The 41,815-nt window shown below is 53.1% G+C and carries 29 protein-coding genes, 3 tRNA genes, 2 rRNA genes and 1 pseudogene (2 of these 35 running past the window's edge); 16 read left to right on the forward strand and 19 right to left on the reverse strand.

The window, feature by feature from the left end:
• On the reverse strand, window positions 1-505 hold the 5' portion of the coding sequence (locus tag JJD41_RS08830; RefSeq protein WP_234488557.1) for a hypothetical protein. The gene continues 116 nt to the left of window position 1, outside the view; 505 of the gene's 621 nt are visible here — the first part of the coding sequence; the start codon lies at window positions 503-505; the stop codon falls past the left edge of the window.
• Window positions 506-1,000: 495 nt separating this feature from the next.
• On the opposite strand from JJD41_RS08830, the gene JJD41_RS08835 reads away from it, so the two are divergent.
• Window positions 1,001-2,197, forward strand: coding sequence for an RNA-guided endonuclease InsQ/TnpB family protein (locus tag JJD41_RS08835; RefSeq protein WP_200665597.1), 1,197 nt, complete (start codon window positions 1,001-1,003; stop codon window positions 2,195-2,197).
• Between the two features lie 142 nt (window positions 2,198-2,339).
• Here the strand turns inward: JJD41_RS08835 and JJD41_RS08840 are convergent, their stop codons facing one another.
• Both JJD41_RS08840 and JJD41_RS25285 read right to left on the reverse strand, forming a co-directional pair.
• Window positions 2,340-2,633 carry a HypC/HybG/HupF family hydrogenase formation chaperone gene (locus JJD41_RS08840; protein WP_200665598.1) on the reverse strand — a complete coding sequence of 98 codons (294 nt, stop codon included), beginning with the start codon at window positions 2,631-2,633 and terminating at the stop codon, window positions 2,340-2,342.
• Window positions 2,634-2,815: 182 nt separating this feature from the next.
• Window positions 2,816-2,950 (reverse strand): hypothetical protein, encoded by a 135-nt coding sequence (locus JJD41_RS25285; RefSeq protein ID WP_255547258.1) that lies wholly within the window; start codon window positions 2,948-2,950, stop codon window positions 2,816-2,818.
• A 155-nt stretch (window positions 2,951-3,105) separates the two neighbouring features.
• Between JJD41_RS25285 and JJD41_RS08845 the strand changes: the two genes are divergently transcribed.
• Window positions 3,106-3,585 (forward strand): COP23 domain-containing protein, encoded by a 480-nt coding sequence (locus tag JJD41_RS08845; RefSeq protein WP_200665599.1) that lies wholly within the window; start codon window positions 3,106-3,108, stop codon window positions 3,583-3,585.
• Here the strand turns inward: JJD41_RS08845 and hypF are convergent.
• The 3 genes from hypF to JJD41_RS08860 form a co-directional block, all read right to left on the reverse strand.
• Window positions 3,576-5,963 (reverse strand): carbamoyltransferase HypF, encoded by a 2,388-nt coding sequence (gene hypF, locus JJD41_RS08850; protein ID WP_200665600.1) that lies wholly within the window; start codon window positions 5,961-5,963, stop codon window positions 3,576-3,578. The genes JJD41_RS08845 and hypF overlap by 10 nt on opposite strands.
• A 56-nt stretch (window positions 5,964-6,019) precedes the next feature.
• Entirely contained in the window at window positions 6,020-7,816 is a 1,797-nt protein-coding gene (locus tag JJD41_RS08855; RefSeq protein ID WP_200665601.1) for a hybrid sensor histidine kinase/response regulator, read from the reverse strand.
• Between the two features lie 151 nt (window positions 7,817-7,967).
• Window positions 7,968-9,149 (reverse strand): hybrid sensor histidine kinase/response regulator, encoded by a 1,182-nt coding sequence (locus JJD41_RS08860; protein ID WP_200665602.1) that lies wholly within the window; start codon window positions 9,147-9,149, stop codon window positions 7,968-7,970.
• Between the two features lie 424 nt (window positions 9,150-9,573).
• On the opposite strand from JJD41_RS08860, the gene JJD41_RS08865 reads away from it, so the two are divergent.
• Window positions 9,574-9,741 (forward strand): hypothetical protein, encoded by a 168-nt coding sequence (locus JJD41_RS08865; RefSeq protein WP_200665603.1) that lies wholly within the window; start codon window positions 9,574-9,576, stop codon window positions 9,739-9,741.
• Here the strand turns inward: JJD41_RS08865 and JJD41_RS08870 are convergent.
• Entirely contained in the window at window positions 9,711-15,098 is a 5,388-nt protein-coding gene (locus tag JJD41_RS08870; protein ID WP_200665604.1) for a PAS domain S-box protein, read from the reverse strand. The two genes, JJD41_RS08865 and JJD41_RS08870, sit on opposite strands and share 31 nt — an antisense overlap.
• 653 nt (window positions 15,099-15,751) lie before the next feature.
• Here JJD41_RS08870 and queF point away from each other — a divergent pair.
• Complete coding sequence (gene queF, locus JJD41_RS08875; protein WP_200665605.1) at window positions 15,752-16,219, forward strand: preQ(1) synthase; 468 nt, start codon at window positions 15,752-15,754, stop codon at window positions 16,217-16,219.
• A gap of 76 nt (window positions 16,220-16,295) precedes the next feature.
• Here the strand turns inward: queF and JJD41_RS08880 are convergent, their stop codons facing one another.
• The 7 genes and pseudogenes from JJD41_RS08880 to psbD form a co-directional block, all read right to left on the reverse strand.
• Window positions 16,296-17,696: a cytochrome c biogenesis protein gene (locus JJD41_RS08880; RefSeq protein ID WP_200665606.1), complete on the reverse strand. Its 1,401-nt coding sequence runs from the start codon at window positions 17,694-17,696 to the stop codon at window positions 16,296-16,298.
• Between the two features lie 55 nt (window positions 17,697-17,751).
• Window positions 17,752-18,489 (reverse strand): cytochrome c biogenesis protein CcdA, encoded by a 738-nt coding sequence (locus JJD41_RS08885; RefSeq protein WP_200667178.1) that lies wholly within the window; start codon window positions 18,487-18,489, stop codon window positions 17,752-17,754.
• Between the two features lie 62 nt (window positions 18,490-18,551).
• Complete coding sequence (locus tag JJD41_RS08890; protein ID WP_168570237.1) at window positions 18,552-18,737, reverse strand: PCP reductase family protein; 186 nt, start codon at window positions 18,735-18,737, stop codon at window positions 18,552-18,554.
• Between the two features lie 65 nt (window positions 18,738-18,802).
• Window positions 18,803-19,045: pseudogene (locus JJD41_RS24705) on the reverse strand (RNA-guided endonuclease TnpB family protein); the annotation flags it as partial.
• Window positions 19,046-19,085: 40 nt separating this feature from the next.
• Complete coding sequence (locus JJD41_RS08895) at window positions 19,086-20,069, reverse strand: RNA-guided endonuclease InsQ/TnpB family protein (protein WP_234488558.1); 984 nt, start codon at window positions 20,067-20,069, stop codon at window positions 19,086-19,088.
• Window positions 20,070-20,415: 346 nt separating this feature from the next.
• On the reverse strand, window positions 20,416-21,777 hold the full coding sequence (gene psbC / locus JJD41_RS08900; RefSeq protein ID WP_200667179.1) for a photosystem II reaction center protein CP43: 1,362 nt from the start codon (window positions 21,775-21,777) through the stop codon (window positions 20,416-20,418).
• A 150-nt stretch (window positions 21,778-21,927) separates the two neighbouring features.
• Entirely contained in the window at window positions 21,928-22,986 is a 1,059-nt protein-coding gene (gene psbD, locus JJD41_RS08905) for a photosystem II D2 protein (photosystem q(a) protein) (RefSeq protein ID WP_168569640.1), read from the reverse strand.
• Window positions 22,987-23,161: 175 nt separating this feature from the next.
• Between psbD and JJD41_RS08910 the strand changes: the two genes are divergently transcribed.
• From JJD41_RS08910 to rlmN, 8 genes are all read left to right on the forward strand, one after another.
• Window positions 23,162-23,728 (forward strand): photosystem I assembly protein Ycf4, encoded by a 567-nt coding sequence (locus JJD41_RS08910; protein WP_200665607.1) that lies wholly within the window; start codon window positions 23,162-23,164, stop codon window positions 23,726-23,728.
• Between the two features lie 48 nt (window positions 23,729-23,776).
• Complete coding sequence (locus JJD41_RS08915) at window positions 23,777-24,514, forward strand: peptidylprolyl isomerase (RefSeq protein WP_200665608.1); 738 nt, start codon at window positions 23,777-23,779, stop codon at window positions 24,512-24,514.
• A gap of 110 nt (window positions 24,515-24,624) precedes the next feature.
• Window positions 24,625-25,773, forward strand: a complete 1,149-nt coding sequence (locus tag JJD41_RS08920; RefSeq protein WP_200665609.1) for a beta-ketoacyl-ACP synthase — start codon at window positions 24,625-24,627, stop codon at window positions 25,771-25,773.
• 156 nt (window positions 25,774-25,929) lie between these two features.
• On the forward strand, window positions 25,930-27,084 hold the full coding sequence (locus JJD41_RS08925; protein WP_200665610.1) for an ATP-binding protein: 1,155 nt from the start codon (window positions 25,930-25,932) through the stop codon (window positions 27,082-27,084).
• A gap of 536 nt (window positions 27,085-27,620) precedes the next feature.
• Window positions 27,621-29,207 carry an FAD-dependent oxidoreductase gene (locus JJD41_RS08930; protein WP_200665611.1) on the forward strand — a complete coding sequence of 529 codons (1,587 nt, stop codon included), beginning with the start codon at window positions 27,621-27,623 and terminating at the stop codon, window positions 29,205-29,207.
• A 36-nt stretch (window positions 29,208-29,243) separates the two neighbouring features.
• Window positions 29,244-29,381, forward strand: a complete 138-nt coding sequence (locus tag JJD41_RS08935) for a hypothetical protein (protein ID WP_200665612.1) — start codon at window positions 29,244-29,246, stop codon at window positions 29,379-29,381.
• A 162-nt stretch (window positions 29,382-29,543) separates the two neighbouring features.
• A complete protein-coding gene (locus JJD41_RS08940) occupies window positions 29,544-31,205 on the forward strand; it encodes an adenylate/guanylate cyclase domain-containing protein (RefSeq protein WP_234488559.1) in 1,662 nt (553 codons plus the stop codon).
• Between the two features lie 123 nt (window positions 31,206-31,328).
• Entirely contained in the window at window positions 31,329-32,369 is a 1,041-nt protein-coding gene (rlmN, locus tag JJD41_RS08945; RefSeq protein WP_200667181.1) for a dual-specificity RNA methyltransferase RlmN, read from the forward strand.
• A 19-nt stretch (window positions 32,370-32,388) separates the two neighbouring features.
• Here rlmN and JJD41_RS08950 read toward each other — a convergent pair whose 3' ends face one another.
• The 5 genes from JJD41_RS08950 to glyQ all read right to left on the reverse strand — a co-directional run bounded on the left by JJD41_RS08950 (window position 32,389) and on the right by glyQ (window position 37,355).
• A complete protein-coding gene (locus JJD41_RS08950) occupies window positions 32,389-32,571 on the reverse strand; it encodes a replication restart DNA helicase PriA (RefSeq protein ID WP_200665613.1) in 183 nt (60 codons plus the stop codon).
• Window positions 32,572-33,296: 725 nt separating this feature from the next.
• Window positions 33,297-33,383, reverse strand: a tRNA-Ser gene (locus JJD41_RS08955).
• Between the two features lie 109 nt (window positions 33,384-33,492).
• The gene (locus JJD41_RS08960) at window positions 33,493-35,853 is read right to left on the reverse strand and encodes a ComEC/Rec2 family competence protein (RefSeq protein ID WP_200665614.1); all 2,361 of its coding nucleotides are present in this window, start codon (window positions 35,851-35,853) and stop codon (window positions 33,493-33,495) included.
• Window positions 35,854-35,905: 52 nt separating this feature from the next.
• On the reverse strand, window positions 35,906-36,379 hold the full coding sequence (locus JJD41_RS08965) for a DUF4079 domain-containing protein (RefSeq protein WP_200665615.1): 474 nt from the start codon (window positions 36,377-36,379) through the stop codon (window positions 35,906-35,908).
• Between the two features lie 76 nt (window positions 36,380-36,455).
• On the reverse strand, window positions 36,456-37,355 hold the full coding sequence (gene glyQ / locus JJD41_RS08970) for a glycine--tRNA ligase subunit alpha (protein WP_200665616.1): 900 nt from the start codon (window positions 37,353-37,355) through the stop codon (window positions 36,456-36,458).
• 322 nt (window positions 37,356-37,677) lie between these two features.
• Between glyQ and JJD41_RS08975 the strand changes: the two genes are divergently transcribed.
• From JJD41_RS08975 to JJD41_RS08990, 4 genes are all read left to right on the forward strand, one after another.
• A 16S ribosomal RNA gene (locus JJD41_RS08975) occupies window positions 37,678-39,167 on the forward strand.
• A gap of 131 nt (window positions 39,168-39,298) precedes the next feature.
• A tRNA-Ile gene (locus tag JJD41_RS08980) sits at window positions 39,299-39,372 on the forward strand.
• Between the two features lie 12 nt (window positions 39,373-39,384).
• Window positions 39,385-39,457 (forward strand) — tRNA-Ala (locus tag JJD41_RS08985).
• A gap of 154 nt (window positions 39,458-39,611) precedes the next feature.
• Window positions 39,612-41,815, forward strand: a 23S ribosomal RNA gene (locus tag JJD41_RS08990) (it continues 685 nt past the right edge of the window).
• The 16S and 23S rRNA genes sit together here with 2 tRNA genes alongside, the layout of an rRNA operon.

The raw sequence follows: 41,815 nt of genomic DNA on the forward strand, positions 1-41,815 counted from the left end.
CGAGATTGAACACCTCAAAAATATAGTCGAGTAATTTATCTTCGGTTAAAGTTGATTTAGTATAGTAATAATGTCCGGCAATGTCTTTTTTTACCGCATTCTCTTTAACCATTTTACGGCGAATCGGTTTGATATATCGGTAAAATAAAATAACTTGCAAGGCATAGCGACCCTGCATTTCAAAGAAGCGCTGTTGTTCTACAAAGCGCATAAAAAATATAAGTCTCGCCAACTCAATTCCGAGAATGAAATCGACGAGCTTGTTTAAGTATTCCGCCGTTAAATTTTCCGGAATCAGTCCGGTGAGTAAATAATAACGATAATAATATTCCGCCAATTCTCGATCTTCAATTTTACGGTCGAAGTCGAACTTTTTTAAAGTAGAAATAATGCGATCGTATAAATAATGTTTGGATTTCTCCGCCAAACTCAGCACTTCCGACTGGATTAAATCGTTTAACGCTTGATGCTGCTGTTCCGGAGAAATACAAGCAAACAACGTCATCGAGTTGAGCAAATATCGCCGGGTACTGGGGTCTTTTGTTCTAAATTCCGCTAAAAATGAATCCGGTAAAATTCCCCCTCGATCCAAACGATGCCTAAAAAATTGTCGGCTCATCTAAAAACCCTCGATTCGAGTTATAATACTCCTCAGTTTTTTTCACTTCGATCCGGGGAAAATGGACGCCCGATCGCGCGATACCGACGAAACGGGAGATCGCCTCCCACCCTACCCCAGCGAGGCTTACCGGAGTTTTCCCGCTACAGCAACCCCGATCGAAGGGACTGTCCCCCACGACTCGATCCCGACCCGGTGACGATCGATTATTCCTCTATTCTAGGGGTTTTTCCCACCCGGGGCGATCGTCCGTCTCTCCACGGGCGTATTCTTTAACAATGGGAGCGGGAATTCCCCGATTCTACCGAAGGTGAATCGTGGGATGAAAGCGACTCTTCGGCAAATCAGTGATAATCCGATCGTCTGGCTATATCGGCGATAATGTTCAAGGCGTACAAATACCGCATCTATCCAACCCACGAGCAACAAGCGACTTTAGCCAAGAGCTTTGGTTGCTGTCGTTGGTATTGGAACTATGCGTTAAATTTGTGCCAAGAGACTTATCGATCGACCGGAAAAGGTCGATCGAGGGGTTATCTTCAGGGATTATTACCTGCCCTCAAAAAGGAATACCCTTGGCTTAAAGAAGATGTCTATTCCCAATGCTTGCAAGTCGTGGCGTTGAACTTATCAACCGCTTATCGAAACTTCTTTGAGAACCGGGCAAAATTACCCCGATTCAAATCCAAGCAGGGAAGGCAATCTATCAGTTATCCTCAAAATGTTAAGGTTGAGGGAAATTACATCAAACTGCCTAAAGTTGGGTTAGTGCGTTGTCGTCAGCATCGAAGTTTTGAGGGAAAAATCAAAACTGTAACCCTCTCCAAAAATCCAGATGGTAAATATTATGCTTCAGTTTTGGTAGAGGGTAAAAAAGAACCTCCCCTTCTCTCAACTGAAGGAAAAGCCATTGGCATTGATTTAGGGCTGACCGATTTTGCGATTACCAGTGAGGGGTCGAAATATAATAATCCCAAGCATTTTAATAAACACGCGCGAAACCTCAAAAGAAAACAGCAAAAACACGCTCGAAAAAGGAAAGGCAGCAACAACCGCAATAAATCGCGGGTAAAAGTTGCCAAGATTCACGCCAAAATAAGTCGCTGTCGTGAAGATTTTCTCCACAAGCTATCCCGTAAGATAGTGAACGAAAACCAAGTGATTGTGGTCGAGAATCTCAATGTTAAAGGCATGGTTCGCAATCGCAAACTCGCCAAAGCGATTAGTGATGTCGGTTGGGGAATGTTTTGTACGATGTTAAAGTACAAGGCTGAATCAGAAGGAAAAGTTTATCTAGAAGTCGAGCGATTTTTTCCTTCTTCTAAAACCTGCCATGTATGTCTCAATCAAATCAAAAGCTTGTCTCTTGATGCGAGAAGCTGGACTTGCGAACATTGCCAAACCCATCATGACAGGGATATCAATGCCGCCATCAATCTCAAAAATGAAGGCTTACGGATATTAGAGTTAGGAACTCGCTCTACTGCCCTTGGAGGGGATGTAAGACGAGGTGGTAGAACTTCAGTTCTATCTAGCGCAGTCCCCAGTGAAGAGGGAAGCCGCTATTGTAATCTTTGATTCAATAGCGGTAGTTCACAAAAGTTCGTATAATTTCGCTTAAAGACCAATAAACACCCATAAAAAAATCCCGTCTTGGCTGAATGCAGACGGGCGATCGCATGTTTCGAGTCCAGTTGTTATCTTTCCACAGTACAAATACTCAATTGCCACCGAGAGAGCCAGTCCGCGCCTCAAACGAGTCCGGTGCAGTGGAAGCCTCCATTGCTTTCAGATAATCTAAGGTTTCGCGGGCTTCTTCGGGGTCGAGAACACTCAAGGCAAAACCGACGTGAACGATCACGTAATCGCCGATTTCGGCTTCTGGAACGCAAGCGAGATTCACCGATTTAAAAATACCGCCGAAACTAACTTTTCCCATCCGCATCAGGGCTACATCCCCCGTGCTATCCGGTTCTTCAATACTGATAATCTGTCCGGGAACGGCCAAACACATATTAATTCTCTCGTCTTGGTTTTATCGATAATACAATCAGGATAACAAGTCGAGCCGGAAGGTCGCGATCGCCGATTTTTAGCCAGAAAGATCCCTCGATCGATCGAGAAGGGCTGATGTTCGGTCGATCCTGTTGTAGCATGGAGAAAGCCAGTCACAAATTAAGAGAATCTTGAATTTTTTCAAAAATTTTCAACTCGCCGATGGGCTGAGATGACCAGGGATTGGCTGAAGTTTCCCCCTTGCGGATCGAAGGCCATCCGGTCGGCGAACAGGTGGACCATGTCTCGGCGACTGGCGTTTTCAAATCTGGTCATTCGAGGATTTGCTAATTGCCAGTTCGTGGCGATCGCCCGATGTCAACCCCTGCAAAAATACCTGGCAAAAATAGACCCGGCAAACATAGCCCGAGTTCGAGAAAAAAAATGCCCGATCGCGATCGCCCCGTGAAGGTCACCGTTTCCCAACGACGATGAACATCCCCCGCCAACACGCCACCCCAGTACTCCTATTTTGGGGGCTTCAACTCTTGTTCGTGGCTTGCACCCCACGGTCCGATCCCGACGCCGTCACCCTCATTCCCCTGCAGAACTTAAATGCTTCCGGGATCGACTACACCTGTGGCACTTACGAAGGCGCCCCGGCAACGATCGCCCGAACTCCAGACGGCAACACGCCGATGATTCGCTGGATTTCCGAATACTTCACCCCGTCGGGATGGACGCCGAAAATGCGCTGCGATGAAGTATCCCAACGATTTAACCGCTTCCACCAACAAGGTTTGTTAGCCCAACTAACCACGGGAAATCTCAACGACCTTCCCGTAATTTGCGCCCCCCAATTTCCCGGAGGAGACTGCGGCGAACTGTTGCTGACCCTCGAACCGCAAGAGGCGGCGGCGGTCGTCTTGCAAGATCTCGTCAATCCCGAGGTCGCGCCGATTCAGCGATAATCCGACGGGCGCCCGGTGGCGATCGCCCGCAGTCGGGCGACGATCTGCCCGAGGGCAATCCCGCCGTCGTTGGGAGGGATCTGACGATGCCAGTACGGGGTAAATCCGGCTTGTCGCAAGCGAGCGATCGCCCGTTCGCTCAAATAGCGATTTTGGAAACAACCCCCGGAAAGAAACACGGAAGATTCGCCGACCCGACGGGCGGTCGCGACGATCGCTTCGACGAGGGTATGGTGAAATTTGCACGAAATCACCCCGACGGGAACCCCATCGGCGAGGTCTTCGGTCATTTCGGCGATCGTCGCGGTCCAATCGAGGGCGACGGTGGCGCCGTCGTCCGATCGCTGCCACGGAAGGGGATAGCTGTCCTCGGCGATCGCTTCCGGGTCGATGGCGGCTTCGAGGGCGATCGCCGCCTGCGCTTCAAAGCTACAGCGATCGGCCAATCCCAGCAACGCCGCCACCCCGTCGAACAGGCGTCCCACACTCGACGTTTTCGGCGTGTTGAGCGATCGCCCTAACATCCGATGGAGGATCTGTCGTTCTTGAGGGGTAAACGACCCTAACAAGCGCCCGATCGCCGGGGAGAAGTCCTCACTGGCGGCAAACAGGCGATCGCCGACGGCCTCATATAGCATTCCGAGTGCTACCCGGCGCGGTTCTTTGACGGCGCGATCGCCACCGGGTAGGGGAAACGGTCGAAAATACGCCACTCGGGTAAATTCCGGCAGTTCCTCCCCTTCGGCGATCGCCGGAATTCGCAGAAACTCGCCGCCCCAAATGGTGCCGTCACTGCCGTAACCCGTGCCGTCCCAGGCGACGCCGAGACCGGATTCGTATAAAGCTTGGTTATCCGCCATGCAGGCGAGGACGTGGGCGTAGTGGTGCTGCACGGCGTGCCTCGGCAAGCTCAGACCCCGAACGAACTGGGTGGATCGATAGTCGGGATGGGCGTCGCAGACTGCCGATTCCGGGGTGAAGTCGTAGAGGTCTTGCAAGCGGGCGATCGCCTCTTCAAATCCGGCGACGGCTTGGGGGGTTTCCAGGTCGCCGAGATGTTGGCTGACAAAGATTTGCGGTCCGCGCGCGATCGCGATCGTATTTTTCAAATGACCCCCCACTGCTAACAGCCGGGGGCTGGAGTCCCGGAGGCGAACGTCGCCCACGAGGCCCGTGGCGATCGGGAGGGGGGCGTAGCCTCGGGCGCGCCGCAGGATCGTGGCCCGTCCGCCGATCGCCCGCACGATCGAATCGTCTACCGCCCGGGCGATCGCCCGATTGTGGACGAGGAAGCGATCGGCAATCCCCCGGAGGCGATCGCGGGCTTCTTCGGCGTCGGTGCAGATCGGTTCGTCGCTGCGATTGCCACTGGTGGCGACGACGGGATAACCCAATTCGGCGAGTAGTAAATGGTGTAGGGGGGTATACGGCAACATGACGCCGAGGGTGGGGTTTCTCGGCGCTACCGACGGCGCGATCGCCCCGGAACCCTCGAAACCGGGCTTTTTCGTCAGCAGCACGATCGGACCTTGGGGCGATCGCAGCCACTCCCGTTCTTCCGGGGAGACCTGGCAATCGGCGGCGATCGCGTCGAGGGAGGGATACATGACGGCGAACGGTTTGTCCGGGCGCTGTTTGCGATCGCGCAGGCGGCGCACGGCGGTTTCGTCCCGCGCGTCCGCGATTAAATGAAAGCCTCCCAAGCCTTTGACGGCGACGATCAGACCCGCATCGATCGCCCGCGCCGCCGCGATTAAGGCGTCGTCGTGACGGGCCGACACGCGACCCGTTTCGTCCCACCATTCCAGATGGGGCCCGCATCGGGGGCAGGCGTTGGGTTGGGCGTGAAAGCGGCGATCGCGGGGGTTTTCGTATTCGGCGCGGCATTCGGCGCACATGGGAAAGGCGCTCATGGTCGTGTTCGGGCGATCGTAGGGCAACCGTCGCACGATCGTGTAGCGCGGTCCGCAGTGGGTGCAGTTGGTAAACGGATAGCGGTAGCGGCGGTTGTCGGGATCGAAGATTTCGCGCCAGCATTGGGGACAGGTGGCTAAATCCGGCAGAATTAAGGCGGTTTTTTCCCCACTGACGCTGGGACGAATTTCAAAGCGGGTTTCGGCGATCGCCGCGATCGAGGTAACCTCTAGCTCGTGGATTTGCGAAAGGGGCGGTTTTTCCGTTTTCAATCGGTCTAAAAATTCGCTCAGCCGTGCTTTCGGGCCTTGCACTTCCACAAAGACCCCTTGCGCGGAGTTGTTCACCCATCCACTCAAGTTCAACTCGGTGGCCAAGCAATAGATGAAGGGACGAAAGCCGACCCCTTGAACGACTCCTTTAATAGTTAATTTCAGTCGTTCGATCTCAGATGGAGGTAACACGAAAACCCCGTTGAAATTTCAATACAAATTGCGATCCTACAGCGACAATGCCCGAGTTAGGGGCTGTCCGAGGCGGCGACCCGATCGCCCTCCAAGGCTCCAGTTTTCGGCCAATGTCGTTGCAGTTCTAAGGTAAAACAGGTTTGTCCCCCTTGGCTGGTGGCGTGAATTTGACCCCCCAAGAGTTGGCTCGATTTTTCGACTAACGCCAATCCCAATCCGGTACCGCCATGTTTCCACGGATCGCTACTCGGAACTCGATAAAATTTCTCGAAAATATGGGTGAGTTCCCGTTCGGGAATTTCGATTCCGGTATTGGTCACCTGCAGGCGCACGATCGCGTCGTCGGCGTCGAGGGCGATCGCGATTTCTTCCCCCGGTGGGGTGTACTTGCAGGCGTTGTTGAGTAGTTCGGCAACAATCCGTCCCAGGATGTCGGGGTCGGAGATCAACGAGGGCAGGTTGGGGGAGATCTCGAAGCGTAAGTGTTGTTGGTTTTTTTCTATGCGTTGCACGAAAGGTTCGACCAGGTGAGGAATCCAATGTTGCAGTTGGATGGCGCTCAATTCTAGGGGTTCGACCCCGGCTTCGAGGCGCTGCATGTCCAAGATGTTGTTAATCAGGTGGATTTCTCGCTCGCATTCGTCGTGCAGGATTTGGAAGTAGCGATCGGCGCTATTGGGGGTGAGTTCCCTGCTTAGGGAGTTGGGGGAGATCGCGCTCTCGCATTGTCCTTCGGCGGTTCCGGCGGCGATCGCCTGTTTTTCGTAAAGGACTTCGAGCATTTGGGTCGCCATTTTGATATTGGCGACGGGGGTTCGCAGTTCGTGAGAAATGGTGCTGAGAAAGTCGTCTTTAAGCTGGTTGAGGCGTTCGAGTTCTCGGACTTGGGCTTGAGAGGATTGATAGAGGCGCGCTTGGCGCAGGGCGATCGCACATTGATTGGCGACTTGTTCGACCAAGCGGATTTCCGGGGGCGCAAAATAGCCCTCCATCGGTTTGAGCAGCCATAAATTGCCTAAAATGCCGCGATCGTCAAAAATCGGACTGGCGACGATCGCCACGGGCCGCTCGATCGCCGCGATCGCGATCGGACAAAATTGGAAGGTTGTCCCGGCGAGCAACTGGCCGTACACGTCGGGCAGTTGAGCCATTTCGACCACTTGCGCCAGCAAAGACGGACCCCCGTTCGTCCACTCGTGGGAGATCGTGGCTTTGGTGTGGTTCCGGTTGTAAATCCCCGCTCCACAGCCATCGACTCCCAACCCCGACGCCAACTCCTCGACGGCAGTTTGCAAAATTTGGTTTTCGTCGAGACTGTCGCGCACTTTGTCGGCAATCCGCTTGAGCATCGCCTCGAAGTGCAGGGCTTGTTCGAGTTGAGCCGTCCGTTCGGTCACCAGGCGATCGAGTTGGGCCGCCAACTGCTGAAATCGCTCTTCACTGGCGCGCAAGGCTTCTAAGGTTTGTTTGCGCTCGATCGCGTAGTCGATGGAACGCACCAACCATTCCGCCTCCACTTTCCCCTTCACTAAATAATCTTGCGCCCCGTCGCGAACCGCTTCGATCGCCAGAGTTTCGTCATTCCACCCGGTCAGCACCACGATCGGCAATTTCGGCGCCGCTTCTTGGACCCGCATCAAAGTATTTAACCCGCGCGAATCCGGTAGGGACAAATCGAGCAGAATCGCATCAAAATCGCGATCGCCCAATTGATTTAAAGCCTCTCGCAGTCTGACCACGTGGGTGAGCTGCATTTTGACCATGGGATTCTCGCCCAACGTCTCTTGCAAGAGTTCGGCGTCCCCTAGGTTGTCTTCAATCAATAAAATTTGCTTCAGTCGATCGCCCATTTTAAAAGCCCAGACGGGGCAATGCCTTTTAAGAGGTGTTTTGCTTATCTTCTTAACAATTCAACTTACTATTATATAATATTTTCGGCTAAAATAGAGGTGCGATCCCCCTCAATTTAACCTTCAACATTTCTTTAAGAATTACGTTTTTTTATGAATTTTCTTGGATGCCGATCGCCTGAGTTTCTACCCTTTCTACTTTTAAAGGCAAGACCACCGTAAAGCGCGTGCCGATTCCCTCTTGGCTTTCCACGGCGATCGTCCCGCCGTGCAGTTCCACCGACTTTTTGACGATCGCCAAGCCCAAACCCGTTCCCGAAATTCCCTGAGTATTGCTGCCTCGATGAAACGCCGTAAATAACTTTTCTAAATCATCTGCGGGAATGCCGATCCCGCAATCTTTCACTTCAAACACCGCGCGATCGTCTTCACAGACTAACTCGAAGTGAATATTCCCCCCGGCGGGAGAATATTTAATCGCATTGGAGAGCAAGTTCGTGAGAATTTGACGCAGTAATGTGCGATCCACTTCCACAAAACTGCGGCAGTGGCGATCGCTGTTAAAAACGATCTGATGTTCCGCCGTTTTTTCCACCGATTTGAGATCGCCGAGTTGCCCTCGAAATTCTTCGATCACGCCCTGACAAAAATCGGTCAAGTTGACCCGAGAAGCGATAAATCGTTGTTCCGTCGCCTCGGTTTTCCAAATCATTAAAATATCGTCGAGCAGTTGGTTCATCCGTCCGGCGCTCTTTCTAATGCGCCGATACATATCTTCTTTTTTCTCTTCGCTGAGTTGACCGTGACGGTGTTCGAGCAATTGCGCGGCGGCGACGATCGTCGTCAGGGGATTGCGTAACTCGTGAGAGACCATCGAGACAAAGCGCGATTTTAACTCTCGCAATTCTCGTTCCCGTTCTAAGGATTTGCGAGTGGCAATTTCTGCAATTTTACGCTCGATCGCGTAGCGCAAAGAGCGGATCAAAACCGGACCGTTGAGTTGTCCTTTCACCAAATAATCTTGCGCGCCTTGGCGTACCGCATTGACCGCCAACTGTTCGTCATTGAGACCCGTAATCACGACAATCGGAAAATCGGGTCTTTCCGTTTGCAGTTTGACTAGAGTTTCAAGTCCCTGGCTGTCCGGTAGGGATAAGTCCAATAAAATTGCATCGAACTCTTGGTTTTCTAAGCGATCGAAAGCGTCTCTCAAGTAACTCGTATGAGTCACTTCAAACTCCGAAGCGGTTGCTTCTTCCAAAATTTCTTGGAGCAGCTCGGCATCACCCAAGTTATCTTCAACCAAGAGAATTTTAATCGTTTCAGAGTTCATACTCGATCCGCTCCTGGATCCAATAACAGATTCGTCCGAATCCTAGAATTGTTTAAATGGATTGGGACTGAACTTCTCTCTTTCAGCATACTCCCGCACGATTGGAATCGGACTAAATCATTCAAATATCCTTACATTGATTCAATCGTGAAAAGATATTAAAATCTTCGAGCGCCCCAGTCTAGGATTGGAGTCATCGCCTAAACGTGACCGAGATCGCTTCAAAAATAACACAATTGCCCAAGGATAACCGGAGCAAATTTTTACCGTTGTGCCGAGGCTCCCTGGACGCGCCGATCGCCCCTAGGCGCCCCAAGACAAGGGTTTGGGTCGCTCGATTCCTTGGTTCGAGGGTGGGCGCCTCGAAATCGATCGCCCACCCTCGAACCAAGGGATAATCTTTCTTACCACAAATGCGATCGCCTTGCCATCATTCCTCGTCGATCGCGATAATAAATCCCCTCAACAGCAGCGATCGCCGCCACAGAAGGAAGCGATTGAAAATCGGGCGATCGCCGCCACCGAAGGGCAATCGAAGGCGAGGAATTCACCCCTACAAACTCAGCCGGGATTCTTAGAAAGGGTGAAGTAAAATCGGGCGCCCCGACCGAGTTCGGATTCGACCCAGATCGAACCGCCGTGGCGTTCCACAATTCGCTTGCAAATCGCCAAACCGATTCCCGTTCCCGAATATTCTTCCCGAGTGTGCAGGCGCTGGAAAATCAAGAAAATGCGCTCTGCATATTTCGGCTCGATCCCAATCCCGTTATCGGTGATGCAAAACTGCCAACAATCGCCCCGATCTTCGAGATCGATGCGGATTTGAGGCGATCGCTCCCCCCGATATTTAATCGCATTGCCGAGCAAATTTTGAAAGAGCTGGATCGTCTGAGTGCGATCGGCCTTAATCTGGGGTAACTCGCCGTAGTCGATCGCCGCCCCACTTTGTTTAATCGCCATTTGCAAATTCTGCAAAGCGCGATCGATAATTTCGCGCCCTTCCACCAGAGCAAACGGCTCCCCGCGCCGTCCCACCCGCGAATATTGCAACAAATCTTCAATCAGTTGTTGCATCCGGTTGGAACCATCGACAATGTAATGAATATATTTTTGCGCCTTCTCGTCGAGTTCCCCGCTATAGCGCCGTGCGAACAACTGGGTATAACTGCTGACCATCCGCAAAGGTTCTTGCAAATCGTGAGAAGCGACGTAGGCAAATTGTTCGAGTTCGGCATTAGAGCGGGCCAATTCCGCCGCCCGTTCTTGCAAAGAAGCAATCAGGCGTTTTTCTTCTTGCTCGAAGCGACAGCGTTCGATCGCCGTCACCAAAATTTCGCCGACCAGACGCATGATATCGATCTCGTCCGCCGAGTACGGGCGATTCGCGAACTGCCCCTTCGGCGCGATCGGTTGGGGATCGCAGCCGAGAAAGCCGACGATTTCGCCACCAATGCGTAAGGGAACGATCGGCAAGACCCCCGCAGAGCGCCCGTTCGCCTCTGCGAGGCGTTGGCGAAGGGTCTCCCCAGCCGTAGCGCCCGTGCGTTCCCGTTCCACTGTCTCGCGCACGAACTGCAACTGCGGCGGTGGTAACCCGTCCAAAGATCCCAAAGAACAACACCCTTGTTCGGCGCACCATTCGTGACTTTTATCGATCGCCTCCCCGTTCTCGTCGAGGAAAAATAAGTAAGCGCGCTCGACCCCGATAAACTCGCCGAGGGCTTGCAAACCCTGTTGCAAACCGCGATCGAGTTCTTCCGTGGGCAAATTGAGAAAGCGGGTGGAAATGTCGCCGATCAATTGTTCCAACCGAATCCGGTATTTTAATGCCTCCTCCGCTTGCTTGCGATCGCTGATTTCCACCCAAGACCCGACGATTTCCAACGGGTTTCCCGCCTCGTCCGAGACCACTTGGAGACAATCGTAAATCCAGCGATAGCGTCCCTGCTTGTCGAGAAAGCGGTACTCTAAGGTTTGGGTGCGCAGATCGGCGAGAGAGCCAATTTGAGCCATCACCGCATCGCGATCGTCGGGATGAATGCGATCGCGCCAAAAAGTCGGCTCGCCGAGAAACTCCGAGGAATCGTAACCGACCATCGCGGTCACGTTATTGCTGACAAAGGTTCGGGGGTAATTTCCTTGAGGCTTGCAGCTATAAATCGCCGCCGGAGAAGTCGTCAACAAGTGTTGCAAACGCGCTTGAGCCATTTGCACCGATTCTTGAGCCTGTTTGAGTTCGGTAATGTCGCGAGCAATACTCAGAATTGTTTGGATCGATCGCCCCTGGGAGCTTTCTGCGTCGGAATCGCCGTATTCCGGCACCAAGATCGCCTGATAGTAACGAATCCCGTCGGGAGAGTCGAATTGGAACTCGTCGATTTGCGCTTTTCCAGTTTCAAAGACGAGATTGCGAACCGCTTCCCAATGACGGATCTGTTCGTCGGACATTCCCAATTCCCGATTGCTTTTACCGATGAAGTGGTCCGGGGAAAATCCCGTAGCGATTTCGATCGCCGGATTGATATAAATATGGCGCATGTCGCGATCGAAGCGGGCGATAATATCCGGGGTATTTTCCGCCAAGGTCCGATATTGAAGTTCCCGTCGGTTGAGTTCTTCTAAAGCCCGTTTGGATTCGGTCATATCCCGCGCCACGCAATAGGTCAAGCCCGTTTCTTTCACCGGAACCGCATTCCAGACGAGCCATTTATAGCCGCCTTCTTTAGTGCGGTAGCGATTTTCGAGGTAGAGGGTGGGAATCCCGGCTTTAAAATTGTTCTCCATTTCCCCTAGGGTGTGAGCGCGATCGTCCGGGTGGACGAATTCGATAAACGGGGTCGAGAGAAATTCCGCTTCGCTATAGCCGAGAATGCTGCTGACGGCGGGATTGACCCGTTTGAAGTAACCGTCTTTTCCGGCGATCGCCAGTAAGTCCAAAGACAGATTGAAAAAGCGATCGCGTTCTTGTTCAGCTTGTTTGCGTTCGGTGATGTCCTCGCAGACCACGCTCACCGATTGGGGAACGCCATTGGAGTCGCGAATCAACGAGACCCCGATCCGACCCCAGACCACCTCCCCAGTTTTGCGGATGTAGCGCTTGTCGAGGGTGTAGTAGCTCCGGCGTCCGGCAATTAATTCGGCGAACAAGTCCCGATCCGTGTCGAGGTCGTCGGGATAGGTCACCTGCTCGAAATGCATTCCGATCGTCTCGCTGCTGTCGTAGCCGAGAAACGAGCAGAACGCTTCGTTGGGGACGATCGCCTGACCGGAAAGATTGACGAGGAGAATCCCCACGGAGAGGTTGTCAAACAGGGCGCGAAAGCGGGCTTCGCTCTCCCTCAAAGCGGCTTGGGCGAGGACGCGATCGGTAATGTTAAGGGAATAATCGACGATCGCGATCGCGTTGTCGGCCCCGTCGCGCATCAGCGAGAGGGAAAGCTGCACCCAAATCATTTCCCCGGAGCGCATCCGTCGCAGGACTTCTACCTCGTAGTTGTCGCGTTCGAGTAACGGTCTGAGGATTTGTTCGACAAACTCCCGTCCATGTTGCTGGGGAGACAGACAGCTTAAATGGGATCCGATAATTTCCTCGGCGCAGTAGCCGTAAATTCGCTCGGCCCCGGCATTCCAACTGGTAATGTAGCCGTCGAGATCGGTGCAGATCACGGAATCGTGAATGCGATCGATGATTTCTGCTTGTCGGCGCAGGGAGGCTTCGGCTTGTTTGCGTCCGGTAATCTCGCGCACGATCGACAGGAGGCGATCGCGGTTTTGGTTGACGATCGCGATCCGTGCTTCGTAAGTATGTAACTGTCCGTGGCGGGGAACTTGATACTCGAACACCTGATAGCTTCCGCTATCGAGGGCTCGGGCGATCGCCGCTTCGTAGGCGCGGGCTTCGCTCGGCGGCAGCAGGGTGGCGATCCGCTTGCCAATGACCGCCCTCGGCGACTCCCACGGCTGACAGTCCGCACCGGGAATGTAATCGAGTACCGTTCCGTCAAACTGCAACTGCAACAGGGCGTCGGGAATGGCGGCAATCAGGGCGCGTTTGGTCATTTCGCTCTCTTCGAGCGCTTGTTCGGCGACTTTGCGCAAGGTCACGTCGAGCACCAACCCGTCAAAAATCACCGCCTGAGTGTCTTCGCTGGTGTGGACGTGGCTCAAGACCCGCACCCACTTGTCCCGTCCGTCCGGCATCAATACGCGCAGTTCGTGTTTGAGTCGCGATCGCGTGCGCGCGGCAAACTGCAGCATTTTTTCCGCTCGTTCCCGGTCGTGGGGATGGACGCACTCGAAAATTTTGGCGGGATCGGCCATCATTTCGTTGGGAGGGATGCCGACGAGTTCTTCCAATCCCGCGCTGACGTAGGGGAGGGTGCGCCGTCCGTCACGATCGAGCGCGAAGCGAAACACGACCCCGGGAACGTTGGCGGCGATACTGGCGAGCCGTTCTTGGTTTTCTTGCAAGAAGGCTTCGGTCTGCTTGCGCGCTTGGATATTGCGCGATACCGCTTGAATTTCGATGATTTTTCGGGTGTGGCGATCGCGGATCGCCCGACTGGTCGTTTCGACCCAAACATAATTCCCCTTGCGATGGCGGAGGCGGTAGGAGATCCGTCCGGGAACGTTGACCGCCAGCAGGTTCGCCTGCAAGGCGCGCACTCCCGCCACGTCGTCGGGATGCAAGAACTCGTACACCGCATGACCGATCAAGTCTTCCGGCGGGTAGCCTAAGAGCGCCTCGCAGGCGGGAGAGGTGTAGGTATAGACCCCGTCGGGGGTTTGGGTCGAAATCATGTCCGTGGCATTTTCGGCGAGCAGGCGGTAGCGCCGTTCGCTCTCGCGCAATTTCGCTTCGGTGTCCCGGCGTTCTTCGATTTCGAGTTTGAGTTGTTCGTTGACGTGAATCAGGCGGGCCGTCCGTTCTCGCACCAGTTTTTGCAGGTGGATGCGGTACCCTTCTAATTCGGTTTCCACTCGTTTGCGATCGCCGATATCCGTTGCGGTCCCGATCGCCTGTTGGGGGATCCCGTCGCGATCGCGCACAAACACCATTTCTCGGCTGTGCAGCCACTGCCACTCTCCGGTTTTGGTCGCCATCCGATATTCCAGTTCGATCGCTTCCCCATCGTTGGCGTGTTGCAACCGATCTAATTTGCGGATCCACCCCGGTCGATCTTTCCAGTGAATCAGTTGCACCAGGGCCGTAGAGTCCAAACTTTGGATCTCGTCCGGTGCAAAGCCGAGAATGGCTCTCATTTGGGCGTTGGCGTACAGGTAGCGGCATTCGGTCAAGTCGAAGACGTACAGAATCGCCGGACTCGATTCGGTGAGTTGGTGAATAAAACGCTGGTTTTCCCACAGGGCCGCTTCGACGGTGTCCCGTTGCGCGCGATCGCCCCTGGATTCGGGACTCTCCTCGAATGCGATCGGCGCGTGACTTTCCAGCAAAATAAGCGGAAAAATAAACAGTTCCACCCCCCCGTGGCGACGGGTTGTAGGACGGACGATCGCTTTAACGGCGACTTCATTGCCATTATTTTGTTTGAAGTTGCCCTGCCACTCTTTTAACGGCGCTCCCGCTCCTTTTTGGCGGTGCAAACGTTCGGCCAAGCTGGGGCGATCGCGATCGGCTAATGAGTCCCAAATCGACTTTCCCTTTAACCCTTCGATGTCTAAAAAAGGTTGCCGTTCCGGGAACGATTGCGATTCGACCACGATTCCTTTGTCGTCGAGTTTTAAATAAATGGAAGGACTCGTTTCAATGCCGAACCCCCTCGTATCGCGAGCCACAAATGAGAAGCGCCCTAACTGCGTTTCGGTTTCTTTTAACCGTTGTTCCAGTTGGCGACATTTCTCCCGCGCGCTAGCGAGTTGCTGCTGGAGTTCGTTGGGGTCCGCACCGTCCCAAATATCATGAGTCTCCGTACCCGGATCGAGATTCATAGCGAACCAACCCAAAAAATAAGCAATCGTGTTTAATAATTAATGCTTTATCCAAACCCTAAAATTAAGTCGCGATCCTGAATCAGCCCGATTTCGACCCGTTGTGTCTGCGAACCCTTTGACCCTGCCTTTTAGGGACTTTGACTGTCCCCCCTTGTTGCCAATTGGTTTTGGCCGACTCATTCGATCGCGTTGACCCTTAGCGATCGAATTTGCCTATCATTATTTTATCTGACGATCGCGGCGATCGCCGTCCGCCATTAACAAAGGAATCGTTAAATTTGGCGATCGCGGGGAAATTTTGAATCGTTATCCCCTTCATCTCTTGACGATCGCGATCGCTTCACTCTTTCAATTTAAGTTTTAAAAGATCTTTCTCTTGATAAGATTTATCCGCTACAATCAAAGTTTACGGGCAGTTTTTAGCTTCGGCGCGATCGCTTTTTCTAAACTTATACCCGTCGGGGGCGATCGCGATCTCTATTGCGCCCTTTCGCTACTTTTCCTCCAGGATTAAAAGTGATAAACTCTTAGAATTAGCGTCAGTTTTGGCGCCAATTTCCCTCCCTCCCTTGTCGCTTTTTTCCTCCCGGGCGGCTCTCCTCGTTCCGGGCGTCAAAGGGCGCTGTTCACCGCACAAACGACGGACGATCGTGACACATTCTTCTACCCATTCCCCCAGCTTTTCCGAATCCGCCGAAGCCGCAACCGAGACCGACGCGGTTAAATATGGAGAGCGAGAGATTGCCGAAGGGCAGTTAATTACCTTCCCCAATCCTCGCATCGGCAGACGCTATACAATTTCGATAACATTACCCGAATTCACCTGCAAATGTCCGTTTTCCGGCTATCCCGACTTTGCCACGATTTCGATTCACTACATCCCGGACGAACGAGTGGTCGAACTCAAATCGATCAAGCTTTATATTAATAGTTACCGCGATAAGTACATCTCTCACGAAGAGTCCGTCAACCAAATTCTCGACGACTTGATCGCCGCCTGCGACCCCCTCGAAATCGACATCGAAGGCGATTTCAATCCCCGAGGCAACGTTCACACCGTCGTCAAAGTCCATCACGAAAAAGCCAGCGCCGACCCGGCGCCATCCCCAACCCCATAGGGCGACAAAAGAGGCAGAAATGAGAGAAAACTCACTTCTGCCTCTAGTTTTAAGAACTTGCGATCGCCTCAAGTTTCTAAGAGGCGATCGGGCCGAGTTGAGAAAAGTCCGATTCCGGGGTGGGGCGATCGAGTTGTTCTAGCACTTCCAACACTTCGCGCTCGAAACTCACCTGAGCGCGGTTCGTTCTGCCCCCCAGATAAAATAAGCCTTCCCGTTCGAGCGCCCAAATCTGGGAATGGGAAAAATAACTCATCACCACCCCGACCATCAGCAAGCCAAATCCCAAATAAACCATCGGAATCCCCGGGTCCGCTTTAATTTGCAAACCCGTACTGCCGACGAGTTCGACCACCTTGAGCCTGACCCCATTGACTTGCGCGGACATCCCGGTGCGAACGCTGCCGAGTAACTTACCGTCCATCCCGTAAAGCAAGAGCATTCCCTGCAAATCCCGGGCAATCACCGAAACCCCTTCGCTCAAGTCCGGTTTGGTCGGAATCCAGCTTCCCCACAGTCGTCCGGCACCCCCGGTATCGAGTTGGGCCATCGGCAAGTCTAAAATCGGGCTATTATTGAGCTGCACTCTAATCCCGGCGATCGCCCAATTCGTTTGATAGAAGGTCACCCCGTCGTAACGGAGGGGTTCGTTGACGTGAATCGTTTTTTGTTCGATTTCGCGACCGTCGGCATCGAGAACGGATAAGTCGGAATAAAATTGGTCGATCGCCCCGTCCGGGGTATAGTCGATCCAAAAGCGATTGACCCGCACGGACCAATCTTGCGGCACCTGAGACCCGGCGAACGGGCCCGAATCGATAATATTTCTAACCTGGAAGGTTTCGCCACTGGGCACCATTTCCTGAGCCATAAAGCCGCTCAACGCGCCTAAAATCGATCCGGCGAGGATGACGAGCATACTGGCGTGGACGACAATCGGCCCGATTTTGCCGACTAAGCCTTTACGGGCGTACAGGACGTTATCTTCTTGAAAGACGCGATAGCGACGTTTTTCTAAAATCTGTTGCAGTTCGTCGAGGCTACCGCTTTGAATTTGGGCGCTCAGAGCCAGTTTTTCGTATTGGCGCGGCTGTTTGTAGAATTTCCAAGTGCGCGCCGCTTTGAGCGCCGGGAATTGGTGGGTGAAGGTGCAGGCGGTCAAACTCATGCCGAAAAGCACCAGCAGGGAGAGAAACCACCAGGTTCGATAAACGTGGTCGAGTCCGACGGTGACGAGGACTTTCCAAGAGAGGAAGCCGAACAGGGCCGGGTCTTCGGGATAGTTGGCTTGGTAGTAGCCCAGGGGTTGACCCTGTTCGATGACCGTTCCGGAAATACTGAAAACGGCGATCGCCAGCAGCAGGGCGATCGCGAGGCGCAGATCCCCTAAAATGGGTAAAATTTCTTTTCTTAAAAAGCGTCGGGGAGCCGACCAGAGGCCAGACAGTCCCGAGGTTGAAGACTCTTTAGAGGTCATGGGGAGTTTAGAGTTTAGAGTTTAGATCGAACAACTGGGGTCGAGTCTGGAGAGATTACACCGCCGGAAGCAGGCGAAAGATCAGGGAAAAGACGCCGAACCCGACGAGTAAAACCCCACTGGCGGGGGTAATCCAAGCGGACCAGCGACGGGCCGAGAGCAGTTTTTTGAGAGAGGCGGTAAAGGTTCCGGCGACAATCAGGGGGGCGACGTAACCCGCCGCGTAGGCGAGCAGGAGAACGGCCCCTAAGAGCAGATTTTGCGTGGATGCCACCCAAGCGAGCAAGGTGGCTAACACGGGGGTACTGCACGGAGAGGCGACCAAACCGAAGGTCAGCCCGAGTAAGTAGGAGCGGGCGCCGTCGGGGAGGTCGTTGGGAATGAATTCCATCCCGTCAAAGGAAGGGAGGGGAATGGGAAGGGCTTCTAAGAGGTGGAGGCCCATCAGGATAGCGACAAGACTGACGGCAATCGGCAAGCCGATGCCAATTTGGCCGTAAACGCGACCGAGGAACGCAGCCACGATCCCGAGTGCGGCGAGGGTGGTGGCTAATCCGAGGGAGAACCAGGTCGATTGAGCGGCGGCGTGCAGGCGGCTTTTGGTTTCGTAACCGCCGATATAGCCGACGGTGAGGGGGAGCATGGACAACATGCACGGCGTCAAGCTCGTGAGCAATCCGGCGAAAAAGATAATTCCGACTCCGAGCCAGGTCAGGCGATCGAGTTGACTGGAGACGAGGGCATCGGCGAAGGTTTGCAGGTGATACAGTTGAGTTTGAACGGTTTCGAGCATGGACGAGGTAAAGCGGTGGACTGCCCAATCTGCTTGCATTGTAGCTCAGATCGGCGATCGCGTTACTGGCCGAACTGCGATCGCGCCCGTTCGACTAATTCCGCCGTAACGGTTTCGAGTTCTTGTTCGCGAGCGAGTTGTTCGATGCGTTTGCGGGCTTGCGATCGGGCAAAGTAGGGAATATTTTTGAGTTTGACCTTGGCGTCTTCGGTCCAAATCAATTCGTCGCTAAAATCAGAAGTTGCCATCGGACATTTGCCTTCTAAACGTAGTCATTGTTGATTGTGACATCCTCCCGACGCTGAATCAAAGATTACAGCGCGGGCTTCCCAACCTCACGATTGGGTATTCGGGCCCCACGCCACTTATCTAGGTCATAGACCCCCGACAGACCGACTTGACAGGCGGTTTCCGTTCCCCAGAGTCCCTGGGATACTACATTCTCTAGTCCACGATGCAAAACCATCTCTGCTGCGGCACGGTCACGATGCGTTCGATCCCCACACTCAGGACAATGATGCTCTCTGACTTCCAACCCCTTGCTCACTGTAGCAAGGCAGTTGGGACAGGTTTGACTGGTACCGTTGGGGTTGACTTTACCAAAGTAGACCCCAACGGTACCAGCACACCCATTCTGTCAGAGACAGGAATTGTCCAAAGGCAGCATCTACACAATCTTTTCGCAACATCCCTCGGGTCAAGCCTTTGACGTTGAGGTCTTCTGCAAAGATGGTTGGCGCCCGGTCGCAAAGCTGATGAGCCGTCTTCAGATGGAAATCTTTACGACGATTGGCAATGCGATGGTGCATTCTAGCCACTTCGACTTGTGCTTTCTCCCAGTTTTGAGAACCCTTTTGTTTTCGTGCTGCTCTGCGTTGCAGCAATTTCAGCTTGCCTTGCATCGACTTGAAAAACTGGGGTCGCTCTTGGAAAGAGCCATCGGAAGCGGTCAAGAATCGCTCCAATCCCAGGTCAATCCCAATCGCCCGACCATGAACTGGAGCATCGGGAACCGATATCTCCGATTCAATGGTGACGACAACGTACCATTGCGTCCCCCGTACCCTGGACAGTACCCTTACCTGTTTCACCTTGAACCCGTCAGGGATGGGGCGATGCAGGTCGATGGGTACTTCCCCAATCTTTGGCAACTTGATTGTGAAGCCATTGATGGGATTGTTCTTGAACTGGGGAAACACAAAGGATTTGAATTGACCGAATTTTTTGAAACGCGGGAATCCATATCCCCGTTTCTGAAAGGCTTCCCAGGTATCATGCAGTCTGCGAATTGTGGTCTGCAACACCTGAGAATGCACCTTACCCAGATGCGGGAATTGCTTCTTCGCTTTGGGCAGGTTGTTCTGCTGACGATGGTAGGACGGAAATGGTTCATCGGCAGGAATGATGTATTCCTTCTCCAACGAGCATCGGTCTACCGAACACTTACGCGAAGCAATCCAGTCTTTGAGTTCGCGCAAAGCGTAGTTATATACGCCTGGGCACGTCTCAAGCCACGACCGCAGTTCAGTCTGCTGTACGACATTTGGATAGATTCGGTAAGTGTAGTTCATGGTCAGCATAGCCGGAGTTTACCAAAGGCTATAGCTGCCTGTAAATGCTGGTCTCATCCCCATCGTAGGGCTTGGCCCTTCCCGTAGGGTGGGGATGAGACTTTTCAAGGGGAGTCCATGGATCCCGACGCTGATGCTTCGCATACAGCGCGGGACTTATAGCTCCCCGAACCCCTCAAAAGTTAAACTGGGACAGCTTCCTTGAGAAACCGGATTCGGCGGGTGAGGCGATCGCCGTTTGCCCCCTGGCTAAACAGCCAAACATAAAAAAGGCTCCTGCTACGAGAACAGGAGCCTTTTTTCACTAAATTTCAACCGAGAATTAAGAACAACTCATTCTCAATCGAGGGAGTGATTAGTCGAGATTGGTCATCGACATCACGGGTTCGTCACTCCGGTCGATCCCTTTCTCAAAACCAGCCGCCGCCGCACGGGCGCGTCCCGCGTGCCACAGGTGACCGATTAAGAAGAAGAAACCGAGGATGAAGTGAGCCGCCGCCAACCACGCACGGGGGTTGACGAAGTTAAAGCCGTTGATGTCGGTGATAATACCGCCCACGGAGTTGATCGAACCATTGGGAGCGTGAGTCATGTACTCAGCCGCGCGGCGGATTTGCCAGGGCTGAATGTCATTTTTGAGTTTGTTGAGGTCGAGACCGTTCGGTCCGCGCAGGGGTTCGAGCCAGGGGCCTTGGAAGTCCCAGAAGCGCATCGTTTCACCACCGAAGATGATTTCACCCGTGGGAGAGCGCATCAGGTATTTACCCAGACCCGTCGGGCCTTGAGCGGAACCGATGTTGGCACCCAAGCGTTGGTCGCGCACCAAGAAGGTGAGCGCTTGAGCTTGAGACGCTTCGGCGTTGGTCGGACCGTAGAATTCACTCGGATAAGCGGTGTTGTTGAACCAGACAAAACCCGAGGCGATAAAGCCCATCATGGACAGGGCACCCAAGCTGTAGGAGAGGTAGGCTTCGCCGGACCAGATGAAGGCGCGACGAACCCAGCCGAAGGGCTTGGTGAGAATGTGCCAGACACCACCCGCGATGCAGATCAGACCGATCCAGATATGACCGCCGATGATATCTTCCATGTTGTTGACGCTGACAATCCAGCCCTCACCGCCAAAAGGCGAAAGGGTCAGATAACCGAAAATGACCGCCGGGTTCAAGGTCGGGTTGGTGATGACGCGCACGTCACCGCCACCGGGGGCCCAGGTGTCGTAAACGCCGCCAAAGAACATGGCTTTAGCGACTAACAACAAGGCACCGCAACCCAACAGGATCAGGTGATACCCGATGATGTTGGTCATTTGGTTTTTGTCGCGCCAGTCGTACCCGAAGAAAGAAGAGTATTCTTCGAGGGTTTCCGGACCGCGCAGGGCGTGGTAAATGCCACCGACGCCGAGGACGGCAGAGGAAATCAGGTGCAGGACACCGACGACAAAATACGGGAAGGTATCGATGACTTCACCGCCAGGGCCGACACCCCAGCCCAAAGTTGCCAAGTGAGGCAGCAGGATCAAGCCCTGCTCGTACATCGGTTTTTCGGGGATGAAGTGAGCGACCTCAAAAATGGTCATTGCTCCAGCCCAGAAAACAATTAAGCCAGCATGGGCGACGTGTGCGCCGAGTAATTTACCGGATAGGTCGATCAGACGGGCGTTACCAGACCACCAGGCAAAACCCGTGGATTCTTGGTCGCGTCCGCTGACGACCATCGCACTATTAAAAGGTGTTTCCACTATTGCTTAACCTCTTTTTGCGATCGACAATTCGTCATTATGGACTGCTCGGTTCTCGATTCGATCCTTAACCTTCATCTTACTTATTAAGCCAGGTTAAAGGACAAGCGATCGTTACAGGTTGTTTTACAGAGCGTTACCGCGAGGCAGAACTTCTTCGGGGAACTCGAAATTCTGATGCGGTTGGTCTTGAGGAGCCATCCAAGAACGGATCCCCTCGTTCAACAAAATGTTCTTGGTGTAGAAGGTTTCAAATTCCGGGTCTTCCGCCGCGCGCAACTCCTGAGAAACGAAGTCATAAGCGCGCAGGTTCAGGGCCAAGCCGACGATGCCAATCGAAGACATCCACAGGCCCGTGACCGGGACGAACAGCATGAAGAAGTGCAACCAACGTTTGTTGGAGAAAGCAATCCCGAAGATTTGAGACCAGAAACGGTTGGCGGTCACCATCGAGTAGGTTTCTTCCGCTTGGGTCGGCTCGAAAGCGCGGAAGGTGTTGGCTTTGTCGCCGTCTTCAAACAAGGTGTTTTCCACGGTCGCGCCGTGAATGGCACACAAAAGCGCCCCACCGAGAACCCCGGCCACTCCCATCATGTGGAAGGGATTGAGGGTCCAGTTGTGGAACCCTTGCAGGAACAGCAGGAAGCGGAAGATCGCCGCCACGCCGAAGCTGGGGGCGAAGAACCAACCGGACTGTCCCAGGGGGTACATCAAGAAGACGCTGACGAACACGGCAATCGGTCCGGTGAAGGCCAGGCCGTTGTAAGGACGAACGCCGACGAGACGGGCGATTTCGAGCTGACGCAGGCAGAAGCCGATCAGGCCGAAAGCACCGTGGAGGGCGGTAAACGTCCACAAGCCGCCGAGTTGACACCAGCGAGTGAAGTCCCCTTGAGCTTCCGGACCCCAGAGGAACAGTAGGGAGTGACCCAAGCTGTTGGGAGGGGTGGAAACGGCCACGGTGAGGAAGTTGCAGCCTTCCAGGTAGGAGGAGGCCAGTCCGTGGGTGTACCAGGAGGTGACGAAGGTGGTTCCGGTGAGCCAAGCTCCCAGGGCCAGGTAGGCGCAGGGAAACAGCAGCAGGCCGGACCAGCCGATGAAGACGAAGCGATCGCGTTTCAGCCAGTCGTCGAGGACGTCAAACCATCCTCGCTCTGTCTGTGCGCGTCCAACTGCAATTGTCATAACGTTTGTTTGAGGAAAGGATTTCTCAGTTGAAAACTCGCAAGTTTTCTAAGTAAGTTAACATAACTATATATTAAATTTACTAAAATTCGCAAAGCCTCGCGGGTCGATCGCAGGAAAATTCGATCGACAAAGATGATTCAATTGAACGAATGAGGACATTCAAGGAATAGAGATGACTAGCCAAAGTATGGTGACGGGCGATCGCGTCTTACGCAAGCCAATTGTAGGGTCTCGCCGCTTGAGTAACTACCTGTTGGCCACTGTCGTGTCGGTCGGCGGCATCGGCTTTCTCTTAGCAGGTCTTTCCAGTTATCTGCGAGTTAACTTACTTCCCTTTGCCAATCCCACCCAATTGATTTTCGTTCCCCAGGGATTGGTGATGAGTCTTTACGGAATTGCTGCCGTGCTGTTGTCGCTCTATCTGTGGCTGACGATCTTGTGGGATGTCGGTGGCGGTTACAACGAGTTCAATCGCGAAACGAGCCAAGTGCAAATTTTTCGCTTGGGATTTCCGGGCAAAAATCGCAAAATCGATATTACTTATCCTCTCGATGAGGTGCAGTCGGTCAGCGTGGACATTAAGGAAGGACTCAATCCCCGTCGCGCGCTGTACCTGAATGTCAAAGGACGCAATCCCATTCCCCTGACTCGGGTCGGTCAACCGATGTCCCTGTCGGAAATCGAAAATGAGGCCGCCGAGTTGGCTCGCTTTATGGGCGTTCCCCTCGAAGGCTTGTAATTGAGTTAGCACAGACGAATTGAGCGCCGTAGTCTAAAGGAATTAAACATGCACGATCGACTTGGATACTGGTTGGCGTCTTTCGCGCTGGTGACACTCTTGCTCGTGGGCGGCTGCACCAGTCCCGATGCCGCTTCTCAAGCTTCCGATACTTCTGTACAACCCACTCAAGCTAGGAATTCACAAATGAGTAATCTCCCCCAGTTGGAGGGTAAAGCAACGGTCGTCCTGACGGTCAAAGGTTCTCCGATTACGATCGAGGTCGATGGCACGCAGGCGCCGATTACGGCAGGAAATTTTGTCGATTTAGTGAATAAAGGGGTCTACGACGGACTCGTGTTTCACCGGGTCGTGCGTCAACCTCAGCCGTTTGTGGTTCAAGGGGGCGATCCTCAAAGTAAAGATCCCAATTTCCGAGGTCAGTTGGGAACGGGGGGATATATCGATCCGAGTACGGGTCGGGAACGTCGCATTCCTCTCGAAATTACGCCGGAAGGGGCGGACAGTCCGATTTATAGCCAAACGTTTAAAATGGCGGGAATGGCCCAACAGTCTCCGGCTCTGCCCCACCGACGCGGTGCGGTGGCGATGGCCCGATCGCAGGCGCCGGATTCGGCCTCTTCTCAGTTTTACATTGCTTTGGCCGACCTCGATTTTCTCAATGGGGATTATGCGGTGTTCGGCTACGTGACGGACGGGATGTCGGTGGTCGATACGATCGAACAGGGCGATCGCATCGATTCGGCTAAAGTGACGGCAGGCTTGGAAAACTTAAAAGTCAACTGAAACCGTTAAGTTAAGGTCATCTTCAATTTAGGGCGATCGCGAGATTTTAAACTGAGAAGGGGACAATCCTGTTCTCAGCTTAAGATCTCATTTTTTTGGGTTGTTTGGCGATGTCGGTGCGCGTTGTGGTTACGGGGATCGGTCTGGTGTCGGCGTTGGGTCCGAGTTTGGCCGGGTCGTGGCAGTCTTTAAAGGAGGGTCGCACGGCGATCGCCCTCCGACAACCTTTTCCCGAATTGCCACCCTATCCCCTCGCGATGGGCGATCGCACCCCCGTCCGATGGCTCGATTTAAGCTGCCAGGTCGTCGCCCAGGCGATTCGCGATGCCGAGTTGACCCTTCCCCTGCCCGAATCTGGGGTGGTCGTCGGATCGAGTCGTTCCGCTCAGGGAGAATGGGAACGTTACGCGCGAGTGCAACAGTTGGGAAAACCTTTGGATCTCTCTGCTGACGCCTGGTTCGAGAGCTTACCCCACGCGGCGGCGATCGCCACGGCCCGCCAAATCGGCGCCTGCGGTCCGGTGTTGGCGCCGATGGCGGCTTGTGCGACGGGAATTTGGGCGATCGCCCGCGCTGTGGAGCTGATCCGAACGGGGCGCTGTCAGCGCGCGATCGCCGGAGCGGTCGAAGCCCCGATTACGCCCCTCACGTTAACTGGATTTTCCCGCATGGGCGCCCTCGCCCGTCACTACTGCGCCCCCTTCGATCGCGCCCGCGACGGCTTGGTTTTGGGGGAAGGGGCCGCGATCTTCGTCCTCGAAAGTGCCGAACTCGCCTACCGCCGCCACGCTCGGATTTACGGCGAAATCGTCAGTTTTGGCTTAACTGCCGACGCCTACCACGGCAATGCCCCGGATCCCGAAGCGAAAGGGGCGATCGCGGCGATCGATCGATGTCTCGATCTCGCCCGTTGGTCCCCGGAGGCGATCGGTTACATTCACGCTCACGGAACCAGTACGCGCCTCAACGACGCCACCGAAGCCCGGATTATCCAGCAACGCTTTGCTCCGGACCTTCCCGTAAGCTCCACCAAAGGGGCCACGGGACATACCCTGGGAGCCTCTGGCGCCTTGGGAACCGCCTTTTGCTTGATGGCCCTGCACGATGGTCTCTTACCGCCCTGCGTCGGTTTGCGCGACCCGGAATTCGACCTCAATTTCGTCCGCCACCCCCTGAAGCGGGCGATCGATCGCGCTCTATGCTTCAGTTTTGGCTTTGGCGGACAGAATGCCGTTCTCGCGATCGGTAAACTGAGGTGACCTCCTCTAGATTCCAGCAATTCTCCGGTAGAATCCGAACCCCAGACAATACTACAATTCTTTCAAAAGGGTATTAATCCCATACGCTCAATCTCAATTGAGTTTCGAAACGCGAGAGTTCACTGCTTCCTCGGTTCACGATGCCGGATATTGATAATGGATTTGGAATCGCATCGATTTATCTCTTACTTCGAGCCAGAACAAGCCACACAATTGTGTCAACTGGCGGTTATCGAACACTTTCCACAGGGGGCGATCGTTTTTGAAGAAAACCAAGTCCCGGATTCTTTATATTTAGTCCTCAGTGGCAAAGTTGAATTTAGCAAACAAACCACTTCACAGCACTATCAACCGATCGCCTGGGCGAAACCTAACGATTTTTTCGGTGAATTTGGCGTTTTGGACGGCAAACCTCGCAGCGCCCGTGCGGTAGCTTGCGAATCCTCCTGCTTGGCGAAAATTCCGCGCGATCGCCTCATGGAAATTTTAGAACGCACCCCCGGACGGGTCGTTTTAAAAATTTTCGATCGCATCATTCACTATTTACGCAGCACCACCGATCTGTATATCAATCAAGTGATTCACAAACAAAAAATGGCTTTAGTCGGAGAAATGGTCAACACGATCGTTCACGACTTTAAAAGCCCCTTCACGGGGATTCATTTAGCCAGTTCTATGTTAAAAGAACTGCACCCCGATGATGACACTCAAGAATGGTGCGATTTAATTCAAGCTCAAGTTACCCGCATGATGGCAATGGCGGAAGAAGTTCTAGAATTCACGCGGGGAAGCGCCACCCTTCACAAGAAAAAAATCGATATCTCCGCGATTTTAAAGCGTTTTGAGAAACTCAATCGGATTTATTTTAAAGAAGCGAAAGTTAGCTTCGAGATCGTCACTGAAGAAAATATCTGGATCGAAGTTGATGAAAGCAAACTGATGCGCGTTCTACAAAATTTAACGAGCAACGCCGTAGATGCAATGGAAGATCGCGGCGGTCATATAAAAATTAGGACTCATGCGGATAAAAATTGGCTCTATTTGACGATCGCGGATAACGGACCGGGAATTCCCGAGTTAATTAGAGAACGGTTATTTGAGCCATTCGTTACTTATGGAAAGCGCAGTGGTACGGGTCTGGGAACGGCGATCGCTAAATCCATTATTGACGCACATGGAGGCGAAATTAGTTTTATCTCGGAACTGGAAAAAGGGACTACATTTTCAATTCGCTTTCCCTTGAATTTAGAGTTAGATTCAGAGAAAAACAGAGAAATTGAAACGCCTCTAAATTCAGTGGGTGAATACTAAAAATATAGTCTACAGTTGGATGGATGAATTGACCTAGCTTAAGTTTTCAGAACGATCGCCAACTTTTATAAAGACTCTCATCCTAATTTAACTCAAACCTCTTAACCGATCCTTAAGTTGTATAGCCATGATATCTATGTTGTGAAAGTCCTTGAAAACGAAAATTTACGGTAAATTTCAGGATCTCAATCCAATCATTTAACTGGTGTAATTTACGGGAAAAGATCGAATCCATAGACCGGACTCTGACTTAATCGACGGTCGAATTGAATTGAAATTTTTTTCTTTGACGGGTTCGAGCGATCGAGCAGGAGTATAGCCTTTTTACGATTGTAAGCTACACCCGTGTAGGAGTTAAAAAGTTTTCGCCCTTACGGTGATTTCACTTCAAGTAAAAATGAAAAGTAAAAATGAAAAATAGACGTTTAAAGTCATGAATTTTTAAAATGCTATATATGTCCTAAAATAATCCTCTATCTTTTTGTCAATTCCAACAAAATCATCTTTCAAAATAAACACAATTTAAACTCAAATCAATGCAATTCACTGAAAAAATATTGTCTCAAATTTCCGGTAATCCTTGGAAAGGATTGCAAGCGGTCGATCGCCGTTGGCAATCGTTAAAACAAGGAAATATTCCTCAACTATCGCCGATCGCCCAAAGTGAAGAAGCTCTAGGAGAATCGGAGTGGGATGTAGCGATCGGTGGGGGAACATTAGGGATATTTATTGGGGCGGCGTTGGCGAAAAAAGGCTGGCGGGTTGCCGTTTTAGAACGAGGAATTTTAAAAGGTCGCGATCAAGAATGGAACGTTTCACGATCGGAATTAGACGTATTTATAAAACTCGGATTACTCGATCGCGACGAACTGGAACGGGCGATCGCCACGGAGTACAATCCCGCCAGAATTCAATTCGATCGCGGGCCAGAATTCTCAATCCGAGACGTCCTCAATCTCGGTATCGATCCCGTGTATTTACTCGACCTTCTCAAAACTCGCTTTCTCGAAGCCGGGGGACAACTGTTTGAAAATACAGCCTTTGAAGGGGCGACGGTTCACCCCGATGGAATTGCCATCCAAACCCGCGCGACGGTGACAGACGATCTACCAGGAAAAACCTTGTTTAAAAGTCGCTTATTACTCGACGTGATGGGGCATTTCTCGCCGATTGTCAACCAAGCTCGCCGGGGACAAAAACCGGATGGAGTCTGTTTGGTCGTGGGAACTTGTGCGCAAGGATTTCCGAAGAACGAAACGGGGGATTTAATGGTTTCCTTTACCCCCATTCAAAAACAATGCCAGTATTTTTGGGAAGCATTTCCCGCGCGGGACGGACGGACGACCTATCTATTTACCTATGTCGATGCGTCGCCGGAAAGATTGAGTTTGGTGGAATTATTTGAGGACTATTGGCGCTTGTTACCGCAATACCAGAAAGTGGAGTGCCATCGCCTCGAAGTCGTCCGGGCGTTATTTGGGTTTTTCCCGGCGTATCGTCAAAGTCCGTTAAAATCGCCGTGGAATCGCCTTGTTTTTGTCGGCGACAGTAGCGGAATCCAATCGCCGTTGAGTTTTGGAGGCTTTGGCGCGATGTTGCGCCATCTCGAACGATTGCAAAGGGGGATTGACGAAGCTTTAGATCGGGATCTGCTCGATGCGAAAGCGTTGGGGAAATTGCAACCGTATCAACCGAATATCGCCGTGACCTGGTTGTTTCAAAAAGCGATGAGTATTCCGAGCGATCGCCAAGTTCAACCGAACCAAATTAACGATTTGCTCTCCGGTGTTTTTGCGGATATGAAACAATTGGGCGATCCGGTTCTCAAACCGTTTTTACAAGATGTGATTCAATTTGGGGGACTGTCGCAAACTTTGTTGAAAACGGGATTAACTCGTCCGGGGGCGATCGTCCCGGTAGTGGGTCAAGTGGGGTGGTCGGCGCTGATAGACTGGATGCAGCAGTATCTGAATTTGGGGCTGTATAGTGCGTTGTCGGCGATCGCCCGACCTTTAACCGATTCGATTGAAAAGTTGCCGCCCAAGGGACAATATTACTGTCGTCGTTGGTTTGAAGGGTGGTACTACGGTTCTGGAAAAGATCGGGACGTCTCGGATCGTTGACGGAAGCTAGAGATTCAGTTTCAATGCAGGATTGAGATGCACTGCAGCGAACTCGCTCGGGATCGGCGATCGCCAGGGGAAACGCATCGAAGCGAGGACACTCAAATCGATCGCGTGCGATCGATCGCATTTCCAGCTTATCTTTCCGAATCTCTTGCCAGTGTCAGCCGTTGAAAATGTTTGACTTGTTATTGTCCGAGTCGGATTCGCCACGATCTGGCGATTCGAGAGGGGGTCGGGGAACACGAGGGTCGAGATCGCAACATTTTCAATTATTGTCCCTATTGTCTGCAGTTGACAGCTACAAGCAAACCTGGCACAGTCCCCGGAGGTTTTATGAAAAAGTTGCAACCTTTTGCTCAAAGTTGGCGCAAGCTCAATATTACGGGCAAATTTACCTCTGCATTTATCGGGCTGATGCTCTTATTATCTGGGGTGGCTCTGACCGGATGGGTTTCGTTGAACTTCGTGCGTCGCGAGACGGAAGCGGCGATCGTTACGAGTCTTCAGATGCAACGATTGGTCTTCCAAATGAATGCGGCGTTGGATCGAGCCCGCCGTCAAGAACGGGATTTTTTCGAGCAATGGTCGAGTGCGGGTTTTTTAAATGCGCGCGATGACTATGCGGCGGAACATGGCGAACAAATTCAGCAGGTCTTGCGGATTAGCGACGAGTTGCAAAAGTTACTCGCCAGCGCCAAGGTTAGCGATGCACTGCGCCAAAGCAATCCCGATGTCATCGCCTATGTGGAAATGGTGCAGAATTACGCGAGTAGTTTTAAAGAAGCGGTCGCCTTGGTCGGCGAATTGGGAATGGATCGCACCGGGGTTCTGTCTCAACTCGAACAAAAATCGGATTTACTGCTCGATACCTTGCAATTGGCGGGGGAGTCGGAGTTGATCGCGTTATACAGTCAGATGCAGGCGTCGGAAAAACAATACTTGCTCGAACGCGAAACTTCGGCGCGTCAAGGGTTGTATAAGGCGGTGGAGGACTTGCGCGACGCGATCGTGCGATCGCCCGGTTTGGATGTGTCCCGTCAGGTGTCGGCGTTGGAGGAGTTGAAGGATTACGAAGCGGTGGTCGAGCAGATCGTCATGCTCGATGTCGAAATTCGCTCCCAAGTCGAGGGGTTCGATCGCCAGGCGGCAGAAGTGTCCGATAAACTATTATCGGTGGTCGCCGACGAAGTGGAACGGGCGCGATCGCAAATTGCTAAAACGAGCCGCGCCGCCAGTTGGCTGTTAGTGGCGGCTTTACTCGCGGCGGTGATTCTCGCCAGCGCGATCGCCCAAGAATTCGTATTCGCCTTGCGCCAACTGGAAATCGAACAAGCCAAATCCGAGCGTCTTTTACTCAATATCTTGCCCGAAACGATCGCCGACCGCCTCAAACAAAAACCGGAAACGATCGCCGATAACTTTACCGAAGTGACGATTTTATTCGCCGATATCGTCGGGTTTACCAAACTCTCGGCGCGGGTTTCGCCGACGGAGTTGGTCAACTTGCTCAACGAAATTTTTTCCGAATTTGACGGATTGGCCGATCGCTGGAACTTGGAGAAAATTAAAACAATCGGCGATGCGTATATGGTCGTCGGCGGATTGCCGGATCCGTCCGACGACCACGCCGCCTCGATCGCCGAAATGGCCCTCGACATGCAAGCGGCGATCGCCCATTTCAATGAAAAATATGCAAACAGTCACGACCAACCGATCGATATTCGCATCGGAATCAATACCGGGGCCGTCGTCGCCGGGGTCATCGGTCAGAAAAAGTTTATTTACGACCTGTGGGGGGATGCGGTCAATACCGCCAGTCGCATGGAATCTCACGGGATCCCGGGGTCGATTCAAGTGTCTGCGTCTACTTACGAGTTATTGCAAAACGATTATATTTTTGAAGATCGCGGCGTGATTTCCGTCAAAGGAAAAGGCGAAATGAAAACCTATTTACTCGTCGGTCGCAAAGTCGAAACCCCGATCGGCGTCGCTTGAGCGATCGCGCCCGCTATATTAAAGGGAGTTTAGTCGATTGGCGATCGCTTTTGTCGTCCTTTGCATTCGTTCGTTTTTCCCGAGTTATTTATGAGTTCTTCTACCGAATCTGTTTCCGCCTCCATGACTGCCGAATTCCAGGAGTCGCGATCGCACAATCCGCTTCTAGGACGGTCGTTAGATGAATTGACCGCATGGGTGGTAGCACGCGGTCAACCCGCCTATCGCGGCAAACAACTGTACAATTGGATTTACGACCGCTCGGCGCGATCGCTCGGCGAAATTACCGTTTTTCCGAAGTCCTGGCGCCAGCAAGTCGCCGATTTCCCCATCGGGCGATCGCAGGTTCACTACCGTTCCCAAGCTCCGGACGAAACGGTTAAATACTTACTCAAACTCGCCGACGATACGGTGATCGAAACCGTCGGGATTCCTACGAAAAAACGCCTTACGGTTTGCGTTTCTTCTCAAGTGGGCTGTCCGATGGCATGCGAATTTTGTGCCACCGGAAAAGGGGGGTTTATTCGCAACTTAGCCCCTCATGAAATTGTCGATCAAGTTTTGCAGGTTCGCGAAGACTTCGGGCGCCGTGTCAGCCATATCGTGTTTATGGGAATGGGCGAACCGTTGCTCAATCTCGATAACGTCCTGGCGGCGGTGCGATCGATCAACGAAGACCTCGGTATCGGTCAGCGATCGATTACCATTTCTACGGTGGGAATCCGCGATCGCATCGTCAAACTCGCCCGCCATCGCGGACAGTTTACCCTCGCCGTCAGTCTGCACGCTTCCAACCAACCCCAGCGAGAACAACTGATTCCGAGTGCGGGAGGTTATCCCCTCGATGCTTTAATCGCCGACTGTCGCGACTATGTCAAACTCACGGGTCGTCGTCTGACCTTTGAATATATCTTACTCGCCGGAGTCAACGACACCCTCGAAAATGCGGTCGAACTGGCGGACTTATTGCGCGGTTTCCAAACTCACGTCAATTTGATTCCGTACAATCCCATTAACGAAGTCGATTTTAAACGCCCCGACAGGCGGCGAATCGATGATTTTGTCGCCGCCTTAGAGGCGCGTCATATTGCCGTCAGCGTTCGGTATTCCCGAGGATTGGAAGCCGATGCCGCTTGCGGTCAATTAAGAGCCTTGAAGCTCTGATTTCGCTTGCCGATTGCGCTCAAACTTGGTTCGCATACGTCCCGGGGGCGTATGCTTCGACCACTCGTCCGGTTCGCGAACAGGTCACCATGAAATAGTCACAAACCGGGCATTGGGTTTGGGTTTGTTTGAGATGCACGAAGTGGTAGCGTTCGGCATGGTTGCCGCAATTCGGACAGCGAATAGCTTGAATCGTTTGCATTTTAAAAACCTCTCAATTTTATCGATGCACGGGCAGGAAAATCCGTGAATGGATGACCCACCCGAGGGTGACCGTCGCCCTTTCGATCCGATCTCAATTTCAGGAAAACTCGACTTTAGAAAGATGAGGCGATCGGGCAGTTGGCTGCCGAATCAATCGATCCTCCGTTTTGTAAAATTCCAGTTTATCTTTCTTAAAGAAAATCAAAAATCTATCTAAAGGCGTAAAGTAGAAGTCGCACCCCGAATATTGCGGATCGATGGCTCGGTCAATTGCATTATCTCATGATTTTGATGAGTTTTGATAATCAAATAATGCCCGGGGATCGCCCGGTATGAAAGTGATCCCCACCGAGAGCAAGCGTGATCTCGATCGCTTTTTTGGGCAATTTTCCTTTTTTTTTGGGCGCCAGTCTAGGCCACGATCGCGATCGCTTGGAAGGGTTTATGCTGACCTCAATTGCCGCCCGAATTGACACCTCAGCGACCCAAGCGCCCCGGGAGAATGGCCGCGATCGCCTGATAGGAATAAACCGAATTTGTAGCGATTTTGTATTTTTAGATTTTTTTCGGTTTTATCGATATTTTGTTACCTAAAATACACAAATGCACGGCGACGGGCGATCGATCGGGCGATCGTGTCGGTTCGTTAAAGGTCTTCGATCCAGGCAAAATCAAAAGGGAAGTCAAGATCCTGACTTCCCTTTTTGTTCGCTGATTTGAGAACGGAGAGGGGGGGATTCGAACCCCCGATGGCTGTGACACCATAACAGATTTCGAGTCTGCCGCATTCAACCGCTCTGCCACCTCTCCAAAGGTTCCGGTTGAAAATTTGGACACCTTACTCATAATAGCTCAAATCACCGAGCTTGGATCGCCAAAATTGGAATTTTCTCAGATTTTCTCAACCTCGATCGCGCGCCTAGATCCAAGGGATTCGGTCTTCGGCGATCGCCCCGTGGGACTCGAAGCCCTGAGTGGGAGTCCATCGGACGGCGCCTTCGAGTCCGGTAATGTAAATGCGGATATTTTTTTGTTCTAATAGGGTCGCCGTCGCCGGATCGATCTCCTCCGAAGCGGCGATCGCCACTTCCGGTTGCAAGGCATCGAGCAAATAGGGCGTCACTTGGTCTCCCGACCACCACAACACGTCTAAAGACGACTCCGGACGCGATCCTGGCAGAATTCCCGCTCCCAACCAGCGATTTTGTTGGGAAGGGTCGAGATTGCCCAACCACAACCAAGTTTGACCGTCAAATTGCAATTCCACCACCATCGGTTCGAACGAAATCGGACGGACGGCGATCGCGCCAAATTTAAGGGTTTCATCCTCTCGTAACGGTTCGTAACTGCCCTCAAGTTGTTCCAAATCGTGCAAGATGGCTTCGTGGGAGAGGCGATCGCCCTCCTCCGGCGAAGGTTCGGGGGCCGAAAATAAAGCAATATCGAGCAGATCGAACAGTTGGTGCCAGCCTGTATTGCTCGATACGGGAGCAGTGGAGATCGCCCAATCCAGACGGGCGATCGCCTGCTGGCGGAAAAAGGGCAAAATCGTGAACTGGGTCGTGCGATCGTCGCCACTGTTGACTAACGCCACTTGTCCGCGATCTTGAATCACCAACACCGGATCGCGCGGGGTCGCCAACACGGTCATTTGCACCACTGTCGCCTTCGCGTGCAATGTCGGCGTCACCACCAAGGCGATCGCGAACAGCACTCCCAATCCCCAGCGCCGTTGACGCTGCAGCCACGGAATCACCCAGATCGCGGCGATCGTCGTGTAGAGTAAAACCACTTGGGCGATCGATAAGGCCCCGGTTGACACGGAATTTCCGGGCAAATTCGCGAAAAATGCGACAATTTCGAGCAATCCCTCCACGGGATAGTAGAGCAACCACGCCAACGCACTGCCCGCCAAGGGCCAGATAGCTCCGGCGATCGCGCTGATAAAGCCCCCAATTGTAATCGCCGACACTAACGGCGTCGTCATTAAATTAACCGCAATACTATAAGGAGAAACGACATGAAAGACGTACAGTTGTAGGGGCAGCGTCCAGATCGTCGCCGCGATCGGTACTGCTAGCGCCGAGGCGATCGTCACGGGCAGCCAATCCAAGCGCTCTACAACGCTCGGTACCGTCACCAATAGCCCCAAGGTCGCTAAAAAACTGAGTTGAAAGCCCAAATCCCAAATCCAACCCGGTTGCAGCAATAACAAAATCGTTGCCGCCAACAGTAACGAACCCAAGGGTTTGACTTGTTTTTGCAATAACGGCGCCAGCAAGGCGGCAAATCCCATAATCGCCGCCCGCAATACCGATGCCGATCCCCCGGTTAAGACGACATATAACAGTAAAACTGCGCTTCCCGCACCAAATTGGAGCCGTTCGGACAACGGGCGGGTCAGCAAGCGAACTAAACTGAGAATCAGGGCGACGTGGAAGCCGGAAGCGGCTAAAACATGGGCCAATCCGACTTGAATAAAGCGATCGCGCACCTCGATCGACAAATCCACTACCCGCCGTCCCAAGACGATCGCGCTGACTAACGGGCCGTGAGGAACTCCCAACCACCGAACCTGCGATCGCACGATCCGCCGTTGCACGCGCCACAAGCCCCAGCCTTCCTCCCTCGTTTCCGAGAGAAAATAGACTTGTTCCCCTCGCAGTCCGGCAAAGCTGCCCCGACTGGCTAAGTAAGCTTGAAAGTCAAACGCCCCGGGATTTTTCGGCGCTTCCGGTTTGTAGAGTTCGCCGGAAATTGACAGTCTGCGTCCGGGATGCACTCCCGTCCCTTGCAGCAAGGGAACGGTAACGTATAACTTGCCACTGACGGGTTGGGTGCGACTGGAAGGACGAACGGTGGCGATCGCCTCTGCGGAACCGACTAACTCGTTGAGTTGGGTCACGTCAAACCAAAATTGCACCTTATTGGATCGGGTCAAGCGCGGCGTGCTGGTGACTTTTCCCAATACGGTGACGGCGGGTTGTTCGCCAATCCCCGTGGGAGGGGCGATATAGTGGCTGATGTCGTCGGTTTGAGGTTGCGGGAGGCGCAGTTGTAAGTAAAAGGCGGCGATTAAGGCAAGGGCGCCCGCAGCAATAAAAAAGGCAGGCTTGAGACCTGCTTTCAAACACCGAAGATACCCGGGAAGTTTGAGGAAGACGCCGATTCCCGCTCCTATTCCTAAAACGAGCAGTCCGTATCGACCTCCAGGAATTGCACTGGCGAGCAATCCGGCAATATAGGCCAAACACAGAAGGATAAGGGGCGCAGCAGTCATCGGGCGTCGCTTCCTCTAAGATTTGAAAGGGTTGAGGGTCATACGGACTCGGTTACAGGGATAAGCCGAGTTTTAAGCCGAGTAAGGCATGGAGGACGATCAGACCGAGGACGATACTCCCTAAGTAAGCGTGGGCGGTTCTCAGTTTGGGGCGATCGTCGCCAAAGTTGAGGGACAGAATACTGTTAATGCCTAATAAGATGAGGGCGATCGATCCGGTCCAAAAATGAGGACTTTCTAGAATCGGTTCGCGCTGCATGACTAAGGAGAGCAATCCTCCCGTGTAGCCTAATGCCATGAATAAGAACATCCACGGGGCGAGTTTGCGGTGGTCGCTACGACTTTGTACGGCGGTTTCGCCTTCGCCGACGACCCGGGCGCGCCATCCCGACCAGCCGACATAACTGCCCATGACGAAGACGACAATCCCCATCATCAGGGGATGGCCCCAATGGACGATCGGTTCGGGGATGCCTAGGTTGCGAAACTGACTGGCGATCGGTTCGAGGATTTGCGTGAGATCCATGGGTAATGGGTGATTTTGAGTGGAGACGGGTTAATGAGCTTGGAAGTGAGCGCTACATGGCGGCGATCGTGCAATTTTATGCTGCCGATGCCGTTTCCGTCGCGGTAGAACTGTTGAGCAAGGGAAATCCCAAGGCTTCTCGCTGTTCTAAGTACAGTTGGGCAACCCGCCTTGCTAAATGACGGATCCGACCGATATATCTCGTCCGTTCGGTCACCGCAATCACGCCTCTCGCATCGAGTAAGTTAAAGGTGTGGGAGCATTTGAGAACGTAGTCCAAAGTCGGTAAAACTAACCCGCGATCGACCAACTGTTGGGCTTCCTGTTCGTACAGCCCAAATAAAGTAAACAGCAATTCCGGATTCGACGCCTCAAAGTTGTAAGTACACTGCTCGATTTCCCCTTGCAAGTGAACGTCGCCATATCGAATGTCGTCAGTCCAAGCGATCTTGGCCATCGCATCGATATTTTGGAGATACATCGCCAATCTCTCCAATCCATAGGTGATTTCAATCGATACCGGACGGCAATCAATTCCCCCACATTGTTGAAAATAGGTGAACTGGGTGATTTCCATCCCGTCAAGCCAGACTTCCCAACCCACGCCCCACGCCGCCACGGTCGGTGCTTCCCAGTTATCTTCCACAAAGCGAATATCGTGATCCTCCGGCGCAATTCCCAACGCTCTTAAAGAATCGAGGTAAATCTCTTGGATGTTATTGGGGGAGGGTTTGAGTAAAACTTGGTATTGGTAATAGTGCTGATAACGATTGGGGTTTTCTCCATAGCGACCGTCTGTCGGTCTGCGACACGGTTCGATGTAAGCCACCGACCACGGTTCCGGCCCGATCGCCCGCAGAAAAGTATGGGGATTCATCGTTCCCGCCCCTTTCTCCATATCGTAGGGTTGCGCGATCAGGCAGCCGCGATCGCTCCAAAACTGATTTAAGGTCGCAACAAGAGACTGAAAATTCACGTTCCGATATCCTAACCAACCAAGATCTTCATCCCTCATTTTCCCCCAAATCTCCCTCAAGGCAAGAGAAATCAGTCCTCAGAATCGCCCACAAAATTTTTTTTCAAAAAAGGGTTGACAGAGGCAGAGGGGATTGCTAGATTAGTAAAGCGCTCGAAAGCGGCAGCGCGCCGCGACCGAGCGACCGAACCTAGACAACACAAGAGTTTGACAGTCGGATTGACCGACAAAAACCTCGTCAAAATAACTAAAAAGAGGTCTGAAAAACGACCTCAAAGAACCAAGAGCAAATCAGCTCTTCCGTCCTCATTAACAAGAGGATAACACGGAGAGTTTGATCCTGGCTCAGGATGAACGCTGGCGGTCTGCTTAACACATGCAAGTCGAACGGACTTCCTCGGAAGTCAGTGGCGGACGGGTGAGTAACGCGTGAGAATCTACCTGAAGGATGGGGATAACTGTTGGAAACGACAGCTAATACCCAATGAGCCGAGAGGTAAAAAGGAAACCGCCTACAGAAGAGCTCGCGTCCGATTAGCTAGTTGGGAGGGTAAAAGCCTACCAAGGCAACGATCGGTAGCTGGTCTGAGAGGACGAGCAGCCACACTGGGACTGAGACACGGCCCAGACTCCTACGGGAGGCAGCAGTGGGGAATTTTCCGCAATGGGCGAAAGCCTGACGGAGCAAGACCGCGTGGGGGAGGAAGGCCCTTGGGTTGTAAACTCCTTTTCTCGGGGAAGAAGAACTGACGGTACCCGAGGAAAAAGCCTCGGCTAACTCCGTGCCAGCAGCCGCGGTAAGACGGAGGAGGCAAGCGTTATCCGGAATTATTGGGCGTAAAGGGTCCGCAGGTGGCCATTCAAGTCTGCAGTCAAAGGTCGGGGCTCAACCCCGAAAAGGCTGTGGAAACTGAAAGGCTAGAGTACGGTAGGGGCAGAGGGAATTCCCAGTGTAGCGGTGAAATGCGTAGAGATTGGGAAGAACACCGGTGGCGAAAGCGCTCTGCTAGGCCGAAACTGACACTGAGGGACGAAAGCTAGGGGAGCGAAAGGGATTAGATACCCCTGTAGTCCTAGCTGTAAACGATGGAGACTAGGTGTGGCCTGTATCGACCCGGGCCGTGCCGGAGCTAACGCGTTAAGTCTCCCGCCTGGGGAGTACGCACGCAAGTGTGAAACTCAAAGGAATTGACGGGGGCCCGCACAAGCGGTGGAGTATGTGGTTTAATTCGATGCAACGCGAAGAACCTTACCAGGGCTTGACATGTCGCGAACCCCGGGGAAACCTGGGGGTGCCTTAGGGAGCGCGAACACAGGTGGTGCATGGCTGTCGTCAGCTCGTGTCGTGAGATGTTGGGTTAAGTCCCGCAACGAGCGCAACCCTCGTCCTTAGTTGCCAGCACGAAGGTGGGAACTCTAGGGAGACTGCCGGTGACAAACCGGAGGAAGGTGGGGATGACGTCAAGTCAGCATGCCCCTTACGTCCTGGGCTACACACGTACTACAATGGGAAGGACAAAGAGCAGCAAGCGCGCAAGTGCAAGCGAATCTCGAAAACCTTGCCCCAGTTCGGATTGCAGGCTGCAACTCGCCTGCATGAAGGAGGAATCGCTAGTAATCGCCGGTCAGCATACGGCGGTGAATACGTTCCCGGGCCTTGTACACACCGCCCGTCACACCATGGAAGTTGGCCAGGCCCGAAGTCATTACCCTAACCGTAAAAGGAGGGGGATGCCGAAGGCCGGGCTGATGACTGGGGTGAAGTCGTAACAAGGTAGCCGTACCGGAAGGTGTGGCTGGATCACCTCCTTTAAGGGAGACCCAACTTTGGAAACAGGGAGAGCCAAAAAGAGCCCCTCAAACCAAAGCATCCCGAGGTCGGTCGAGGTCAAAGAAGGAAGATCAAAAAAGAACTGTCAAACTCTTCGTGCGGTTCGCAGCGAGGGCTATTAGCTCAGGTGGTTAGAGCGCACCCCTGATAAGGGTGAGGTCCCTGGTTCGAGTCCAGGATGGCCCACCTAGAACCGGAGGGGGTATAGCTCAGTGGGTAGAGCGCTGCCTTTGCAAGGCAGATGCCAGCGGTTCGAGTCCGCTTACCTCCACCTAACGAATCAAAGTCAAAGGGAATTCAAAACAGCACCCGTCAACTCGAGCAGAGAAACGGACTGCTGGATTGAAAGCCAGCAAAGAACCTTGAAAAAAGCATAGACACCAAGAGAAAAGCATAGGGAAAAAAATCCTAGAAAAGCCAAAAGTGGTCAAGCTACAAAGGGCTAACGGTGGATCCCTAGGCACGTCGAGGCGAAGAAGGACGTGGTGACCGACGAAACGCTCCGGGGAGCTGGAAACAAGCATCGAGCCGGAGGTCTCCGAATGGGGCAACCCCAAGCACGACCCGTCGAATCCATAGACGGGAACGAGCGAACCTGGCGAACTGAAACATCTTAGTAACCAGAGGAACAGAAAGAAAAATCGATTCCCTCAGTAGCGGCGAGCGAAGCGGGAACAGCCTAAACCGAAGACATTAAGTCATCGGGGTCGTGGGACGGCAACAACGAGAGCCGAGGCAGTAGACGAAGCGGCTGAATACCGCACCAGAGGGGGTGAAAGTCCCGTAGTCGAAACCGCCAACGCCTCAGCCGAATCCCGAGTAGCACGGAGCCCGTGGAATTCCGTGTGAATCAGCGAGGACCACCTCGTAAGGCTAAATACTCCGACGTGACCGATAGAGAAACAGTACCGTGAGGGAAAGGTGAAAAGAACCCCGAGCAGGGGAGTGAAATAGAACCTGAACCCGTTAGCCTACAAGCAGTGGGAGGACGATTAAACGTCTGACCGCGTGCCTGTTGAAGAATGAGCCGGCGAGTTATTAGACGAGGCTAGGTTAAGGCCAAAGAGCCGCAGCCCGAGCGAAAGCGAGTCCGAACAGGGCGTTAACAGTCTCGTTTAATAGACCCGAACCCGGGTGATCTAACCATGTCCAGGATGAAGCTTGGGTAACACCAAGTGGAGGTCCGAACCGACCGATGTTGAAAAATCGGCGGATGAGGTGTGGTTAGGGGTGAAATGCCAATCGAACCCGGAGCTAGCTGGTTCTCCCCGAAATGCGTTGAGGCGCAGCGGTCGAAGATGATGACGAGGGGTAAAGCACTGTTTCGGTGCGGGCTGCGAGAGCGGTACCAAATCGAGACAAACTCAGAATACTCGTCAAGAACTCGGCCAGTGAGACGGTGGGGGATAAGCTTCATCGTCGAAAGGGAAACAGCCCAGACCACCAGCTAAGGTCCCCAAATGACCGCTCAGTGATTAAGGAGGTGAGAGTGCAAAGACAACCAGGAGGTTGGCCTAGAAGCAGCCACCCTTGAAAGAGTGCGTAATAGCTCACTGGTCAAGCGCTCTGGCGCCGAAAATGAACGGGGCTAAGCGGTCTACCGAAGCTGTGGAACGAGCAATCGTTGGTAGGGGAGCGTTCCCCGACGGGAGAAGCACTAGCGAGAGCAGGTGTGGACGTCGGGGAAGTGAGAATGTCGGCTTGAGTAGCGCAAACATTGGTGAGAATCCAATGCCCCGAAACCCTAAGGGTTCCTCCGGCAGGTTCGTCCGCGGAGGGTTAGTCAGGACCTAAGGCGAGGCCGAAAGGCGTAGTCGATGGACAACGGGTGAACATTCCCGTACGGATTGAAGTTGGCGCGGGAGGACGGAGCGGGTCGAGACCAGCCGGAAGTTGGTTACCGGTTCAAGTGTTCGAGACGAAGACCGACGGCGAAAACGTCGGGAGTTAAGGCACGAGTACGAGACCTTACGAGGTCGAAGTGGTACAGATCGAACTTCCAAGAAAAGCCCCAACCGCCATAAGCTTCAATTCCCTGTACCCGAAACCGACACAGGTAGGGAGGTTGAGAAAACCGAGGGGCGCGAGCTAACTCTCTCTAAGGAACTCGGCAAAATGGCCCCGTAACTTCGGGAGAAGGGGTGCCCCCTGATGGGGGGTCGCAGTGAAGAGGCCCAGGCGACTGTTTACCAAAAACACAGGTCTCCGCCAAGTCGCAAGACGCTGTATGGAGGCTGACGCCTGCCCAGTGCCGGAAGGTTAAGGAAGTCGGTCAGCCCTGCGGGGTAAAGCTGGCGACCGAAGCCCCGGTGAACGGCGGCCGTAACTATAACGGTCCTAAGGTAGCGAAATTCCTTGTCGGGTAAGTTCCGACCCGCACGAAAGGCGTAACGATCTGGGCGCTGTCTCGGAGAGAGGCTCGGCGAAATAGGATTGTCTGTGAAGATACGGACTCCCTGCACCTGGACAGAAAGACCCTATGAAGCTTTACTGTAGCCTGGAATTGGCTTCGGGCTTCGCTTGCGCAGCATAGGTGGGAGGCGTGGAAGGTTTCCTTGCGGGGAAACTGGAGCCATCCGGTGAGATACCACTCTGGCGAAGCTAGAAGTCTAACCTCGACCCCTAAGCG

It is taken from the genome of Oxynema mangrovii CENA135 (genome assembly GCF_016632315.1).
Lineage (GTDB): Bacteria > Cyanobacteriota > Cyanobacteriia > Cyanobacteriales > Laspinemataceae > Oxynema > Oxynema aestuarii.

Bases quoted from the DNA above. Each gene is read 5' to 3' on its own strand.
- JJD41_RS08935 (WP_200665612.1), top strand. From the start codon at position 29,244: ATGCACTGCAGCGAACTCGCTCGGGATCGGCGATCGCCAGGGGAAACG.
- JJD41_RS08930 (WP_200665611.1), top strand. From the start codon at position 27,621: ATGCAATTCACTGAAAAAATATTGTCTCAAATTTCCGGTAATCCTTGG.
- JJD41_RS25285 (WP_255547258.1), bottom strand. From the start codon at position 2,950: ATGACCAGATTTGAAAACGCCAGTCGCCGAGACATGGTCCACCTGTTC.
- psbD (WP_168569640.1), bottom strand. From the start codon at position 22,986: ATGACAATTGCAGTTGGACGCGCACAGACAGAGCGAGGATGGTTTGAC.
- JJD41_RS08920 (WP_200665609.1), top strand. From the start codon at position 24,625: ATGTCGGTGCGCGTTGTGGTTACGGGGATCGGTCTGGTGTCGGCGTTG.
- JJD41_RS08965 (WP_200665615.1), bottom strand. From the start codon at position 36,379: ATGGATCTCACGCAAATCCTCGAACCGATCGCCAGTCAGTTTCGCAAC.
- JJD41_RS08950 (WP_200665613.1), bottom strand. From the start codon at position 32,571: ATGCAAACGATTCAAGCTATTCGCTGTCCGAATTGCGGCAACCATGCC.
- JJD41_RS08885 (WP_200667178.1), bottom strand. From the start codon at position 18,489: ATGCTCGAAACCGTTCAAACTCAACTGTATCACCTGCAAACCTTCGCC.
- JJD41_RS08940 (WP_234488559.1), top strand. From the start codon at position 29,544: ATGAAAAAGTTGCAACCTTTTGCTCAAAGTTGGCGCAAGCTCAATATT.
- JJD41_RS08960 (WP_200665614.1), bottom strand. From the start codon at position 35,853: ATGACTGCTGCGCCCCTTATCCTTCTGTGTTTGGCCTATATTGCCGGA.
- JJD41_RS08880 (WP_200665606.1), bottom strand. From the start codon at position 17,696: ATGACCTCTAAAGAGTCTTCAACCTCGGGACTGTCTGGCCTCTGGTCG.
- JJD41_RS08840 (WP_200665598.1), bottom strand. From the start codon at position 2,633: ATGTGTTTGGCCGTTCCCGGACAGATTATCAGTATTGAAGAACCGGAT.
- JJD41_RS08870 (WP_200665604.1), bottom strand. From the start codon at position 15,098: ATGAATCTCGATCCGGGTACGGAGACTCATGATATTTGGGACGGTGCG.
- JJD41_RS08915 (WP_200665608.1), top strand. From the start codon at position 23,777: ATGCACGATCGACTTGGATACTGGTTGGCGTCTTTCGCGCTGGTGACA.
- JJD41_RS08835 (WP_200665597.1), top strand. From the start codon at position 1,001: ATGTTCAAGGCGTACAAATACCGCATCTATCCAACCCACGAGCAACAA.
- JJD41_RS08910 (WP_200665607.1), top strand. From the start codon at position 23,162: ATGACTAGCCAAAGTATGGTGACGGGCGATCGCGTCTTACGCAAGCCA.
- JJD41_RS08855 (WP_200665601.1), bottom strand. From the start codon at position 7,816: ATGGGCGATCGACTGAAGCAAATTTTATTGATTGAAGACAACCTAGGG.
- JJD41_RS08895 (WP_234488558.1), bottom strand. From the start codon at position 20,069: ATGCTGACCATGAACTACACTTACCGAATCTATCCAAATGTCGTACAG.
- rlmN (WP_200667181.1), top strand. From the start codon at position 31,329: ATGACTGCCGAATTCCAGGAGTCGCGATCGCACAATCCGCTTCTAGGA.
- JJD41_RS08890 (WP_168570237.1), bottom strand. From the start codon at position 18,737: ATGGCAACTTCTGATTTTAGCGACGAATTGATTTGGACCGAAGACGCC.
- JJD41_RS08925 (WP_200665610.1), top strand. From the start codon at position 25,930: ATGGATTTGGAATCGCATCGATTTATCTCTTACTTCGAGCCAGAACAA.
- JJD41_RS08845 (WP_200665599.1), top strand. From the start codon at position 3,106: ATGAACATCCCCCGCCAACACGCCACCCCAGTACTCCTATTTTGGGGG.
- psbC (WP_200667179.1), bottom strand. From the start codon at position 21,777: ATGGTCGTCAGCGGACGCGACCAAGAATCCACGGGTTTTGCCTGGTGG.
- JJD41_RS08860 (WP_200665602.1), bottom strand. From the start codon at position 9,149: ATGAACTCTGAAACGATTAAAATTCTCTTGGTTGAAGATAACTTGGGT.